Here is a 57,671-nt window from a genome sequence, read left to right as displayed (position 1 = left end):
AGTTAGATCACCAAATAGGGCTGATATGCTTAAATAACCAAACCTTTATGCTGATGAAAATGCTTGAAGATGATAATTTATCAATTTAATGGGTCGCTTTTTAGTACAATTTAAAGTAATAATATATTCCATAATCATCAGCGTAACTATGACAAGCCTGGGGGCGAGATGGCTTTAACAAGATTGCACGCATTCAAACAGCAAATTGCACCTTTTTTACCAGAGTCTGCATTAATAGAAGATTACTCGCGCCGTTATGCGTATGGAACAGATGCAAGCTTTTATCGATTAATTCCTGAGTTAATTGTATTAGTTAGCAATCAAAATCAAGCACGACAAGTGATCATTGCTGCAAACGAGCAACAAATACCTATCACATTTCGAGCTGCAGGGACGAGTTTATCTGGGCAAGCAATTACAGATTCGGTATTGGTTTTATTGTGCGATAGTTGGAGCAAGTTTGAGATTATTGATGATGCCGATGCAATACGCTTACAACCGGCGATCATCGGCGCTAGAGTGAATCAAGTATTAGCCCCGTTTGGTAAAAAAATTGGCCCTGATCCCGCTTCAATTAATAGTTGCAAAATAGCGGGGATGGCGGCAAATAATTCATCGGGTATGTGTTGTGGGGTGGCGCAAAACAGCTACCATACAGTAAAAGATATGACCCTAATTTTTGCCGATGGCACTGTGCTTAATACGGCTGATAACCAAAGCTGTAACGCCTTTTTGCAAAGCCATAGTAGCTGGGTTGATGAGCTAATGAACCTTGTTGATAGCGTAAAGCAGAACCCAGATTTGAGTGAACGCATCGCCCATAAATATCGTTTAAAAAATACCACAGGTTATGGCTTAAATGCGTTACTGGATTTTTCTGATCCAATCGAAATCATTAAACATTTAATTATTGGCTCTGAGGGTACGTTAGCTTTTATCGCAGATATTACCTACCACACAGTGGTCGAGCATAAGTATAAACACACAGGTTTTTTTATCTTTGACGATATCAGTAAGGTTTGTGAGCTGGTACAAAGACTGAGTGAACTTGATGTTGCTGCGGTTGAGCTACTTGATAAACGTGCCCTGATGTCGGTGTCTGAACATGCCATAATGCCAAAAGAAGTGACCAACTATCCAGAGCAATCAGCGGCACTTTTAATTGAGTTAAGAGCTGAAAATGCAGAGGCTCTTGATGCACTTACTAAGATCACCGAGCAACTTCTTGCTCAGTTTAAGCAAAGCCAGCTGGCAGCGATTGAGTTTTCTGCTGACAGTGCTCGTAATGCAGCACTTTGGAATATCCGCAAAGGAACGTTTCCTGCGGTTGGCGCGGTGCGTGAAACTGGCACTACAGTGATTATTGAAGATGTCGCCTTTGCTCTTGATAAATTAGCTGAGGGCGTAAATGCGCTGCATCAATTATTTATTAAATATGGCTATGACGAAGCCATTATTTTTGGTCATGCACTGGCCGGAAACCTGCATTTTGTATTTACTCAAGCCTTCGACACACACGAGCAAGTAAGCCGTTACGAGCAATTTATGGCTGATGTGGCGAACTTAGTGGCAGTTGAACTAAAAGGGTCATTAAAAGCAGAGCATGGCACAGGTCGTAACATGGCTCCGTTTGTTGCCACCGAATGGGGAGATGATGGCTTCTCGGTGATGGTTGCGCTTAAAGCATTATTCGATAAGCAGAATATTCTCAACCCTGGGGTTATTATTAATCACGACAAAAATGCTCACACTCAGCATTTAAAAGTCATGCCAAAAAGTGATGATATTATTGACACCTGTATTGAGTGTGGCTTTTGCGAAGTGGTTTGCCCATCAAAAGGGCTTACCTTAACACCTAGGCAGCGTATTACTTTATGGCGGCACCGCACCGAATTACACAATCAATTGCTAACAACCGATGATTTAGCGAGTAAGCAGAAGTTAAATCAAAAGCTCAGTGTTATCGAGGCCGACTTTAAATACCTTGGTATTGATTCGTGCGCAGCAACCGGTCTTTGCGGACTTAAATGCCCAGTGGGGATAAACACGGGCGAATTTATAAAATCACTCAGAGCAGAGAAAGCCTCATCAAACAAGGTAGCGCGGTCATTATCACGCTTTGCCAGCAAGCATTTTGCGGTTGTCGCCTCTGGTGCTCGGTTTGGCTTATCCGTCATGCAGGTGCTAGAAAAAGCAATTGGCAGCAGTAACTTAAGAAACCTGAGTAAACCTGCTAATAAGTTGCTTGGTACACCGCTATATTATTCGGCATGGCCAAGGGCCGAGCAGCCAATTAATAGAAAACGTCAACAACCCCAACAAGCGAAAAAGTTAGTTTATATGCCAAGCTGCGCAAGCCGGGTTTTTGCGGCCGATAAACTTGCCGATGATAAGCGTCCACTGCTTGATGTAATCTTTTCATTAGCTGCAAAAGCAGGCTATGAAGTGGTGATACCTAAACAAGCTGATTCACTATGCTGCGGTATGCCATTTGCTAGTAAAGGTTTTAATCAAGAGTCTAAAAATAAAAGTGAGCAATTACTTACTAAGCTCGAGGCGCTTTCAAATAATGGCCTGTATCCAATCGTTTTTGATGCCAGCCCCTGTGCGCTCACCACCCTTAATGCTGCGCAAAATACTGCACTCAAAATTTACGAAAGTGCCGACTTTGCAGCTCAGTACTTACTGCCTAATTTGCAAGTAACGCCTGTGAATGAGCCTGTGATGCTCCATGTTACCTGTAGCTCAAAGCGATTAGGTAAAGAGCAAAGCCTAGTATCACTTGCCAAGGCATGTAGTAATGAGGTAATTATTCCAGCCGATATTGAGTGTTGTGGTTTTGCTGGTGATAAGGGTTTTAACTTGCCAGAACTCAATAGCAACGCGCTAAAAACCCTTAAACAACAAGTGCCAAAAAATTGTAGTCGCGGCGTATCTAATAGCCGTAGCTGCGAAATTGGTTTAACTGAGCACAGTGGCATTAGTTATCAGTCAATTTTGTATCTACTCGATAAGCAAAGCCATGCAATACCACAGGCATAATTGCTGAACAGATGAGCCAGTTGCTGACTGGCTCATCTGTTCAAAGACTAAACCTTCCAAAAAATGCCTTTGCGGTAGCAGCTGAACATCACAATATAAGACACTGCTAAAAACAGCAGCGAAAATATAAAAGATGCCAAATAATCATCACTGATCGCTAATTGTATAAGACCATAAACATTGCCTTTTAAACTGCTATCGCCGAGCGGGATCATAATTAATAGCCGTGCAAACACGCCTGCAAACATAAAAAATAATATCGCATTAGCACCAAAAACAATAAATGGAGCACTCCAGCTGCGCAGCTTATAAATATCTAAAATAGTACTGCATAAAGCATAAAAAATCGCAGCAAGCCCTGAGCTGAGTAACACATAGCTAGGAGTCCATAATGCTTTATTGATAGGCGTTATTGGCGAAATAGCATAGCCGGCAATAACGCTTAATATGCCTGCTAAGATTAGTGTACGTGCTTGCTTTTTAAGGTCGAGTTGTTTGGTTAAGTAAACTGCAGTCAAAATGCCGCTGAGCGCACTCGCAATCGCAGGAAGAGTTGAGAACAGCCCTTCAGGATCAAATGGCAGTGGCTTAGCATTGGCATAATACAGGTGATGACTACCAAGTACGGTGTTGTCTATGAAAGCACTTAAGTTATTGCCATGTAACCATAAGCCACTCACTACCTCGCCGTTTGGCAAGGTATACGGGATATAAAGCATGGCGGCGCCATAAAATAATAAAAGAGCGATGCAAGTAATGGCTATTTTTTTCGGCGATAAATAGAGGTAACAACACAGGGCTGCTAAATACACCAAACCGATGCGTTGTAGCACACCCAACACGCGCAGTTGCAATAATTTGTCATCAACCCAGCTAAAAGAAGGGTCTTGAAAATTGTAATAAAACAAGGCTAAAAACCAACCCAGCACAATAAGTTTAATGGTGCGAATAACACCTGCTTTTAATATTTGTTGATCACTTACCCCTTTACCACGCAGGTTATTTACAGATAGCGTAATAGACATGCCGACAATAAAAATAAAAAAGGGAAAAATTAAATCGGTAGGTGTCCAGCCATGCCAGTCTGCATGTTTCAACGGCCAATACATAGCGCTCCAGCTGCCCGGGTTGTTCACTAAGATCATGGCAGTAATAGTCAAGCCCCGCATTACATCTAACGCCATAAGTCGATGTGAAGGGAGTTTATTGATGATTTCAGCACAGTGTTGACGCATAGGAAAACTTTATTGTTATTTTGTTTTTATAGTGTAATAAATTATTACATCAAAGCAAGCTGCTTTTGAACAATATAAATCGCATGTATTAGCCATTCTTTTAACTGTCTTAAGTTTATAGTTTATTAAATTCAACATGTTAAATAACGAAGGTTGCTGGTAAGAGGCTTTGATGCCGTTCATGTTTAACGAGTGCTTGGTAGCTGAAGTTATTAAACAAAGTTACTTTAATTAGAGTAATTGCACTCATTTATTTGCGCTAAATCAAATTATGACAAAAGTTTTATAGAGGTACACAAAACATCTTGCTAGTATAAAGGTATTAGATGTACCCGATATGGACTTTGGGCCCCATATGTGAGAAGTATCGTGCTTAAGAGTCTAAGTAAAGGTTTAAACCTACGTCGCTTAATTTTATTGTTAGCGTTTTCTGCAACGCTTATTACCTTTCTAAATAGTTATTACTCGAGCTACCAAGTTCAAAAGCAACAACTAATAGATAAAACCCTTAATAATCATAAGGCCTATGCCGCTAAGTTGGTGTCGGCGACCGATAACTTTTTACTGGCTGCTCAGCAACAACTTGCTTATGTCGGTAAAATTCTTGAGGATGATTTTAATAATCAAGGGTTAATTAATTCTGAGGTAGACAGGTTAAGACTACAAACCAATAGTTTTAATTCGACAATTATTGTTAATGCACAAGGCGATATTCTAGGTGTTTCGCCCAAGTCACTGAAACTACAAAACCGAAAAGTAGATAGTTTTGGTACTAAGGCAGCTTTGTCGTATCGGATTCCAATGATCAGTGAGCCGTATATTTCGATGGCAGGTAATTTACTGATCTTTATTTCGCAGCCATTATTTGACAAAAATAGCAATTTTATTGGTTATGTTGGCGGCACCCTTTACTTGAAGCGGACCAGTATTTTAAATGAATTGCTGCAAGTTCATTACTATCAAGACGGTTCCTATCTGTATGTGGTTGATGAAAATCATCGCTTACTTTATCACCCTGATAAAAGCCGAATTGGTGAGCAAGTATATGATAACCAAGTAATTGATGAGGTATTAAAAGGTAACTCAGGCACACAGATTGTTACCAACAGCAAAGGCGTTGGAATGCTTGCCGGTTACGCGCCAATGACAGTTGCCTCTTGGGGGGTAGTCACTCAGCGCCCGCTTGAAAACACCCTTGCACCGCTTGATGACTTAATGTGGCAAGTGTTTGTAAAGACAGCCCCAATTGGTTTACTTACATTTGTGTTTATTTGGGTATTAGCACGTTTAATTTCACAGCCATTAAGGCAATTAGCTGAGACTGCAAATACCTTAGATCGCCCTTCAACGTCACTAGAGTTGACACAAATCCGCTCATGGTATTTTGAAAGTAATGAGTTAAGAAAAGCCATGTTAAAAGGAGTGGGGCTACTACAAAGTAAAATAGGTTTATTGCGCCAAGAAGCGCAAACAGACCCATTAACTAACCTGCACAATCGCCGTAGCCTTGATATACAAATTAATCATTTTATAGCTCAGCGTTGTCCTTTTGCTGTGTTGGCTATCGATATCGACCATTTTAAACGAGTGAACGATGAGTTTGGTCATGACATTGGTGATGTGGTACTACAGTCGTTAGCTAAAATTTTGTTAGATGTCACTCGTGATAGTGATGTGGTTGCCCGTACAGGCGGTGAAGAGTTCATTGTGATCATGCCAAGAGTCGAAGCAAAACGAGCGTATCAACTCGCTGAACGTTTGCGTATGCGGGTGTCCGAAAGCTACATTGACCCTGTTGGCTGCATTAATGTATCGATTGGTATTTCAGGCTGGCCAATCGAGCAATTAAACATTGATGAAGTATTTAAACTTGCCGACCAAGCTTTATACCAGGCTAAAAAGACGGGTCGCAACCGATCAGTTGTAGATGCATTATATAGCCAAAATATTACTCCTGTTTCTGAGTCTTTAATCTTGGAATAAGTTATTTAATGTGCAATAGTGAGTGGTATTAAGTTATTTACGAGAAATTAAAATGGCATTCACTATGTTGGCACGTTTAACTATCCCCTCTTCTTTGCTAAGTATAGCGCTTATTAGCACAAGCACTGCTTATGCAAACCCAAGCGATGATAAGCGAAGTGAATTTGTGGATGTAGGTGCTTTACTTCCTAATGCCGTGTTAGATATTCGTTATTTTGGTCATCATAACTTTGTAGGCAAACCTGTTGATGGCTACAACGCGCCTAAATGCTTATTGCATAATAGCGCTGCTGCCGCTCTTAAAAATGTGCAAACAGCAGCTCAAACACAAGGCCTTAATTTAAAAATCTTTGATTGTTACCGCCCACAGCGCGCCGTTGACCACTTTGTGCGTTGGGTTAACGATTTAGAGGATACAGGTACTAAAGCTGAGTTTTATCCAAACTTAGGCAAAGACAAGCTGCTTGGTGATTACATCGCAGCTAAATCGGGCCATAGTCGTGGTTCAACGATTGATTTAACGTTAGTCGATACAAAAGGCAAAGAGCTTGATATGGGCTCACCGTTTGATATGTTCGATACCCTTTCTAATACCGACGATCCGCGTATTAATGCAGAGCAAAAAGCAAATAGGTATAAACTAAAAACCCTTATGACAGATGCCGGGTTCGCCCCATATTCAATGGAGTGGTGGCACTTCACTTATCAACCTCAAGCATACCCAGCCACCTATTTTGACTTTGTGGTGGAGTAGTAAGTTAGCGAGTTACGAGGGGAAAGAGTAAAGTTAGCGAGTTTCGAGGTAGCAGCGATTTTACATCGCGTCCTAGAGCCTAGGGCCTAGAACCTAGCGCATGATGGCGCGGGATAAACCCGCTGCTACAAGTAGGCGTGAAACTTGTTTCGCGCGTCTGACGGCTGATAGCAGAAGGCTGAGAGCTCCTGTCCTACATCACTTCTTTAATCGGTGAATAATCAATTTTAATTTCAACAACATCTACGTTGGCATTTTGTTTAAAAGCGTTTTGTACTTTTAATAAATCAGTGTTTTTATCTGCAATGTATCGATAATTTTTGTTGGTCATTTTTTTCAGTGTGTATTGGCTGCTAAGCTCTATTGGTAAACTGTTTTCTTTTAGAGTTAAATAAATTGCCCCAGTAGCGATGCCGCGCTCTTGCATTGCATGATTAAAGACTTCTGTGCCTTTGACTAAATTAGGCGCATCAAAGGTAATTTTTTCGCCATTATTACTAAAAGCGTTAGTAGATTTTTGTTTGTTGATTTCGACTGCTTTTTTAACATCTTTAACTAAAACTTGTTCTTTTTGTGAACTGGTCGTTGGCTGTTGTGCTGTATTTTGCTCGCTTATTTCATTTTTTTGACAGCCTGATACTAGTACTAATGCTAGTGTAAGTGCTTGTATCTTAATTGTTTGATTCATTATGTTCCTGCTTGTTTGTTACTTTTTTTTACAATTAATTCTGTTTTTTAATTGCCATATTGGGTACATTGGCCTCGGTTATGATTGTTAACCGAAAATAAAAATATAACAATAGGGAACGTAAGGAATGTCTCAATTTAAAGTAACAGCTGTTGCTACCATGGTAACGGCTATCCTGGCATCATCTCAATTACAGGCAAGTGAACAAACTCGCTTCTATAATGCCTCAAGTGTTAGCTCGCAAGTACAATTTAATCCTCAAGTATCTCAGCAACGTGCATTAGCTGAGCGTCGCACAGTATCGGGTCATAAATCTATTTTCGATGCGCAATTAGGTAAAGCCACGTTCCTATGGAATGCAGTAGGTCAAGCTAAGCCAGATATGGCTATGGTGCTTCCTGAGCAACGCAATGCCTATGCCGCAGATTTTTATTTAAATGCCTTAACTGGCGTTAGCACAGCTAAAAAAGGTGTATCAAGCGCTGTATTAACAGATTTATCTGAACAAAAGCTTGGTTCAATCACTGCTAAATACAAGCAAAAAGTACATGACATTGAAGTATTCAACCGTGAATACAACCTGATCATGGACAAAGAGTACAACCTAGTTGCAGGTTCTGGTTACTTCGCTAATACAAGCTCAAACGCAACACAATCATTTGCACCTTTAGCTGACTTTGTAGGCGCTGAGCAAAGTATCAAGCGTGCTATTAAAGAGCTTGCAGATATCAATGTATCGCTAACTAAGTCAACTGAGCAAGGCGACTATGTTAAATACAATGTGTCTAACCAAAATGGTGACAAAGTTGTATTAGGTCAGCCACGTGCTAAGAAAGTATTCTTCGAAGTAGCGGGTGAGTTGCAATCTGCATACTATGTTGAAGTAGAAGTAGCTGACAAAAATAGCCTAGAAAGCGATTACTTCAGTTATGTTATTGGCGCGCAAAACAACAAAGTTTACTTCAAGAAAGACTTAAAAGCTCACGCGGCAGATTTTAACTACCGTGTTTGGGCTGATGAAGATGGTTACCCGTGGGAAGGTCCACACGGTGACGTAATCCCAGCTGATGGCCCTGATCAAGTTGATGAAACAGAAATCCTTGATGCACCACTTGTAAGCTTATCTTATTACAAAAAATTAAGCACGATGGATCCGTGGCTTGCTGATGATGCTACAACAACATCAGGTAACAACGTATTTGCTTATGCTGATGTTATCGCACCTCAAGGTTACACAGAAGGTGACTTCACTGCAGAAACAACATCAGATTACACATTCGATTACCCTTACCGAGTTGATCAAGTAGCAAACAGCTACGACAACCGTAAAGCGGCGATCGTTAACTTGTTCTACATGAACAACTTCTTACACGATTTTTTCTATGATCATGGTTTTGACGAAACATCAAATGTTGCGCAAGTATCTAACTACGGTCGTGGTGGTGTTGAAGGCGATCCAATCGAAGCGCAAGCACAAGATAATAGCGGTTTAAACAACGCGAACATGTCTACGCCTGCTGACGGTGCAAGCCCACGCATGCAAATGTATCTATACAACTCAAAAGACGCAAAAGTAGGCGTTGACTACGGTGTGGTTGTAACATCTGATGCAACGATTGGTCTTCTAGAATCTTCTAAAGTATCTGGCTTTGGTCAAATGCAATTTGCTGATATCGCAGGGGAAGTTGTTCGTCTAGTTGACGGTAATAACGTAGATTCTGGTAGCGTAAACGATGGTTGTGAACCTGCAACAAATGCAGCAGAACTCGCTGGCAAAATTGCGCTTGTAGATCGTGGTTCTTGTAACTTCACAGCAAAAGTACTACACGCACAAGAAGCCGGTGCAATTGGTGCAATCGTTGTAAACAACAACCCAGATACGGATGAGCCAGCGCCAATGGGCGGTGAAGACGATGCAGTTATCATTCCTAACATGGGTCTGAACTATGCTGACGGTCATGCGCTTTACGATGGTATCGCTGCAGGCGAAACTGTCACTGTTAACATGTTCAATAAAGCAACGTTAAAAGACGGTACTTTAGATAACGGTATTATTGCTCACGAATGGGGTCACTATATCAGTAACCGCTTAGTGGGTAACTCATCAGGCCTTATCAACTTCCAGGGCCGCGCGATGGGTGAAGGTTGGGGTGATTTCCACTCTCTAATGTTCATTGCTAAAGCAGGTGACATTAACATCCCTGGTAACGACAAGTTCCAAAAAGCATACGGTAGCGGTACTTTCGTAGAAGACTTCTACTACGGTATTCGTCGTGTTCCATATTCTACCAATATGGAAGTAAACCCATTGTCTTTCCGTCACATTACTGAAAATGCTGGTGATGATGTAGGTATTTCACCAACAAGTGTTGCTTCACCACACGCAGCAGGTGAAATTTGGGCAACTATGCTTTGGGAAAGCTATGTAGCGCTTATCAACGAGCACGGCTTTGAAGATGCTCAAAACCGTATGGCTAACTACTTAGTTGCTGGTTACAAGCTGACTCCTGTTGCACCGTTATACACAGAAGCACGTGATGCTATCTTAGCTGCAGCGTATGCTGTAGACCCAGAAGATTACAAACTAATCTTAGGTGCATTTGCTAAGCGTGGTATGGGCTTAGGAGCTAAAGCACCAGAGCGTTTCAGTGAAGATTTAACAGGTGTTGTTGAATCAGACAAAATGAAACTTGCTAGCTTCACATTTAAAGATGTGGCAATGAATGCAAACTACAACGGTGCTGAGTTAGGTTATTGTTCAAACGATAACGTGCTAGATAAAGGTGAAACAGGTACATTAACTGTTAGCATCATGAACACAGGTAGTGAAGTACTGACTGGCACACAAGCTCAGTTAACGGTTGTAAGTGGCCACGATGTAACTTTCGAAAATGATGGTTTAATCACATTCGACGATACAAACCCATATGCTTCACAAACAAGCGCGCCGATTACTTTCACGTTAAATGATGCTGACACTGCGGATACACTTAAAATCGAAGTGTCATTCCCTGAGCTTTCTGCTGATGACGAAATTGTTGAAGCAGCAAGCGATACAGTATCTTACCTTGTGAATATGGACTTTGAAGATAAAGCACCAGTTAGCTCACAAACGGCAGACGATATGGAAGTAGCAGGTGCATCATTACGTGATTGGAAAGAAAACGTAATGACAGGTGATGACTTAGCTGTTGGCACGCAAAGCATGGCAACCGGCGGTAATGTTAACTTCTTCAACAGCTTTGGCTTCGGTCTTGGCGAGCAAACAATGTACCTAAACAACAATGACTTCCAGTCTGATGTTGCGGTTGAATCAAGAGAGTTTGATATCGGTTTTGCTGGTGACTTTGAAGTTTCATTCTGGCACTTCTACCTAATCGAAAACGAATGGGATGGTGGTGTTGTAGAAATCAGCGTAAACGGCGGTAACTGGGTAGATGTTACTGAGATGGGCGGTACTTTTGATGTAGGTTACGATGGCCCACTAATCGAAAACGACGCGCAAGCACTACAAGATCGCGATACCTTCACAGGTAACAATGTTGATGGTAACGGTGTTTATGGTAACTACGAAACAATTCGTTTCGGTACTGAACTAAACGGTAACCGTGCAAAATTACGTTTCCGTATGTCATCAGACAGCGCAGTACGTGAGTTCGGCTGGTGGATTGATAACGTTACGGTAAGCAACGTGACTTCACCAATCTTCTCAAACGTGATTGCTGGTGATGCATTAGCATGTGATAACGCATTACCATTACTTTCTGTATCGGGTGATGAGTCAGTTTCTGAGTCTGCTTCAGGCACATTAACTGCAACAGCTACAGACCGTAATGATGACGCACTAAGCTACACGTGGACGCAACTCAGCGGTACAACTGCAACATTAACTGGTGCTGATACAGCTACTTTAGGCTTCACGCCAGGCGCTATCTCAAGCGATGACGAGTTGGTATTTGAAGTAACAGTTAATGATGGTACAGACTCTGTATCAGAGCAATTCACTGTTGCTGTAACTAACGAAGCTGAGCCAGTAGAAGAGAAGAAAGTGACTAAATCTAGCAATGGTAGCTTTGGTTTCTTAACACTACTACTTGCACCATTAGCGCTTATCGGCCGTCGCCGTAAACGTAAATAATAACGTTAAATAGTGATAACAAAGCCCTTACAGCATGCTGTAAGGGCTTTTTTGTTTTTAAGTTAGCGAGTTTCGAAATGTGAGGTAGCAGCGATTTTACATCGCGTCCTAGAGCCTAGTACCTAGCACCTCATGACGCGGGATAAACCCGCTGCTACAAGTAGGCGTGAAACTTGTTTCGCGCGTCTGACCGCTGATAGCTGAAGGCTGACCGCTCCTTTTGCTATCGTTGCGGGGTTATCAATACTCGATAACCCCACATTTCTGACTTACAGCTTAGAGCTTAAAGCTCAAGGTAAGCTATTGAACCGTTGCTTTTAGGCCGCGGCGTTTTAATAACGCTGAAGTGTCCGGCTCTTGACCACGGAACGCTTTGAACGATTCCATCAGGTCACGGGAGTTACCGACTTCTAAAATTTCTTTACGGTATTTTTCACCCATTTCGCGAGTTAAACCACCTTGTTCTTGAACATAAGCAAAGGCGTCTGCCGCTAAGATTTCACTCCACATGTAAGCGTAGTAACCCGCTGAGTAACCGCCGCCCATTGAGTGCGAGAAGAAGGCTGACTTATAACGTGGTGGTACAAATGGTACATCAACACCATGTTTAGCAAGCGCTTGTTGCTCAAACTTTTCAATGTCTTGTAATGGAGCATCAGCAGAAAGTGAATGCCATTCCATATCAAGTAGTGCAGCTGCAACGTACTCTAGGGTATCAAAACCTTGGTTAAAGCTACGCGATTGAATTACTTTTTTCAGTAGCTCATCAGGAATTGGCTCGCCGGTTTTATGGTGTTTTGCATAGTTAGCGATAACTTCAGGGTACATTGCCCAATCTTCTTCAAATGTTGATGGGAACTCAACGAAGTCGCGTGATACTGAGGTGCCAGATAGAGTAGGGTACTTCACGTTTGAGAACATGCCGTGTAAGCCATGACCTAGCTCGTGGAAAATCGTTGTTGCTTCATCATAGCTGATAAGCGTAGGTTCGCCATTCGCGCCTTTTTGAATGTTCATAACGTTTACAACAACAGGCTTTTGTTCTTTAAGGCCAGATTGTTTAACGAATGAGCTCATCCATGCACCGCCACGCTTGCCTTCACGAGCGAAGTAGTCAGCAAAGAAAATGGCTAAGCTCTTACCATTTTCATCAAATAACTCATAGGCTTTTACATCTGGGTGATATACCGGAATATCGTTACGTGGTTTAAAGGTGATGCCGTATAAACGGTTCATGGTGAAGAATACGCCGTCTTCTAGAACGCGGTTGAACTCGAAGTATTCTTTCACTGCATTTTCGTCAAGGTTGTATTTATCTTTACGAACTTGCTCTGCGTAGAATAACCAATCCCATGGCTGTAATTTGAATTGCTCGCCTGATTCATCAATCTTAGCTTGAATTGCAGCGGCCTCAGCGTTTACGTTTTGCATTAATGCAGGGATCATGCTCGCAAACATATCAAATACAGCTTGTGGTTTTTTCGCCATTTGTGACTCTAAACCAAAATCAGCCCAGCTGTCGTAACCTAATAGCTTCGCTTTTTGAGCACGTAACTGAGCAAGCTGTGCCACGATCTCACGGTTACTATTTTCGCCCGATAATGCGCGCTCAGCCGATGCACGCCATACTTTTTCACGTAAATCACGGTTTTTCAGTGTTGCCAAAATTGGCTGACGCGTGGTGTTTGTGATTTTAATTAGGTATTGACCTGGGTGGCCTGCTTCTGCTGCGGCATTGGCGAGTTGTTCAATTTGACCTGCTGGTAAGCCTTCAAGCTCTGCTTTGTCATCCACTAAAACAACATTTGTTTTAGTCAGTGCTAATAAGTTTTGTGAGAACTGAGTTGTTAAGCTTGAGTGCTTCGTATTGATATCACGAATTTGTTGTTTTTGCTCTGCACTTAATTTTGCACCTGCACGCACAAAACGTTTGTAGTAAACGTCTAATAAACGTTTTTCTTCAGCAGTTAAGGCAAGGTTGTCAGCTTCGCTGTGAATAGCGGCTACTTTTTCAAAGAGTGCTTTATTTAAGAAAATATTGTCGCTATGAGCAGCTAGTTTTGGCGCTAATTCTTTTTGTAATTCACGACGAGCCGGGTTTGAGTCAGTACCTGCTAGGTTATAAAAAATACTGCGTGTGCGAGTCAGTAGCTCACCACTTTTCTCAAGAGCAACAATGGTGTTAGCGAAATCAGGCTTTGCTGGGTTATTGATGATAGCTTGTACTTCAGCCATTTGCTCAGCCATACCTTTATTAAAAGCAGGCATAAAGTGCTCATCTTTAATCGCACTGAAATCAGGCGTTTCGTATTGTAATACGCTTTTTACAAACAGTGGGTTAGCTTGCTCTGCGGCAGCAGCTGGTGCTGATTGTTCTGATTTAGGCGTTGATGTTGTCGTTTGTGGTTCTGAACAGGCTGTGAGTAACAGCGCTGAACTGATCGCGGTTGCGATTAGGTGTTTCATAGTATTTCTCTTGTCATTTTTAAAATTAAATTGTGTCGATATACCCTTGCACATACGCTTTATAAGCTCTTGATTTGAAAAGCGGTTAAAACGAATTACAAAAATGCACTCATATGGGGTAGGTATCAGCATGTGATCAATGAGCCCAGCATACTGTGTCTTATTACAATTGACCTCATACGTTGCGATAAGGTGATTATTGGCTGCGATAAGCTGTTAAAATTCTCTAAGATCGGAAAGCGGCTTATTACTTAGCAGCTTAAATAGCCCGATAAAATGATCTTTTTGACTCATAACAGTTACCAAATAAAAACTTTATGGTATGTTATATTGTAACATATAAATCTGCAATCAATCTTGCCATGGAGTGCATTTTTTTACGATAAGTTGCAAATGTTGCTGAATAAGCAAGGAGCAGTATGGCTATCATAATCAAACATGCGAGCGTAGTTAATGAAGGACAGCGGAAAACAAACGATATAAAAATAGTCGATAAACGAATTGTTCTAATCGATTCTGATATCACTGCAAAGGCCAATGATCAGGTGATTGATGCAAGCGGCCTGTTGCTATTACCTGGCATGATTGACGATCAAGTTCACTTCAGAGAGCCAGGCCTGACGCATAAAGGCACTATTGCCAGAGAGTCCGCCGCCGCAGTTGCGGGTGGCATTACAAGTTTTATGGAATTGCCCAATGTTTCACCGTCGACCACCACGGCAAAAGCTCTTGCAGATAAATACGCGATAGCAGCTCAGACTAGCGCTGCGAATTATGCGTTTTACTTTGGTGCAACCCCTGACAATCTTGAAGAAATTAAAGCCCTTGATACAAAAAAAGTTTGCGGCGTGAAAGTATTTATGGGGGCATCAACAGGCGATTTACTCGTTGAGCATCCGCATGCACTAGAAGCCATTTTTCGTGAAAGCCCAGTACTTATTGCAACCCATTGCGAGCAAGGCGAGGTTATTCAGCAAAATCAGCGCCGATTAGCAAAACGTTTTGGCGAACTACGTATCGAACATCATCCATTAATTCGTGATGAGTTAGCCTGTTATGCATCATCATCGTATGCGGTATCACTGGCAAAACGTTATGGTTCACAGCTACATGTTTTACACTTAACAACGGCAAAAGAGCTCGAACTATTTAGTAATGCCTCGATAGAGCAAAAGCACATAACCGCAGAAGCATGCGTGCATCATTTATGGTTTAACCAAGACGATTACGCACACTATGGCAATCAAATTAAATGTAATCCCGCCATAAAATCAGAGCAAGACCGCATAGCGCTGCTCGCAGCAGTGCGTGATGGTCGCATTGATATTATTGCCACCGACCATGCACCTCATACTTGGCAAGAAAAACAGCAACAATACAACGCTGCACCAGCAGGGCTTCCGCTCGTCGAGCATGCCTTATTAATGTTACTTGAACAGGTAAAACGCGGTACATTGAGCCTTGAGCAAATCGTTGAAAAAACAGCGCATAACGTGGCAAAGCGATTTGCTATTGAAGGCCGTGGCTTTATACGAGAGGGTTATTTTGCTGATTTAGTACTGGTTGACCCAAATGCAGAAAAGCACGTTGAGCACACAAACACTCATTACTTATGCCAATGGACGCCATTCAATGGCACTACTTTTTCAAACCGAATTACACATACCTTTGTAAATGGGGAGTGTGTCTTTGATGGGCAGTACGTATACCCGCACAAACAGGCTGCTATGGCCTTAACATTTAATCGTTAAAAGAAGTTGATATGCAATTACCCGATATTACCTCGCACTCTAATGTAGATTTTCAGTCGCCTTTAAAATGGGTCGGTATGGAAAAAATAGCATTGCCTTTGAAGCTTGCACAAACTCATGTTGATGTGCACCTTAATGCCAAAGCCGATGTGTTCGTTAGCCTTGATAGCGATGCTAAAGGCATTCATATGTCGCGTCTTTATTTACTACTTAATCAGCTATTGGCTAAACAAAGCTTAACGACTCAGCGTGTTAACGAGTTTATGGAGGCCGTTTTAGCATCACAAAAAGGCTTAAGTAAAGGCGCAAAACTGGTGCTGCATTTTGATTTACCCGAGCTAAAACCAGCATTACTTAGCGACAACGCTGGTTATAATGCTTACCCTGTTATTTTAACGATTACTAAGCAGCAATCGCTGATTATTAACTTAAAAGTAGATATTACCTACAGCAGCACTTGCCCGTGCTCAGCGGCATTGTCGAGGCAGCTTTTGAGCGAGGCGGTTGATAAACAATTTAACGATGCAGCGATTGATAAAGCATCATTCCTTAACTGGCTTGCAAGTGAACAGGGCTCAATTGCAACCCCTCATAGCCAGCGCTCTTATGCGTATGTCGATGTCACTTTTAGTAGTGAAAAGCTACCTGATATTGGCGGCTTTATCACAGTATGTGAGCAAGCTATAGGCACCCCAGTACAAACCGCCGTGAAGCGTGAAGATGAACAAGCATTTGCTGCTCTTAACGCAAAAAATTTACTGTTTTGCGAAGATGCAGCAAGGCGATTAAAGCAGTGCTTCGAAACAATGGATGTAATTACTGATTATCAGTTTAAAGTTGAGCATCAAGAAAGCTTACATGGCCATAATGCAGTGGTTCATGAGTCTAAATATTAGGCTCATGAAACCTGAGTGGTTTACAAATTTTGACATTAGCGGTCGCAAATTATTGCTATTCACTAGCACCATGATAATTATATGAGCGCTAAAAATGATAAACATAACAAAAAGGATGACTATGCGTTTTAAATTTATTGCTGCTGCAGTAGGTCTTGCTGTAGCAAATGTTGCTGTTGCCGACGAAGGCATGTGGCAACCTCACCAGCTACCGGAACTTGAATCTATATTAAAAGCGAAAGGTTTGAGCATTGATGTACAATCAATTTCAAAACTGACTGAGTTTCCGATGAACGCGGTAATTAGCCTTGGTGGCTGTACAGCTTCGTTTGTTTCTCCAAAAGGTTTAGTGGTAACTAATCATCACTGTGCTTATGGTTCGATTCAATATAACTCAACTACCGACAATAATATTTTAGAAAATGGCTTTTTAGCTAAGTCAACAGGTGAAGAAGTACCTGCTGCGCCGGGGTCTCGTGTTTATGTGACAGAACAAGTAACCGAAGTCACTGATAAAGTTAACCAAGGTACTGACCAGCTAACAGGTAAAGCACGTTTTGATGCTATTGAAGCAAATGAAAAAGCACTTGTTAGTGAATGTGAGCAAGATCCAAGCTATCGCTGTAATGTGTACACTTTCCATGGTGGTCTTGAGTATTACCTCATCAAATCACTAGAAATTAAAGATGTACGTTTAGCCTATGCGCCCGCTATGGGTGTGGGTAAATACGGCGGTGATATCGATAACTGGATGTGGCCGCGCCATACGGGTGATTTCTCGTTCTATCGCGCGTATGTTGGCAAAGATGGCAAGCCTGCTGAATATTCGGAAGACAACGTGCCGTACCAAAGTGATGCGTTTTTAAAAGTAAGTGCTAAAGGCGTACAAGAAGGCGATTTTGTGATGGTTACCGGTTATCCGGGTAGCACAAACCGTTACCGTATATCGCCTGAAGTTGACTACGTGTTTAATACAGCCTACCCATTAGCGCGTAAATATAATTCTAAATATGTTTCGTTAATTGAAGAAAATGCCCCAGAGGGTTCAGAGGCACGTATCGCTTACGAAAGCACGATTGCGGGTTACAACAATTACATTAAAAACTATGGCTCAATGATTGAGAGCTTTAACAAAGGTTCAATGTATAGCCGTAAGCAACAATTCGAAAAAGATCTCACAGCGTGGATCAATCAAGATAGTAAGCGCAAAGCTAAATACGGACATGTACTTGCTGATTTATCAGCGCTAGTTGCACAGTCGCAAAAGCATAACCAGCGCGACCGTATGTTAGGTTACGTACACCGCTCACAAATGATTTCAACTGCTCGACGTTTATATCGTTTAGCGTACGAAAAACAAAAGCCAGATGCTGAGCGCGAAAGCGGTTATCAAGAGCGTGATATGCCACGTATCGAGTCACGTTTAAAAAGCATGAGCCGTCGTTATGATGAAGCTGTTGATAAAGCAATATTGCTGTACTTTATTGAGCAGTATGCGGCATTACCAAAGGACCAACGTGTTGCAGAAGTTGATAAAGCGCTTGGTTTAACAAACGGTTTTGACAAGCAAAAACAACAAGCTTTACTTGATGAAATGTATGCTAAATCTGTTCTTGCTGATGAGAGTAAACGCTTATGGATGGCAGGCCTTGACCTTGCACAGTTAAAACAAAGTAGCGATCCTTTCATTCAGTACGCTCAGGCTATTTTTACTGCCACTAAAGATATAGAAGATGCGAAAAAAGAGCTGGCCGGTAAACAGCAAGCCGCTCGCCCTGCATTAATGGAAGCAATTATCGCTTATAACAAGGCACTTAATAAACCTGTTTATGCTGATGCGAACAGCACCCTACGTGTAACTTACGGCACGGTAGGCGGCTATTCACCGCAAGATGGCTTAGTGGCAACCCCCTTTACAACTTTAGAGGGACTGCTTGCTAAAAACACCGGTGTTGAACCATTCAACTCACCAGAAAAGCAAAATGAGTTAATTAAGCAAAAGCTTTATGGTGATTACACCGGCGGTATGAATACTGTTCCGGTTAACTTTTTATCAAATGTAGATACCACAGGTGGTAACTCAGGCTCACCAACGTTAAACGGTAATGCTGAACTGGTTGGTTTATTATTTGATGGTGTTTACGAAAGCATTATTGGTGATTGGGATTACGATGAAAACTTAAATCGCTCAATTCACGTTGATTCACGATACATGTTATGGGTGATGGATAAAGTTGATAATGCGCAAAATCTACTGAAAGAGATGACTATCGTTAAGTAATCTAAGTTTAACGTTAATTTAAGCATTAAAATGCCAGTCTAACAGACTGGCATTTTTGTTTTTAATAAAAATAAAATCATTAAATTTCATTAGTTTGAAAAATATTTATAAAAATTAATTTTTCTTAAGTTTTATTTAAGTTTCGCTCGATAAATTTTACACATAACCTAAGTGGAGCGAACAATTATGCTTTCAGTTCAACAATTACAACAAACTCAAGTTCAAGAGCCAGCCTTTGTTTGCACTCGTGAAGGAGGTCAATTCCGTGACCGCCTTGAGAGCAATATCAAGCAAGGCTTTGCTGCTGCGTATGACGCGAAAATTTCGCAATTCATGCCGCTACTTTGCGAGCTTAATGTTGATGATGAAGTATGTACTTTAGGTCTTCGCTCTGCATCACAGCCTTTGTTTATTGAACAATACCTCCCTGCGTCTATTGAGCACTTTGTCAGTGCCAAGCGTGAGCACATTTTTGAGCTAGGTAATTTATGCTCAACGCATCGAAAAGCCACCTTGGCACATTTTGTTTTAATGAACGAAGCACTTTATCAGGCAGGAGCAAAATATTTAGTGTTTTGCGCAACCCGTAAAGTGAGAGCGTTATTAAAAATGCTTGGTGTGAATTGCAAAGAAATCGGTGTTGCCAATGCACAAGCACTTCAAGATCCAGCCAGCTGGGGTAGCTATTACGACAATCAACCAACCATTTGTGTGGTTGACCTAAACGAAGCACATCAACGTGTATTAAACACCCCAGTTTTATTCAATATCAAACAGCAGTGTTTGCAGTCATCACTTGAGCTTGCTGTATTTTTGGAGGCGTTATGAGCTGGTTAACACAATTACCGCATAAGGATAGCGACACATTGATGGTTTGCCATCAAAGTGATGGTGTACGCTCACTAACTAAACAAGAGTTTACTGAGCAAGTAACTCGTTTACTGCCAACCTTAGCTGAATTTGATGCCCAAGGCATCGCTTATCAATTAGATAACACGCCAGCATGGTGTGTATTGGAAGCCGCGATTAGCGATCTTAAAAGAGTCGCGATTCCGCTACCAACGTTTTTTACTGCTCAGCAAATTGCATTTGGTTTGCAAAACAGTGGGGCAGGGCTATTTGTATGTGACCGCGCATACGAAGGTGAGCATGCTAAGTTAGTGGCGTTAGTTGACGTGTGTAAGCATTACCCTTTATATGTTTATCAACTGAGTAATACACAGCCTGTGCCTTATTTTGCTAACACGCAAAAGATTACCTTTACATCGGGCTCAACGGGTACACCAAAAGGCGTGTGTTTATCTCTTGAAAGTCAAATGCAGGTAGCTACATCACTCTATCAAAGCATTGGTTTAGAAAAACCAAACCATTTGTGTTTATTGCCGTTACCGGTTTTGCTTGAGAACTTAGCAGGTGTTTATGCGCCGCTATTAGCAGGTGGTACGGTTAATTTGGTCCCTTTAGCTGAACTTGGTTTTTCTGGTGCGCAGTTACTTGAACCTCACAAATTGATTGCTGCAATTGAACGTACTGAGCCAAATACTCTTATTTTAGTGCCAGAACTTCTTACCTGTTTGGTGGCTTTTGCAAAGCAAGGCTGGCAAGCGCCTAAAAGCTTAAAGTTTATTGCTGTAGGTGGCGCGGTTGTAAGCCAGCAGCTTATTAAGCAAGCCCGTGAATGTGGCTTACCTGTGTATCAAGGTTATGGTTTGTCTGAGTCTTCATCGGTGGTGAGTTTAAACACTAGTAATGATGATGACATCGAAACTGCAGGCCGAGTACTTAAACATATTCAATATAAAATTGAAAATGGCCAGCTTTATATCAAAGGTTCATTGTTTTTAGGTTATTTAGGTCAAGCCGCACAAAATAGCGAAGATTGGTACGCCACTGGAGACTTAGTTACTGAGCAAGAAGGCCGCTTGGTTATCCAAGGCCGCTTGAAAAATCAGCTGATCACGAGCTTTGGTCGCAATATCAGTGCAGAGTGGCCGGAGTCATTATTGCTCAGTCACAGTCAGGTACAGCAAGCTGTCGTTATTGGCGAAGGCCAAGCGTTTTTAGCTGCGCTTATCTTTGCAAACCAAGCGATGAGTGACAATGAGCTTGCAGCACACATTGCTAAACAAAACGCGCAGTTACCCGAATACGCACAGATAAAAAAATGGCATCGTCTGGCAGAGCCAATGAGCCACACCCAAGGTTTATTAACTAGCAATAATCGCCCAAAACGCGATGTTATTAACCAATTTTTTGCTAGAGAAATTTCAGCATTTTACAAAGAGGCGACGAGCATGAGTCAATTTTTCAATACATTACAAGCCGAAACACAAAATGAGCGTGACTATCTTTTAGCTGCGCCGATTATTGGCCGAGTTTTTAAAGGTGAAGTAAGCCTTAGTGAATATGCATCGTTTTTAACTCAAGCATATCACCATGTTAAGCACACAGTGCCACTACTAATGGCTGTGGGTGCAAAGCTTACCGATAAACAAGAGTGGCTGCGTGAAGCTGTTGCAGAATACATTGAAGAAGAGTTAGGCCATCAAGAATGGGTATTAAATGATATTGCTGCATGCGGTTTTGATAAAGAGTTGGTACGTAATTCTCGTCCACAGTTTTCGACCGAATTAATGGTGTCGTATGCCTATGATGCAATTAATCGCGGTAATCCTTTAGCTTTCTTTGGTATGGTTCATGTGCTTGAAGGTACTTCTATTGCATTAGCAGATAATGCTGCAGGACAAATCCGTGAGGTTGTTGGGCTACCTAAAAAGGCTTTTTCATACCTTACTTCGCACGGTGCACTTGATATTGAACACGTTAAGTTCTTCGAATCACTAATGAATAAAATAGACAACGAGGACGACCAACAAGCCATTATTCACGCCGCTAAATGTTTTTACAAACTATACGGCAATATTTTTCGTGACCTCGACTCAGAACCTTTCTTTACAGAGGCGGACATGGAGCAAAGCGCATGAGTAGCCCAGTTTGTGTGCTAACCGGCGCAACTGGGGGCATTGGCCGTGCTATTGCTCTTAGCCTTGTCAAAGAAGGGTGGCGTTTATTGCTGGTAGGCAGAAATGTTAAGCAACTTGCTGCACTTAAGTTGGAGTGTGGTAATGACGCAGAGTATTTTCAGGCTGATCTAAGTAACAGTGAATCCCGTGATGATCTTGCCAAGTTTGCTCAGCAAATTGGTGGTGCAACATTACTTATCAATAATGCAGGCGTCAATGTGATGCAGGGCTTTAGTGAAATCAGTGAGCAGCAAATAGATCACCTGTTAAATATCAACCTGCATGTGCCAATTAAATTATGCCAGCTATTTTTACCACAAATTACACGCAACAAAGGCACGATTGTGAATATAGGTTCATCGTTTGGTAGCATCGGATATCCATATCAAACCTTGTACTGCGCCAGCAAGTTTGGACTTAGAGGTATGACAGAAGCCCTTGCCAGAGAGCTCAGCCACAGCGATGTGAAAATATTGTATTTAGCACCTCGCGCGACTGATACCGCGATCAATTCGCCACAAGTGCGCGCGATGAACAAAGAGCTTGGTAACACGATGGATCCGCCTGAAAAAGTGGCAGATGCATTAATAGATTTAATTAAATCAAAAAAACGTCGCCGTTTTATCGGCTTCCCTGAAACATTATTTGCCCGTATTAACGGCGCATTTCCATCACTAGTTGATAACGCAATAGCAAAACAACTTCCTAAAATTAAAAGTTTTTTTGCGAACTAAATTGATTAAGGTGAATGATTATGACTAAACTAAATTTTAAAGCCCTAATGATGTTAGGTGTTATCATGGCCGCGCCTGCAAAAGCCGACTTTAATAGTGATTTAAGTTCGGTGCAAAAAAAGTGGGCAGTGGTTAATTACGAATTAGTTGATGATGCGCAATTAGATGCCTTTGAAAAACTAGCCAACGAAACGGCTGAATTTACAAAAGCGAATGACCAGCAGGCTGCAAGTCATATTTGGTACGGTATTGTGCTATCGAGTTATGCGGGAGCGAAAGGGGGCTTAGGTGCTCTTGGTCTTGCAAAAGATGCTAAAGCGCAATTTGAAAAAGCGCTAAGCTTAGATCCAAAAGCGCTCGACGGTTCAGCATACACCAGCCTTGCTACCTTGTACGGTAAAGTGCCGGGTTGGCCAATTGGTTTTGGTGATGATGATGAAGCGAAAAAGCTGTTTCAGCAAGCGCTTGAGCTAAATCCTCGTGGTATCGATAGTAACTATTTATATGCTTCATTCCTATATGACGAGCGTAAGTATAAATCAGCTAAAGAATTTTTATTGGTTGCTCAGCAAGCGCCAGCGCGCCCTGATAGACCAAAAGCAGATCTTTACCGCCAACAAGAAATTACTAAACTATTGGCTAAGGTAGAGAAAAAATAAAGAGATAAACTATGCATTTATTGCTCGTTGAAGACGACCATTTAGTGGCTGAAGGCCTGTGTCGCTCTTTGCGTCAACAAGGATATAGTGTTGAACATAGTTCGACCGTTAAGTCAGCGATGCAATGGCTGGACAACGATGAAATTGAGCTGGTAGTCCTTGATTTAGGGCTACCTGACGGTGATGGCATCGACATTTTAAAGCATATAAAAAAACATCGTAAAAACATTCCTGTGGTGATTTTAACTGCTAGGGGTAGTATCGACGATAAAGTTATGGGTTTAGATTTAGGGGCTGATGATTATCTTGCAAAACCGTTTGATCCCGCTGAATTATTTGCACGTCTTCGGGTTGCAAGCAGGCGCCTGACACAAGCACAAACCAGCACCTTAAAAGTCGGTGATGTTGAAATGGATACCGCGGCTTTTACCGTGAGTTATCAAGGAGAGCCCGTTAATCTTCCGCGTAAAGAGTTCATGCTCCTTAAAGCTTTGTTAGAAAATCAGGGCCGCGTGCAATCAAAACAGCAGCTAGAAAGTAAACTCTATGAGTGGGGCGAAGAGGTGGGATCAAATACCATCGAAGTGCATATTCATCACTTACGTAAAAAATTTCCGAAAGAGTTCATAAAAACCTTACGCGGCATTGGTTATGTGGTAGGTAAACGCTAGTGTCAATTCGTAAGCGACTCACCTTACTTATCTTGTCTATGGTGATCTTAACCTGCTTTTTGGCTTTTACTAAAGGTTATCGAGAAAGTATGAATCAGGCTGAAGCACTGCTTGATAATGAGCTGATAACGCTTGCGCATGTGTTGATTGAACAGCCGTTAAATAAAGAAACTCCTGCCTATACGAGTAATTTACCGCAGTTATTATTTCAGGTTTGGGTGGATGACAGTTTGGTCTCAAGCTCAAAGTCATTACAAAATAACCCAATCAATCAAAGTCACTGGCAAACCGGGTTTAGTGTTGAGAATTTGGCAGGGCAACGAGTCAAAGTATACCGTTTAAGCGAAGGAGATAAGCGGGTGCTTATTGCTGAGCCATTGAGTAAACGTGTGGCACTAACAGAAACAGTGATTTTATCGGCTATGACGCCATTGTTATGGAGCGTACCAATCTTAGCACTGCTTATTAGTGTTTTTGTAAAACAAGGGCTTGCGCCACTCACTCGGTTATCTAATCAACTTAAACATAGACAAGCAAATGACTTTACTGCGATCCCTTGGCAGACCCCAGAACAAGAAATTAAACCCGTAATCAGCCGCTTAAATGATCTATTTAAGCGTGTTGAAAGTGCCTATTTACGAGAACGATTTTTTGCCTCAGATGCGGCCCATGAGCTGCGCACACCGCTTAGTAGCTTAAAAATAAATGTACATAATTTACTTGCCCAAGGTGTCGATAGTGTAGAACTTGATGCGATGGAAAAAGGGGTTGATAAACTGAGTAATATCGTTGAGCAGATGTTGATTTTAGGGCGAACATACCCAGAGCAGTGGCAGGCACAATTTAGCCCTGTATCGGTATTAGAGGTTAGCCAGCAAGTTGTAGCACAACTTTATGACCGTATCGATGAAAAAGAGCATACAATTAGCATAGATGGTGATGATTTTATTATTGCTGGTGATGAATTCACTTTGATCACTTTATTTGGCAATTTACTGAGTAACGCCATAAAATATACACCAGCTGTGGGAGAAATTTGTATTACTCTTAAAGCTGAAGGTAATCGTTTTATCTGGCAAATTGATGACTCCGGTCCAGGTATTGATGAAGCTCAAAAGCAGCGCATATTTAACCGTTTTTACCGCGTGGGTGGCGATAAACATCCATCCGGTGAGCAAGGAGCCGGGCTTGGTATGGCTATTGTTGAACACATAGTATCGATTTATAACGCTGATATTGCGCTTGCAGATAGTCACCTAGGTGGCTTGCGCGTAAGCGTCTCTTTTATGCAAGGAGAGATTAGTGAATAAATGGATTTTGGCATTCTCTATGCTGCTACTATGTATGTCGTCTTGGCTTGCTTATGCCAAAGAGTACAAACTGATCTTAAGAGATCATCTATTTTACCCCGCTGAAATTAAAGTACCTGCCAATAAAAAGCTGCGACTTTTAATCGAAAATCAAGATGACACTCCTGAAGAGTTCGATAGCTTTGACTTAAACCGCGAAAAAGTGCTCTACCCAGGCCGAACCAGTGTGATTTATATCGGCCCATTAAGCCCTGGGCGTTATGATTTTTTTGGTGAATTTTCGCCTAACACTGCTCGAGGGACTGTTGTGGCTACGGAGGTGGATGATGCTGATAACTAGTCTGCTGATGAGTATAAATCAGCTTCTGCCTGTGGTTATTTTAGCTGTGCTTTTGGGTTTGATTGTGCCTTTAAATCAGCGTCAGCTATGTATTTATGCCGTTATTGGTATTGTGATGAGCTTAGTGTTTGTACAAGGCGCTGCATGGGGGAGCCAGTTATTTGATCATAGAGGCTTAGAGTTCATGCAAATGTTGCTGTGTATTGTGATTTTTGCAGCTGCATTAATTAGTTGTCAGCAACGAAGTCAGGCCGCAGCTGTCGCATTGGTTGCTACCATGACGTTGTATTTAAGTCACTACATGATTTATTTAGTCAGTTTCTGGCACAGCAAAGATACTGCTGAGCCACTGATACTTGGTACCTTATTAGGGGTTGGTATTTGTATTAGCTTTGGTGTGTTACTGTTCTTTTTACTTGAAAGTGTTGTTAAACGCGCAGGCGTGCAGCCTTTAGTTGTGTTGCTTGCCTTAAATGCAACAGCAAAGTTATTGATACTTCTTGATTTAGCAAGTCAGGTTGACTTACTCGATGTGACTTCAAATTATTTAGATTGGCGTGGGTTTCTAGTTGAAAACTCAGAACTAGGGCGGGTATTAAAAGCCTTATTGGGTTACGAAGCCACACCAAGTAAAACAGCGCTTTGGGTGTATGTAGTTGCAGCGTTGGTATTTATCGCCTTAGCGCGTGTTTTAAAAATTAAAAAGACAGAGGAGCCAGTATGCGGTTCTTAATGATTAGCTTAAGCTGTTTGCTGTTAGCAACTATTAGTCAAGTCGCACATGCTGATGGCATGGTGGTCGATAAAGTATATCACCCTTATGTGATGCCTTTTGAGCGCGAAGTAGAGTGGCGTTTAGTGTCGAGACAAACTGATAGCGGCAATGTGTTAGCGCAGCGCGCAGGTTTTGGTGGGGCAATTAATGATACCATGAGTCTTGAAGGTTATTTGGTTGGCGAACGAGACGATAACGGCGATTTTGGGTTATCTTCATACGAGGTCGAGTTACGTTGGCAGCTTGTTGAACAGGGACGATTATGGGCTGACTGGGGGGCACTATTTGAGCTTGAAAAACAACATACAGTGGATGCTTACGAAGCAACGACTGGCTTTTTATGGGAAAAAGAGTTTGGCCGTACAAGCCTGACTATGAATGCATTTTTAGTGTATGAATGGGGCGCAGATATCGAGAATGAGTGGGAAAGCGAGTTTCGTTTGCAGTATCGTTATCGCTATCGATCAGCGTTTCAACCATCAATAGAAATTTACGCTGGTGAGGATTTTGTTGGGGTTGGTCCCGGCTTTATTGGTTTACATAGGTTTAGTCCAAAACGTCAGTTAAAATGGGAAGCTGGTTTTATCAGCGAACTGAGTCAATCCGGTAAAGATCATAGCTTTCGCTTAGCATTGGAATTTGAGTTTTAATGACGATAGTGTTTGACTTATCTTAGTAACTCTATATAGTGGGCACCAGCTAGAAAGAAAGCGTGTAATTAATAAATCTTTATTTCGTTGTTGTATAAGTAATACTTGTAGTACCGTCCTGAAGTTTTTAAGTACCATCTCATTTTTTGCTACACCCGCCCATTAGGGCATTTTTAATTTTTTATATCAGGAATAATACTATGTCTAACATCGTATCAGGTACAGTTAAGTGGTTTAACGAATCTAAAGGTTTTGGTTTCATCGAGCAAGAAAATGGCCCAGACGTGTTCGCACACTTCAGCGCTATTAAAAGCGACGGTTTCAAAACTTTAGCTGAAGGCCAACGTGTAGAGTTCACTCTTTCACAAGGTCAAAAAGGCCCACAAGCGGATAACATCACTCCGTTATAATTTTTACTTTTAGTAAAAATTAAGAAGAAGCAAGCTACGGCTTGCTTTTTTTGTGCTTAAAAATTGACTGAGCTAATGAAAATTTCTATATTTAATGCAGCTATTTAATTAGGGTGTATTAATTATCTTAAAATTATTGTTGTTAGCATGCCTAAGTTTTGCACCCGTAGTAATGGCAAAGGATAGTGTCACCATCTACACCGAGCAATTCCCGCCATATAATTTTTCAAACAAAGGGCACCTAGAAGGCATTAATCTTAAATTTGTCAAAGCAATGTGTGTTGATGCAGACATTGAATGTCACTTCGAGCTTTTACCTTGGTCTAGGGCATATCACTTTGCACAGAAAAAACCACAATCAGGCCTAGTCTCTACGGCACGAGTTCCTGATCGAGAAGAGTTATTCAAGTGGGTTGGTCCACTGGCTTCATCACGTAACTTTTTTTATCGCTTACAATCAAATGATCGCATTAATCCTATCGACTTATCTCAAGTAAAAGATCATAGTTTATGTGTTGTCAGAGACAGCATTTACGAAAAATTCGTAGAAAGCATTGGCTATGAAGGTGATAAAAACCTTCTAAAAGTGAGTCACTATTACGAATGTATTAACCTATTTTTTAAAAATAAGATTGAGCTGATCATAGGCTCAGAGCTATCGTTCAAATATCAATTAATGCAGTATGGTCACCAAGGCAGAGAAGTGGTTAAGTTAGTTGAATTGCCTCTGAATGGCGCCGTGGGTAACTTTCTAGCGCTAAATAAAGCATTACCTGATGAGTTAGTTGCTCGATTTCAAGCAAGTTATAACAAGCTGAGTAAACAAGGATTATTAGAGACTTATATTGAGCAATATAAGGCGAATTAAGGTTGCTGTAGTAACATCACGGTATTGTATTTTGGCGTCACCATCACTTCATTAAATGCTTTTTTTAACGCATCCACATAGCGTTTTTCGGTATTAATATTTGCCGCGAGGTAGCCTTTCATGGTTAAAAAGTCGATACCATGCGTAAAGCTAAAGCGGCGCTCATCTAATGCCAGCTGCTCAGCCATAGCTGCAATATAATTTTTATCATCGATAATTAAATCAACCTTGCCCGACATTAACAGTTGATATGATTTATTGATATCCGAAGTATAGACTACAGTGTAACCACGGTCTGTTAGGCGCTGTGCCGCTAAATCATTACGTTGTACGGCTATTTTGTAATCTTTTGCTTGCTCGTTTGAGGTGATGTTTATATCTGTGCGAGAGCTTAATTTAACAAAGCCCATTTGATAGGTAGCCACTTCACCAATCCAATGAAAGTGTTTTTCGCGCTCAGGGGTCTTCGCCATACTATAAATAAAGATATTAGGTCTCTTAAGTGCCATATTGTAGGCACGGGCCCAAGGATAAAGCTCTATATTTGGGTTTATGTTTGCTTTGGCAAAAATAGCTTTAACTAATTCGGTGCTTTCACCGGAAACTTGGTTATTGATTAAAGTTTGGTTTGGTGGCGACAGCTCAGTCACAACGGTCAGGGTCGGTTCGCAAAGTGCTGGCCAACTAAAGAAAAGGATTAGTATATAAACTCGTAAAAATTTCATTTATGTACTTAAATAGACTTAGTAATTAAATCTTAGCACATAAAACGATAAAAGGGCCTTGCGGCCCTTGGTGAAGTATCGTTCAAGTCAGATAGACCTTTAACCCCTTAAAGTCCTATCCTATTGTTTTGCAACTACGGCTCATCTCATTAAGTTTCTAAGCTAGCGAGAGGAAAAAACCTGCAATTGCTGCACTCATGAGGTTAGCCATAGATCCTGCTAACACTGCTCTGAGCCCTAAGCGTGCGATATCCTTTCGCCGACTAGGCGCCATACCGCCTAATCCACCTAGTAAAATTGCTATCGATGATAAGTTAGCAAACCCACATAACGCGAATGTGACAATCGCTTGTGTGTGCGCACTTAACGTATCGCGATAATTAATAAAGTCGAGGTAAGCAACAAATTCGTTTACTACAACCTTCTGACCTATAAAACTGCCTGCGATTACTGCTTCGTTCCAAGGTACACCTAATAACCATGCAACTGGCGCGAATACGTAACCTAAAATTTCTTGTAGCGTTAATGTTGGATGATCAAACCAACCACCAATACCGCCTAATAACCCATTTAGAAGTGCAATAAGTGCTACGAAAGCAAGTAACATAGCACCTACATTCAGTGCTAGATGCATACCGTTTGCGGCACCTGATGCAGCAGCATCAATTACGTTAACCGGTTTTTCTTCTTGTACGTCTAAATCAGCTAAATCTTCTTTTGGTGTTTCGGTCTCTGGCACAATCATTTTTGCCATTAAGAAACCACCTGGTGCCGCCATAAAGCTGGCTGCGATTAAGTATTTAAGCTCTACACCAATTGTTACGTAACCCGCCATAACAGAACCTGCTACGGTAGCAAGGCCACCTACCATTACCGCAAACAGCTCTGACTTAGTCATGCTGGCAATAAATGGCTTAACAATCAATGGTGCTTCTGTTTGGCCAACGAAAATATTGGCGGTTGCAGAAAGCGATTCAGGGCGAGAGGTTTTCAATAGCTTTTGTAAGCCACCACCGAGAATCTTGATTATCCAATCCATTACCCCGATGTGATACAACACAGCAACTAATGCTGAGAAGAACACGATAACGGGCAATACTTGTATCGCAAAAATAAACCCTAAAGTATCTTGCGATGCCAGTGAGCCAAATAAGAAGCTTATACCGTCATTGGCATATCCAATAACCGATGAAACTCCTCGTGACATACTTGCTAGTACGTTTTTGCCCACTTCGAAGAACAAGACAAAGCCACCAATTAACACTTGTAGTAAAAAGGCGATGCCTACTGTTCTTAAATTAATCGCTTTACGGTTAGTTGAAGCCGCAAAAGCAATGCCTAGTAGCACAACAATGCCTACTAAGCTCATAAATGTTGTCATACTGACTATTTCCCGTTGTTATTGTTGCAGTAAATATTTTATTTTACTTTTAATTATATCAATGGCAACGCGATTCATACCGCCGCGAGTGACTACGAGATCAGCTTTGTGTTTTGATGGCTCAATAAACTGATAAAACATAGGTCGCACTGTCGCTTGATATTGATCAACAACGGACTGTAATGTTCTGCCACGCTGCTCCATATCTCGTTGCATACGGCGCATAAGGCAGATATCTAACGGTGTATCAATAAACACCTTAATATCAAATTCTTTTCGAAGTGCCGGATCACTCAGTAGCAAAATACCTTCAACGATAAGTACTTTTGCAGATGCAACTCGGCGCGTTTCATCGCTACGGGTATGCATTGCATAGTCATAAGTTGGTACGTCTACCGATTTTCCAGCGCGCAATTGAAGTAAGTGCTCATGCAAAAGCTCATGCTCGAAAGCATCAGGATGGTCGTAATTGGTTTGCGTTCGATGGTCAAACGGCAAATGCGACTGGTCTTTGTAATAAGCATCTTCTTCGATCACTGCGATCGCGCCCGGTTCAAGCTCATTGACTAATTCGTTATAAATTGTCTTGCTAAAAAGAGACTTGCCCGACGCAGATGCGCCAGCAATAGCTATAATTGTTCGTGTCACTAAAGTTCTCGCCCACACAGAAGGAAACATTGTTAGGTAGATCACAATAGCAAAAAAGACACGATTAATCTCTTTTGCTTCGCTTAGGGATGCAAATTTATAATGTTTCTGTTTTATGAAACAGGACTTATGTCCTGTACCAAAAATTCGAAGAGCATATAAAGTATTCACATATTGATAACGAGGTACCCATGGCAAGAGCACTCATCTTAATGGCAGATAGCCTAGGAATAGGCGCAGCACCTGACGCAGAGAAGTTTGGTGATGTAGGCGCAAATACTTTTGCTCATTTACTTAAAGCCTATGCAGAAGAAACTGGTGAGCATTTATCGCTACCCAATCTTACCCGTCTAGGTTTAGCTGATGCATGCGAAGCCGCAGGTAAAGAACCTTGTTTAGTAAGTGACCGACAAGCACCTACTGGCGCGTGGGGTTACGCTAAAGAGTTATCAAGTGGTAAAGACACACCTTCTGGACATTGGGAAATGGCCGGTGTACCTGTGTTGTTTGATTGGGGTTATTTTCCAAATACACAGCCGTGTTTTCCACAAGAATTTGTTGATGAGCTTATTGCTCGCGCAGGTATTCCTGGCATCTTAGGTAACTGCTATGCCTCAGGAACGACCATTTTAGAACAACTAGGTGAAGAGCACATGCAAACTGGCATGCCAATTTGCTACACCTCAGTTGATAGCGTGTTTCAAATAGCCGCGCACGAAGAATCATTTGGACTGGAGAAACTTTATCAGGTTTGCGAAATCGCACGGGCGCTGCTTGATGAAATGAACATAGGAAGAGTGATTGCGCGGCCATTTTTGGGTTCGAGCAGCGATGATTTTGCCCGTACAGGTAATCGTCGTGACTACTCGGTGCTTCCACCGTCGCCAACTTTGCTAGATAAATTATCGCAAGACGGTGGTGAAGTGATCAGTATCGGTAAAATTTCTGATATTTATGCGCACCAAGGCATCACCCAAAAACACAAAGCGCCAGGGCTGATGAACTTACTTGAGAAAACCTCAGAAGTTATCGCAAGTGCACCTGATCATAGTTTGATTTTTACAAATTTAGTTGATTTTGATGAAAAGTACGGTCATCGCCGTAATGCAGTTGGCTACGCTAAAGCATTAAAAGAGTTTGATGATTATCTGCCGACCATTTTAAATCAGCTAAATAGCGATGATGTGTTAATCATTACCGCCGATCACGGATGTGATCCAACAGCAGCAGGCACTGACCATACACGTGAATACGTGCCAGTACTTGCCTACCAACCGGGAATGACAAACACCCCGCTTGGAGAACGAGCTAGTTTTGCAGACATAGGTCAAACCCTTGCCCAGTGGTTTAATCTTCCTGCACTTGAATACGGTGATAGCTTTAACGACAAGCTATTAGCGAACAAAAAAGGAAACCAATAATGAGTACTCCTCATATCAGCGCCGATGTAGGCGAATTTGCAGAAACGGTATTAATGCCGGGTGATCCGCTTCGCGCTCAATACATTGCTGAAAACTTTTTAGATGACGCAAAACAAGTAACAGGCGTTCGTAATATGTATGGTTTTACCGGTACCTACAAAGGTAAACCAGTAAGTATTATGGGCTCTGGGATGGGTATTCCATCAATGTCAATTTATGCCCGTGAATTGATCGTTAGTTACGGCGTTAAAAATCTAATTCGTATTGGTACCTGTGGTGGTATTGGTAGCGATATCAAAATCCGTGACGTTATCTTTGCACAAGGTGCAAGTACTGATTCAAACGTAAACCGTGCGCGCGTTCGTGGTTACGACTTTGCCGCAATTGCTGATTTTGGTTTATTACTAAATGGTGTAAACGCAGCAAAAGAATTAGGTATTGAAGCGAAGGTAGGTAATGTATTTACAACAGATACATTCTATCAAGCAGATAACACTTTTTATCAAGAATTAGACAAGCTAGGCGTACTTGCTGTAGATATGGAAACAGCTGGCATGTACGGCGTAGCCGCTGAATACGGCGCAAAAGCGATGGCACTATTTACTGTAAGTGACCACGTAATCACTGGTGAAGCAACACCAAGTGAAGAGCGTCAAAGCACTTTTAACGAAATGGTTAAAATTGCTTTAGAATCAATTTAAATAAGTTCCTTGGTAACGTATTCACTGAAATTTGGAAACACGCCCAAAGTGAAGTGAGACTAACCTCAAAGCCGCATTTATGCGGCTTTTTTTATAGCTGCCTGTTTACCTCGCGTAAAATCCTGCTCGCAACTTGCAACCGCCCCTTAAAACTTGAAAATTCAACTAATTGTTGCCACTTTTAATAGAGGAACAACAATTGAGGATGTGTATGTCTAATTGGGTTGAAGCTAAGGTTAAAGACGTTAAATGGTGGACTGAGTCATTATTTAGCTTAATCGTTAATGCCGATGTTGAGCCATTTACGGCAGGGCAGTTTACTAAGTTAGCTATGCAAGTGGGTGATAAACGTGTTGCACGCGCATATTCTTATGTGAATGCGCCTAATAATCCCGATCTTGAGTTTTATCTTATTAACGTCAAAGACGGCCAACTTTCTCAGCAGCTAGCACAATTAAAACCAGGTGACTCAGTTACAATTGAACGCCGCGCCACAGGTTTTTTTACCCTCGATGAAGTACCTGGCAGCGAACAACTTTATATGCTGAGTACTGGTACAGCGCTTGGACCTTTTATTTCAATATTAGAACAGGGTGAAGTGTGGCAAAAATTTGAGCATGTTCACCTAGTGCATGGTGTTCGTTTTAACGAGGACTTAAGCTATCAAGAGCGTATTAAAGCGCTTCAGCAACAGTACCCGAACCTTTACTATTCACCCGTAGTCAGCCGAGAGTCAGCCGAAGTAGGTTTTAATGGCCGGATCACAGATGTAATTAAAGACCATCGTTTGTTTGATGTAATAGGGCATCCTACTGTACCTGATACCGCACAGTTTATGATTTGCGGTAATCCAAAAATGGTAAAAGACACCACAGCTATTTTATTAGAGCTGGGTTTTAGCCGCAACAGACGCCGCGAACCTGGGCAGATAACAGTAGAGCAATATTGGTAAAAAACTATGCCAAGCAGTCATAATTTGCTACCTTAGCGCCTCAATCAGGCATGATGCATTTAGGAAAACTATGAAACCGTTATTTTTTGCAATCAGTTTATTATTCTCTTGGCAGTCAATTGCAAGTGACGAAACAGTAGAGCAAGTCCAACCTCAAACTAGCAATGAACAAAAAGCCGAAAAGAAGGACGTACCTAGCTTAGAGTTTATTGAAGAAAAGCCTGCAACAGAACAAAAATCAGCGCCTGAAACTGAAACAGCGAAAGCAACAGCCGAAAAAACTCAAAGCAGCGATGAGCAAAAAGCCACTGCAGAAGCTTTAAAAGCGGTTGCAGAAGTTGATGACAGCAAAGTGCTAGGCACACAAACTCCCGCACCTGCAGAGCAACCAAAAACAGTTGCTGAAAAACAGCAAGCAGTTGCAGAAGCTGAAAAAGCCGTTAACCAAGCTAAAGAAGCCCTTACAGCTAAGCAGCAAGAAAAAGCGCGTCAGTCACGTGAATCGATGGCGGTGATTGAACAGCTGATTGCGGCTTATAATGCACGAAACATTGATGCATTCATTAAGATGTATGACGAAAACGTAGAGTTTTATACATTCCCGAATGAGTTAATGTTTAAAGGTAAAGAAAAGCTTATTGCTCGATATGGCATCATGTTTAAAAAGCTAAAGTGCATTAAGTCATCACCAATTAAACGCATTGTGCTTGGCAACATCGTGATTGATCATGAACTCTCTGAAACATGTTCACAAGACCCCAAAGTCGTCGACAAGCGTTCTGAGTTTGTCACCAGCTACAAAATAGAGAACGGCAAAATAACCAAAGTGTTATTCTTCCGTTAGAAAAAGAGCAGCCCAGCTGCTCTTTTTTTATGGGTGAAAGTTAGTTGAATTCAAGTTACAAGGGGAAAGGCGAAAGTTACGAGGTACTAGGTAGCAGCGATTTTACATCGCGTCCCAGCGCCTAGGAAGAACCTAGAACCTAAACCCTAAACCCTAGCGCCTATGACGCGGGATAAACCCGCTGCTACATGGGTTTCGGCTAAGCCATTTCGTTTAACAACGAATTAAAGCTGTCGTTGTCGTGCAGGCTGGCAAAAGCGCTTTCGTGTAATAGCTCGTTACGAAGGTTTGGAGAATACTCAAGTGCCATGCGAATGTCTGCCATTGCATCAGCATGTTTATGCAGTAATGCATACGCACAAGCACGTTGCCAGTAGGCATAGCCGTAGTCACTATCAATTTCTAGCGCTTGATTACAAAGTTCAATGGCTTCACCTGTTTCGTTAATTTCTAATAGCGCATCCGCTTTATAGGCAATTGCTTCAACGTCTTCAGGTTTACGCTTTAATATTTCGTCAAAAATCTCGATCTTATTCGCAACATCGCTTTCTAAGTTGGCACGCATCCATAAAGAATGAACTTCGTTAGTGATCGAGATCTTTTGTTGGTTTAATAAGATCTCTTCAGATCGCTCACGTAACTTTTCTTCAAGTACTTTCAAGCGATCTTCGTATTCTTGTGTAATCGCACTAACACGTGTGTTTACAATGTCTTCTACTTTGTTTTTTACGTCACGGAGGGAATTCCAACCAACCAACACCAAAATTGAAGCTGTAATAGTAATAATGAAAAACACATTATTAATGGTGTCTGTTGTATAAGTAATCGCACGATCTGCGGTATCAAGTTGTGTATGAGCCACTTGCTTAGTTACGTCTTCGCGTAATTTTTGCTGGTCTTGGCGCACTGCTTTTAATTCATCAAGAATATAACGCTCTAACAATGGCTTATACATTGGTTCTTGAAGCTTATCGAGAGCTTGTTGCTGCTCAACATCGGTTAACGCAGGGCGGTTTTCAGGTTCATTTTGAGCAACTGCAAAAGTGCTAAAGCTCATTAAAAATGTGATTAAAATTAAGGTATAACGCATGAGATATTAATTTTTGATGATTTCTAAGGTAACTGTAACATGCGTTAGCACTGTGGACTAGGCAAAAAAAAACCAGCTCGGGGGAGAGCTGGCCAAACTGCTTAAACAACATAAAGTCGTAAAGGGTATTAACAGGAGTTGGGTACAATATACTCTTATTTATCTGAACAACTACTTAATACTAAATGAGTTTTTAAAAACTTATATTCATTCTGTCAGATTTATAATGTTCGTCTAGACTTAAAGTGTCGTAAAACTAAAAGGTGAGAGTATGCGCCAACAACTAGTCCAACTGCTGTATGGAGTATCAATTTCTTCCGATCTTGACAGTGGCAATGTTGAATTAGCTGAACGCTTAATTCTGAATGCGGTACTAGATGGCCTTGAAATTGGCAGAGCAGGGATATGGTTGTTAAATGCCGAAAATACCGCGATTGAGTGCCGATTACTACTTGATAGAGAAAACGGCAAAGAAATTCAAATGTTAGTATTGCCTCGTGATGCATATCCAGCTTATTTCAAAGCACTCGATACCCAGCGTACTATCACCGCAGAGGATGCTCATACTGACCCTGCCACCTTTGAGTTTAGTGAAAGCTACTTAAAACCACTTAATATTGGCGCTATGTTAGATGCACCAATTCGCTATAAAGGTAAAATGATCGGGATATTTTGCTGTGAGCATATAGGTGGACCAAGGCAATGGACAGAAGATGAATGCTCCTTTATTGGTGCATTAGCTGACTTATATGGCAGAGCACTCTCAGCACAAGAGAATGAACGCATGAATGCTGAGCTTGAACGTGCTAATCTGCATTTAGAGCAACGTGTTGCAGAGCGTACTCGTACCCTTGAAAAAACCTTATCTGAGCTTACTGCAATGCAAGAAAAACTAATTGAAGCCGAAAAAATGGCGTCACTTGGTAATCTCGTGGCGGGCATTGCTCATGAGGTAAATACGCCTATTGGCATCGCTGTAACAGCAAATAGCTCGGCTAAGGATAAGCTAAATAGCCTTAATCAACTTATAGAGGCAAATACGCTAACAAAAGTGGCCTTACTTGAGGGTATGAATCATTTAAACGAGTGCATCAAAATTTCCTTTGCGAATCTTGAGCGAGCTGCAAAGCTCATTAGTGATTTTAAGCAAACGGCGGTTGATCAATCATCACTCAATTTACTCGAAACGAATATTAAAGACTATTTTGAAAACATTTTACACAGTCTAATGCCACTAACCCGCAGTAATAATGTTGAAGTGAACATTGACTGCGTTGATGATTTTTCGCTCATTACCGTTCCGGGAGCCCTTAGCCAAATATTCTTAAATCTTGTGAATAACAGCTGTGTTCATGGGTTTATAGGGCGTGAGCAAAATCGAATCGATATTACTGTAGGCATTGATGATGACACCCACAGCTACACAGTCACCTACAAAGACAATGGTCATGGCATGAGTGAAGATGTAATGCATAAAGTGTTCGAACCATTTTTTACTACTAAACGTGGTAGTGGCGGTAGTGGTTTGGGTATGTCGATAGTTTATAACCTTGCAACCCAAGCACTGCAAGGTGAGGTGAGCATTGATAGCATGCCAGATCATGGTGTTACGCTAACCTTTAAATTGCCGCAAAAACTCGCATAACTAATTAATATTTATACAAATTGAAGGCTAAATAATCTGGTGACTGGGTAATAAAATTAAAAATTAATCAGTTTGCTTAGCAAGACAAGAAATATCAGTGCATTTGTTGTCTTTACAAAATTGCTTAATACGCTTTTTAGAATATAAATAATTAATGCTGAAAGGCGTAATTAATAGTGCTATCCAAAACAATGCAGAGCTTCTGAAAATTAGCCCCACAAGCGACGCCACCACAAATCCCGATAACATCAAAATAGGTAAATGGGCGATAAAAAAGTTAATACTTAGCTGTCTAGCAACTTCAGGATTAATTGTTTTCATAAGGGCTACTCGCTGTAAAAAATACCCTTATAAAATGGACGCTTTGATAAAATGAATCAAATCAAATTTTCCTATCGGTGCAATCGATTTAAAACCATCTTTTGCATCTAGCTTTATTTAAATACAACTCCTATAGTTTCAAACAACAGGAACTTATTCGCTATTAGTTATTCATAACTAGTAGAAAATCTCTCTTTATGACGAAAGAGATAAAAGTAATTTCTAGCGTTTCGTCATATTTTAGCTTTTTAGGAGCACGCAATGAGTAATGGAAAAACGGGCGGGTGCCCGGTAATGCATGGTAGTAATACTGTCACAGCTCAATCGAACACTGACTGGTGGCCAAACGCACTTAATTTCGACATTCTTCATCAACACGACAGCAAAACGAACCCTTACGGCAAAGACTTTAATTACGCAGAAGCATTCAAATCACTAGACCTTGAAGCCGTTAAAACCGATTTAAAAAGTCTGATGACCGAAAGCCAAGAATGGTGGCCAGCCGATTGGGGTCATTACGGTGGTTTGATGATCCGAATGGCGTGGCACTCAGCAGGTTCATATCGTTTAGAAGATGGCCGTGGTGGCGGTGGTACAGGTAACCAACGGTTTGCACCGTTAAACTCATGGCCAGACAATGCTAACCTAGATAAAGCTCGACGATTACTTTGGCCAATTAAAAAGAAATACGGTAACAAACTTTCTTGGGCCGACTTAATTATTTTAGCTGGTAATATGGCTTACGAATCAATGGGTTTAAAAACCTTCGGTTTTGCAGGTGGCCGCGAAGATATTTGGCACCCAGAAAAAGATGTTTATTGGGGCGCTGAAAAAGAGTGGTTAGCACCAAGTGATGGGCGTTATTCAAATGTAGCCAAGCCAGATACCATGGAAAATCCATTGGCAGCGGTACAAATGGGCTTAATTTATGTTAATCCAGAAGGGGTGAATGGTAACCCAGACCCGCTTAAAACTGCTGAGCAAGTTCGCGAAACATTTGCCCGCATGGCAATGGATGACGAAGAAACAGCTGCGCTGACAGTTGGCGGTCACACTGTGGGTAAAACCCATGGTAATGGTAGCGAAGAAAACGTTGGTCCAGAACCAGAAGCGGCCGATGTGTTTGAGCAGGGTTTAGGTTGGAACAACCATAATTCACGTGGTATTGGTCGCGACACCATGACCTCAGGTATTGAAGGTGCGTGGACAACTCACCCAACAAAATGGGATAACGGTTATTGCTACTTGCTGCTTAACTACGACTGGGAGCTTAAGAAAAGCCCTGCGGGTGCGTGGCAGTGGGAGCCAATTGACATTAAAGAAGAAGACAAACCAGTTGATGTTGAAGATCCATCAATTCGTCTAAATCCTATTATGACCGATGCCGATATGGCAATGAAGATGGACCCAACTTATCGTAAGATCATTGAGCGTTTTAACGATGATTTTGAATACTTTAGTGATGTGTTTGCACGTGCTTGGTTTAAACTAACGCACCGTGACTTAGGTCCAAAATCACGTTATTTAGGTGCTGATGTACCAAGCGAAGATCTGATCTGGCAAGATCCGATCCCAGCGGTAGATTACACCTTATCAGACAGCGAAATTAGTGAACTTAAAACTAAGCTACTTAACTGTGGTGTAAGCCAAGCAGAATTAATTGCAACAGCATGGGATAGCGCCCGTACTTATCGTGGCTCAGACCATCGCGGTGGTGCAAACGGTGCACGTATTCGCCTCGCGCCGCAAAAAGATTGGCAGGGCAATGAACCAAAGCGTTTAGCTAAAGTATTAAGCGCACTTGAGTCAGTACAAGCGGGTTTAAGTAAACCAGTAAGCCTAGCTGATTTAATTGTACTTGGTGGGTCAGCGGCGGTTGAACAAGCCGCAAAAGCGGCGGGCGTTAACGTCACCGTGCCATTTTCGCCGGGTCGTGGTGATGCCACAGACGAAATGACAGATGCTGACTCGTTCGACGTACTTGAGCCAATTCATGATGGTTTCCGTAATTGGCTCAAAGAAGAGTACACGGTATCAGCAGAGGAGCTAATGTTAGAGCGTTCGCAATTAATGGGCTTAACAGCACCAGAAATGACCGCTCTTGTCGGTGGCATGCGTGTTCTAGGTACTAATCATAATGGTACTTTACACGGTGTATTTACAGATAACGTAGGCACATTAAGTACCGACTTTTTCGTGAACCTAACCGACATGGCTTATACTTGGAAGCCAATAGCGAAAGGTTATTATGACATCATTGAGCGCAGTACAGGTGTAACTAAGTGGACAGCAACGCGCGTTGATTTAGTATTTGGATCAAACTCAATCCTTCGCTCATATGCAGAGTTTTATGCACAAGACGATAACAACGAACGTTTTGTAAAAGACTTTGTCGACGCATGGGTGAAAGTAATGAACGCCGACCGCTTCGATATCTAATTTAAAATTCCGTTAAGTACAAAGGCCACACAGCTGAACTGTGTGGCCTTTTTTATTTAAAGAAGTTAGCGAGTTACAAGGGGAAAGGGGAAAGTTACGAGGGGAAAGAGTAAAGTTACGAGGGGAAAGAGTAAAGTTACGAAATGCGAGATGCGAGGGGAAAGTTGCGAGATGTAGGAGGCGTTTTAACGCCGAACAAGTAGCAGCGATTTTACATCGCGTCCTAGCGCCTAGAACCTAAAGCCTAGCGCCAAGGACGCGGGATAAACCCGCTGCTACATGTAGGCGTGAAACTTGTTTCGCGCGTCTGACCGCTGAAGGCTGATAGCTGAAAGCGCTTTTACTTCTCAATACCTAACCAATAACTGTTTTGGTATATGTTTTCTTCAACTTCTTTATCGCTGTAGTTATAGATACGTTGCCAAAACAGGCGGTCGAAAATGAATTTATCTGCATCTTTATGAATAATTTTAAAATTAATTAAAGAAGCATATAAATTTTCATCATCGCCTAACACATCATCCTTACAGCTAGAGTAATCAACTGCACTTGGGCACTGAGACATCATTGCAAAACTAATACTGTTATCAGCTTCAAATTGCCAATAGGTATTTGGCGTAAAGTTAGCTCTGTTTTCAAGGCCATATTGATCAGTATAATAAAAGCTGCCTTTACCATCATCATTTATAAACCAGTATGTTTTCAGGTTACCGCTGGTGTAGCCTTGACGTAAGTAGCTAAATAGGTGCTTATAGTCATCAAGAGTGATGGTTGAATCATCAATCACTTCCATGAATTCATACCCTAAGCGAGCCTGACGCTCTTCTTTATTTCGCTCGCGCACCATGAGTGTTTTACCATCAGGCAGAGTGAAAAATTGTAAGCTGGTATCTAGGCCATTGCCGGTTACCTTAACGGTTTCGCCATTATTGTCTAAGTTGTAATGCCACTTGAACGAGTCAGTACTTCTTGGCGTATTGAATGTTACCGTTGCAGTGTTGGCTGCTGTGATGGTGAAAAATGTTGGTAAATAACGAATCGTTAATCCTTCGCCTGTATCTGAATTTTTATTATTTAAGCGACCAGTATACGTTTTACCCACTTTAAGATCAGGAACCGCAATAGATGTCAGTTTTTGTAATGCAACAACCGATGTTTGCACCTTCATAGCTTCAGTTAGCTCTTCTGACTCAACAATATTCGCAGCGTCAGCTTCATCATGATAGCTAAGAACATGTTGTAGTTTTAGCACCGCAAAATCATCGAACTGCGCAACCACTTCGGCATTAACGAGGTTAAGGTCAAACTCTACATTCACCTCGTAGCCTTCTTTATTTAGCTGATTTGCATAGGTGTTCGTAAGAAATTTGTCGCCATTAATCGTTAACGTTTTACCTTGTAAGGTCGCCGAAAACTCTGCATAAGGGAATGATGTGGTACTGCCTGAAGCCGTCGGAATATAGCTTGCTATCGATACTTCAAAATAGCTCTCTTCACCTTCGGTATTTAAATGATTCACCGTGTGAAAAGTAGTGTGATCCATATCAGCATAATACGCAGAGCTAAGCTCTGTATTTGATTTATAAAGGGTAACTACTTCGCCTTTATCGGTTGAAACATTAAAAAGCTCAACACGAATAGCATCATCGCGCTTAGCCAACACTTCCATTTCAAGAAGAGCTTGTTGATTACACTCATGCAAGCAATCAATCGCTTGGGTATTTAATGCAATCACATCAGGATTCGACCAATCAAAACGGCTTAACTCACCATTTTGAGCAATCACCCCGGCATCTTCAGTAGCAAATGCCAGCTTTACGCTACCATCGCTTGATTGCCAGTTACCCATTACTTCGCTATTGCTAAGCTCAATCGGTTGCCATGCTGCACGGTTTTCGGCAACATTAACGGTTAGGGTATATTGGTTACTTGCTTTACCATCAGAGACTTCCACAGTAAAAGCATGGTTAGCTACTTCGAATAGGCTTGGCTGTGCACTAAAAGTTACTTGATTACTGCTGGTGGTTACATTTAGCCACTCTGGCTTATCAATAATCGTTGTAGTAACACTGTCGTTTTGCTCATCTTTTAAATCAACAACTAAATTAGCTGATTCAAGTGCTTTAGTAGAGAGAGTGAGCGAGCCAGAAAGCGTCGGTGCAGTATTTTGCTCTACTTTTACATCAGGCGTTTTATCTGTTGATGAACCGCCACCACAGGCTGTTAGAGCCAGAGTCAGTGCCGATACGCTGAGGAGCTTTTTCATTTAGGTCCCTTAAATTTATTGTTCTATTGAAGTCAAAGAAATTTAAGTTACCTAAAATGGGTAATTCAGTAAAGTGAATATGTAACTGAACGTAAACAAAAAAGGTGAGCTAACTTGCTCACCTTTTCGAAGAAGGGGTTATTGCGCTTGTTGCGCAACATGGTCCATATATTCGTCAAACGTGCCCTGAAAATCGATAAGTTGTTGGTCTTTAATATCGATGATACGAGTCGCTAATGATGAAACAAACTCACGGTCGTGGCTTACAAAAATCAGTGTGCCTTGGTAATCTTTTAATGCGTTATTGAGTGCTTCAATGGCTTCCATATCCATGTGGTTGGTTGGCTCGTCCATAATTAGCACATTGATGTCTTGCATCATTAACTTACCAAACAATAGACGGTTCTTTTCACCACCCGAGCAGTTACGCGCTTTTTTGTTAGCGTCATCTGCGGTAAATAGTAAACGGCCTAACATAGCGCGTACCATTAAATCGTTGTGCTTAGCTGTGCGCCACTGCGACATCCAATCGAATAGGGTTAAGTCGTTATCAAAGTCTTTGCTGCTGTCTTGCGGACAATAACCAATGCTGGCATTTTCAGACCACTTAACTATGCCTTCGTTGCTTTGTAATTCATTCACTAGGCAACGAAGTAGGGTGGTTTTACCAACACCGTTTTCACCAATAACCGCAAGCTTAGCGCCAGCTTCAAGTAATAACTCACCACCACTGAACAGGGTTTCACCATCAAAGCCATGACCTAATTTAGTTAGCTCTAAAGCTTGGCGATACATCTTTTTGCCTTCATCAAAACGTAGTGATGGACTAATACGACTTGATGCTTTTACTTCATCAAGTTTAATTTTATCCATGCGCTTAGCACGAGAGCTAGCTAGTTTTGCTTTTGATGCATTAGCACCAAAGCGGTTTACGAACTCTTGTAGTTCGTCTATTTCAGCGCTCTTCTTTGCGTTTTCAGCAAGCAGTTGTTCACGCTGCAAGCTTGAAGCTTCGATCCACTTTTCGTAGTTACCAGGGTAAATTCTAAGCTCACCGTAGTCGATATCGGCCATGTGAGTACATACCGAGTTTAAGAAGTGACGGTCGTGCGAGATGATAATCATCGTACACTTACGCTGGTTAAGCTCGTTAGCTAGCCAAGTAATGGTATGAATGTCGAGGTTATTGGTTGGTTCATCAAGTAGCAAAATATCAGGGTTTGCAAACAGTGCCTGTGCTAATAACACACGTAGTTTCCAACCCGGCGCAACGTTTGCCATTAAACCATAATGAAACTCTTGTTCTATGCCCGCTTGGAGCAAAATTTCTTCTGCACGGCTTTCTGCTGTGTAGCCATCCATTTCAGCAAAAATGCTTTCAAGCTCAGCTACTTTCATACCGTCTTCTTCACTCATTTCTGGTAGTGAATAGATACGGTCGCGTTCTTGTTTAACTTTCCAAAGTTCTGCGTCACCCATGATCACTGCATCAACCACTGTGTATTGCTCAAACGCAAACTGGTCTTGACTTAGCGTACCTAGCTTTAAACCCGGAGCAATTGACACATTGCCAGAGGTTGGAACAAGCGCACCGCTTAAAATTTTCATAAAGGTTGATTTGCCGCAGCCATTTGCGCCAATTAAACCGTAGCGATTACCGTTACCAAACTTAGCTGAAATGTTCTCAAAAAGGGGCTCTGCACCAAATTGCATGGTGATATTTGCGGTTGAAATCAACGAATTGTTCCTAGAAAAATACTGACAGGGTTATGGGCGCAGCAACTGCGAAAATAAACAAGCAATAGGGTAAATAATAGGCCGCGGATTATACAGATCAGCCCCAAAGAACGCTATTAAAAAGAAGAAAGTTTCAAGGGGAAAGAGTAAAGTTACGACAATTAAGCCCTTAGGACTGGCTTTAGCCGGGAAGTGTCTTAAGTTACGAGGGGAAAGAGTAAAGGGGAAAGTTGCTAGATAAGAGATGCGAGGTAGTAGCGATTTCACATCGCGTCCCAGCGCCTAGAACCTAGCGTCCAAAACCTAGCACCTATGTTTCATTCGTAGGCGTGAAACTTGTTTCGCGCGTCTAAGAGCTGAAGGCTTAAAGCTCTTATTTATTTTTGGTTCGGCACTGAAGTACCTCCTACAAGACCTCCTACAAATGAAACAAATATGAAAAAAAACCTGAAAATATATAAATATAGTTAATACTTTAGGGAAATCGGGCGATAATACTAAGTAATATGACAGTAGAGGTGGATTCAATGTCTGCAGGTATTTCTTTCAATAACTTGAGCATTACAAAAAAAATACACGCCATAACATGCATTGCTATAACGGCATTCGTGATCATAGTAGTAACTAATTTTATAGCGATGAATGACAACAAAATCTCGCTCGACGAGCTAGAGAAATCGTCATATCAGGTAGTTAAACTTACATCAGCAAACGTTGCGCTACTTGAAAAACTAGATGAGTTATACACTCAAGCGGTCACGTTTGGTGAATCAGACTTAGTTGATAGTGCTGCGCAAACGTATAAAACGATTAATGAAAATCTACAAAATATCATCAGCATTAACGACAGCTATGTGCATGCCGATACCAAAAAACAATTAGAGCTTTACGCACAAACCTCGTCGAGCATTGCAACCTCAATGATCGATGGTACTGCCGATTTCAGTAAAATTCAGCAGCAAGCACAGCAAAAAACACAGCAATATGAGGCTGTACTAGCAGGCTTTAAACAAGCACAAACTCGCGCAGATGATCGTTTTTTTGAACTGGTTCAAGCAACTAAAGCTCGTTCAGATAACGCACTTAATTTAATGCTTGTAGTGTCTGTTGTATCGCTGATCTTACTAATTGTTACCTCTATTTGGATTGCTCGTGGAATTGGCTCATCAGCAAGTGCTGCAGCAAATAACTTACGTCTATTAGCAGATGGTAAAGGGTCGTTAAGCACGCAACTTGAAGTACATGCAAAAGATGAGATTGGTCAGGTATCGATTAACTTCAACGCGTTTATTCAACTGTTAAAAGCTGCGGTACTTGAAGTAATAGCTGTTTGTGAACCATTAATGGAGAACTCAACGCGACTAGTGCAAGGTATGGAGCGAGCTGAACGCGCGACAACTAAACAAACATCAGATGCTGATATTGTTAAGCAGTCGATGGAAGAAATGCGTCAAAGTGTTGCTGATATCTCTCATTCGGCGGCAAACGCATCACAAGCTGCGCAAACAGCCGAGCGAGAGGTTGAGCAGAGTAAAACGCAAATACAGCGCTCTGTAACCGAATCTCGCACATTGAGTGAAGAAATAAATCAAGCTTCATCAACGATTAATCAACTAGCTAATGACACCAAAAATGTGACGCAAATCTTAAATGTGATCACCTCAATTGCCGAACAAACTAATTTACTAGCGCTAAACGCGGCTATTGAAGCCGCGCGTGCAGGTGAACAAGGACGGGGCTTTGCGGTTGTTGCAGATGAAGTGCGTGAACTGGCTTCTAGAACATCGCATTCAACAAACGAGATCAGAGAGCTACTTTCTACCTTAACAACTGCGGCAAGTGATGCTGTAAATGCGATGAATTCAGCACGAGACATGGCTACAAATAATGCAGAGGCTGCTGAAAGTACTGGGCAGTCTATTGATAAGATCTCTGAACAGATCTTAGAAATTAACGGTATGAACTCACAAATTGCAGCAGCAACTGAAGAGCAAACATCGGTTGCGAGCATGGTAGTCGAAAATGTGTCGAACATGCATATGTCATTTGAAGAAACGATGGACTCATTGTCGGCGGTGCGTGATGTCGCGAAGAACCTTCATTACTTATCTGATTCATTACTCGACGCCACTGCAAAATTTAAAGTCGAGTAATTTAAGCGAATAAAAAACCAGGCAATGCCTGGTTTTTTATTATCAGGAGTTGGTACTTAAAAAGTACCAACCACTTTTACTTTGTCTGTGACTTTTGCAGCATCAATATAACCAATGGCGTCACTGTTGGTAGCAACAAAGTCAATAACAGCTTGATCGTTGCCAAGTTTTTCAGGTGGAGTGCCTTTGCCTGTAAATACCAGTTTTGACCAATAAGCGTTTAGCTGGCTGCTCGACTTGCCAACCACCTTATCGTTAAACTCATCGCTTACGCTGTTGCCGTCTTGGTTTACCGGGTTTACTTTCGTGCCATCATCAAACGATTTTGCTTTACCGAGGTAAATCTTTTTGATTGTACCTTCATCAATAGCATTGCCATTTGCAGGGTTCACAATTACAGCAACGTCAGCAAAAGCTGCGTGCGAACATAAGGTGACCGCTGTAGCGATTAATAATTTTTTCATCATGAACTCCAATTAAAAAACTAAATCAACAGCAACAGCAACAACGTCGGTTTCTGTATCTGAAATGTCATCTTTAAAGCGACTGAAATCCACTTTTAAAGCGGCTGATGGGTGGAAGTCATAACGAGTACCAATGGTATACACATTGCTTTTCGCTTTTACGCCCTCAAGAACCTGATTAATACCGGCATTTAAAGCAGGTACTGTAGGTAGTGCGTTATAGCGGTTGCTATCGTGTTTGTCGTCGTTATTTTCGTAAGTTAAGTGCACAATCCACTCATCCATACGGTAACCAACAGATGTATAGTATTGAGTTTGTTTAGCAAGAGCGCTGTTTTCTACTTCAAACTCAGTGTATTCAGCGTCAAACAAAATGTTGTTGTAATCAATCGAAAAGCCCACTGCGAAGAAAGAGCCATCATCTTCGTCTACAGCAATATCATCTGCTTGATCAACAAAACCTGCGGCTCTCAGTGTTTGCTCTAGGCCATTAAGCGCAATACCCGCGTCAGTGTCGTTTTCAATGGCAATGCTTGTATCTGCTACAAAATATGCAGCACGGGCGCTGAACCAGTCATAGCTCATCGTCCAGTTAATACCTGCAATATCGTTAAGTTCTGTATCGCCATTAACAGATACCACTGCAATATTGCCATCGAAGCTACCGTAGATAACTTGGACTGTTGAGTCCCAATCGCCTAATTGCGTATTGTGTAAAAGGCTAATACCTTCATACGTTGAAAATGGTAAGTTATAAACAGACTGTGGCGGACGAACCCAACGGTAAGTGTAACCAACATCTAAAAAGTCTGAATAGCGATAAAAAGGAACGCGTAATTTACCCGCACTGACTTGTAGCTCATCAGTAAACTCATAGGTTAAATAAGCCCATTCAAACTCAGCATCAAAATCATCACTGCCACGAGCCACAATTTGTGCTGTAGCGCTTAGCTTTTCTTGTAAGTCAGCGGAGAGCTGTAATGCGAACATACTTTCGTTTTTAAACGAAATATCATCATCGTAACCATAGAGGGTTGCGTTGTCGTCAAGGGCTTTACCGCCGACAATTGAAGCGAAGCCGTTTATGCGAACTTCTGCCATTGTGTTTGCAGACACAAAAGCAGCACATAGAGCCAATGCAATAGGAAGTTTTTTCATTGTGTATCCCTAGTATTTAGTATGGAAATGTTGATTTCACTTAATATTATAGTCGTGCGTAGCGAAATGGGCGACACAAGTTACAGATAATTTGTAACTACATCAACGAATAAGTTGCTATTTTCACTAAAAAAGGGACTAAAAGTGGATAAAGTTGCGAGTTTCAAGTTACAAGGGGAAAGAGTAAAGTTACGAGATTCGAGGTAGCAGCGATTTTACATCGCGTCCTAGAGCCTAGCACCTAGCGCCTAATGACGCGGGATAAACCCGCTGCTACATGTAGGCGTGAAACTTGTTTCACGCGTCTGAAAGCTCTTGCTTTGTCGCAACTCGATTCTCGTTGTGCTTACTTACTCAAACTTACTAAAATCAACTTCTGGCAAGCTCTCAAACCCCGGGCGGGCGAAGAAATACCCTTGCATTAAACTTACGCCGGCTTGGCGCAACCATTGATATTCTTCAACTGTTTCAATCCCCTCGGCAAGGGCGGTTATGTTGAGTTCTTCAAACATAGCAATACAATGATTAACAATAACTTGGCGCGCTTTATTAAGGTGAATATCACGAATTAATTCCATATCCAGTTTAATAATATTGCTCTGAAAATCAGCCAATAAGTTTAAACCCGAATACCCAGAACCAAAGTCGTCGGTTGCGGTAATAAATCCCAGAGATTGATAATATTCGATCACGCGTTTGATGTGTGAACTGTCTTCAACTTGCTCAACCTCGGTAAACTCAAACATAATTTGTTCTACCGGAAAGCCATATTGTTTAGCAGCTTCAAGGGTTGTTCTAATACAGCGCTCAGGCTTGTAAATCGCGTTAGGTAAAAAGTTAATACTCAAAATCGAATCAAGCTTCAGCTTAGCTGCAAGCGAAATCGCTTTAATGCGACAAAGCTGGTCGAAGGTATAGCGGTTCTCATCGTTAACTTGTGAGATAACAGAATAAGCCGACTCATTATTAGGCCCTCTAACCAAAGCCTCATAGCCAAAAATGTGTTTATCGGTGCAATCAATAATTGGCTGAAAAGCCATTGTAAAATCAAAGCCAAGTTCTAAATTGTCTTTACAGTTATTGCAACCAGTAGGCTGGCAATGAGTTTGCTTGTCGTGCATGCTTACCTCAGACTAAAGTCTTCTTAATACATAATAGTGCTAGTAAATTGCCAATTGTGCAATGTTGTTGAGTTAAAAGTATAAAACTATAGGGAAAATGCGTAACTGAAGTTTTTCTCTGTGTAGCGCAGTGCCCCTCGGTGCTTCTGTGGTTCAAATATTTTTCGCACAAAGAGGAGTGAATGAGAAGACAGTGAGGATTTATCGTATTTACTGTCCGTATGTTTTCATAGACCTACTAGACCTTTTTCTAACCACAGAGGACACAGAGAGCACAGAGGAAGATAAGAAGATATTAAAGTGTACTTTCTCTAAAGCGAAGCGTCTCATAATCTCTTTGTGAGAGTGGTTCTTCTCTGTGCAGCGCGAAGCGCCTCTGTGTCCTCTGTGGTTCAAATATTTTTTGCACAATGAGAAGTGAATGAGAAAACAATGAGGTATAAAAACTTACTTCTCTAAAGCGCAGCGTCTCTTATCCTCTTTGTGAGTATTATTTCTTCTATACAGCGCTTCGTTACTTACGCTTGAATATATAAAAATTTCCCGTTAAAAATACTTAAAATCAATTTGATATCTTTTTAGTACTTAGCTTTAATGATATTTTAGCGCCAAGCAATCTTGCCAATATAAAGGAAGTAAAATGGCATCCAAAACCGTCGAATACTACAACCAAAATGCACAAGCATTTGTAGATGCCACACTCGATGTAGACCTCAATGAACTTTACGACGAATTCTTACCGCTGATCCCAAAAAAAGGCGCTTTACTTGATGCCGGTTGTGGCTCTGGCCGCGATGCTTTCATCTTTAAAGAGCGTGGTTATAGCGTAGATGCATTCGATATCAGCCCAGCTATGGCAAAGCTGGCGTCAGAATACTTAAACCAAGACGTTGCAGTAAGCAGTTTTCAAGAGCTAAACGACGTTGCCAAATACGACGGCATTTGGTGCTGCGCAAGCCTTATTCACGTAGCAAAAAACGACTTAACCGACGCATTCAACAACCTTGCACGTGCATTAAAGCCACAAGGCATCGTGTATGTATCGTTTAAATACGGCGACGGCGAGCGCGAACACAACGGCCGTGAATTTACCGACCTAAACGAACAAGCCCTTGAGAGCATTATTAAAAACACCGACCTGTTTATTCTCAAGTCATGGCAAAGCGCCGATCAACGCCCAGAGCGCGCCACAGAAACATGGCTAAACGCCATTCTGCATAGAAGAACGATATAGTAGTTTAATGCGGTATAGCAGGTTATACCGCAATTCTCCCAATATTGTATGGGTTTTAAAGAGTGACTCTACCTAAAATCCTATATTTGCAATAGCTTTTCATGCTAGATTGTTCCTAAACTAAATAGCCAATATTCAAGCCACAACAATGCGTTATGAGCATAAATGGCAAATAAATCGGCGTAAACAGGGAACAGTTCATGAACTTTAATGCACTATTCAAAAGTACATACAAGGCTTGATTGATGATGGCCATGCAGCAGCAACTCGATTTTATTGCATACATTCAGCGCATGCTGATGGAAGGCGACTTTAGTGCTACCTATAAGTTTGCACTATTGCATGCGTTAGCTGATGTTTGTGTTGAGCAGCCAATGATGTATGAAGCTAGCGAGTTAAACATTGATCTTGCTAAGCTTGCTGAAAAGTTAATAGAGCTTTATTGGCACCATGCAGTGCCATTTTCTTCTGCTCACAGTGGTGAAAGTGCTTTACTAAAACAAAATTCGGGGGCGCAATCAAAAGTAATTGCGGTGCTATATGAGTGCCAGCAAAACAATATTCGTAGCTTGCGCCAGCTTAAATTAAGCCCTTACTGGCACACTACTTACAAAGCAGCTTTAGACACTTTAAAAACAGGCCCGTTGTGGCGCTTACAAATTCTCGCCAAACAAGAAGAATGCTTTTTATATCCGCACACAAAAGGAAAAAGCTATATCACTCTAAACGCAGGCATAGCCGCTTGTTTTAGACGCTTTTACGATTTAGTTGTCTATTTAGCTAAAAATGCATGGCTACAAAAGATTCAAAGCATTAAGCACAATCAAGCACTTATTGGCCCGCAAAGCCAACTGCATGACTTTTTATTTGGTTTCGACCGCGCAGCACTTAACAAAGCAAAACCAGTTTTAGTCGAAATACAAAAAGGCCAGTGCTTTTATTGTCAAAAGCCACTCACTAGCGCGATAGAAGTTGATCACTTTATTCCATTTGCCCGCTACGCTAACGATTTAGGTCATAATTTTGTTGCTGCCCATAGAAGTTGTAATAACAGCAAAAGCGACTTTTTAGCAGCCCAGCTGCACCGTGAACGTTGGCAAGATCAAAACCTAGATCGTCACAGCCAGCTACTCACTGATGAACTAACTCGCTATTTTCATTGTGATGTAGACAAATCCCTCGCTGTAAGCAACTGGGCATACCAAGTTGCTAGCAGCAATGGCGCCAAACTCTGGCTTGCAAAAGATAGGTTTGAGTTGGCGGGGAGTAAAAATGTCCACGCGTTAGATTTAGTCGCGCAGACAAAGTACAAATATGATTCTTAATGAGCTTAGATTTAAGTTCCATATACCTTTTTTAAATGAAATCAAGCAATAACTCATTGTTCAGTTGCAGGCCAGTGCTGAGGTTTTCCCCGTGTTCACACCCGAAATTTAATTAATTCAAGCTGAGGGAACAGTGAGAACCTCGGGGCGCCGAGAGATTCAAAAGAGAAGTCGGCGTTTACTTCTCTTTGGTTGCCGTCGCCAACGCGACATTATTATCAAATTTTATTAGAGCTTTATTACCACAACCATTACAAATCAATGAGTAAGTATCTTTACGCTTACTAACTTTCGTATTTTGAACCGTACATTTTATACATGGTGCTTTCATCGGAGTATTTGTATTACAGTTTGAGCAATTGACATAGTACCCATATCGTCCTGAACGGGCTTCAAGAGTGTGTTTATTACTACAATTTTTACACTTTAAGTGTATGACTTTAGGTTCCTCAGCACTTAATAAAACCTCTTCTTTAACTTCACTTTTGTAAATTGATTCGGGTTCATTAAGGGTTACTGGTGACTCGTCGTTTACTGGTTGCTCGGTTGATTTAATATTTTGAGCTAAAAGAAACTGACAAATCTTAGATAGGCTTTCCTCATTAAACCATGGGCGCACGTTAGTTGAAAAAAAGTGTAGTGTGTTAGGGGGTGATGCTGGCAACTTCATTATTTCTAAAAGCTTATCAGCTATAAACTCTGACTTAACTAATCTATCTTCAAGCGATTTAGGCATGCAATCTCGATTGATTATGGCATTACTCGATATTGCACAGAGACTATGCCATTCACGACCACCAAAATTTTGCTGTATTTTGCCAAACATTTTGGGAAGTAACTGCTCTGCGTTACTCGTCACTAAACTCTTTAATAAGGCTTGTTGGAGTTCAACTTGCTTTATTGGTGATGGCATACCTTGCCATTTTCCTCGATAACTACGGCTCCATTCTTGATGCTCATTTATGGCAACTTCGCCCGTTATGCTTTTTGATTCGATTAAAATAAACCCATATGTATAAACAATTAAGTGGTCAATCTGAGCTGATTCGTTATTGTGCTTAAATTTAACATCATTGAATACGAATACTTGTGGATGATCTTTAAATGCTCGGCGCAAATAAAATGCTACATCTAGCTCTTGCTTGTCCCCGGCTTTAATCTTGAGTGATTGTGAAGTTGAAGGTGCTTTATCTTTTAAAATCATGAGAAGTCCGTTCTGTCATGTATTCGTATAGGGTACCACCGAAATGCAAAATTTAAATATTAAACTTAATGATGGATTTTAGGTAATGAAATTAAATGCATTTCATAGCTTTGTGTTTATTTCTCTTTGATTACCGCAACAACGCGACATAACTAAATAAATAGTTAATAGGCCACTTTTTCCACACCCTAAATTTGGTACAATATGGCCTACCAAATTACACAGATGTAATGTTATGAATAAATGGATTTTATTACTCGCTACTTTGATTGCGAGTTTCAACACAGTTGCTGATGAGCAATATTCAAAAAGTCGCTGCGATAGTATTGAGGCTGAGCGCGAGGGTATTCGTAAAAGAATGAATCGTAGCTACACGGCAAGGCAAGGTGAACGTTGGAATCAGCGTTTAGATGAGCTTTTTACGCTGCTTGCGAGACACTGCAAACACCCAAAAAGAAGCTCTGGTAATGGCGGTAATTATACGTATCGCTCAAACCCTACCTCACTTTTAAACACCAAAGTACATAACTCTACGGTGTATTCAAATTCATATAATGACGATAAAAAACGCCATGCTTGGGGGCAATTTTATCAATTACCTGATCGCTGTAGAGCGAAGGATATTCAGCAGGCTGATTTTGTATGGTGTAGCGAAAATAAAGCTGAGCAAAAGGCGCTATTTGAATCGGCTTGGAGCGGTAAAGCAAAAGCAGACAATAAAGATGTTGTTATTACAGTAAAGCCGACGATTACAGAAATAAATACAAATAAAGCCACAAACCAAGACGTGATAAAAAGCCCGATAATCGAAGCACCCGTTAAACACGTTACGGCACCTTTAAATGAGAGTGTTAGTCAGCAATCTAATAAGTTGAGTGACCTTAAAATTTGGCAATTAGCCTTGGTAGGCTTAGCGGCTATGTTGTTTGTGTTTGGTCTTTATGGTTGGTTTAAAGATTGAGTTGTTATACAGGCTAAAGCCCGACCTACAATGCCTCGCAACGCGCAACTACAGTTTCAACACCTCTCCTTGCAAGCTTGGGGAGTCTGCAATACTGGTTTGGAGTTGTTCAATCAACAACTGGGCATTCGCTGATGGCGTGCGTGAATGTGGCCAGAGGGCGTAAATTGGCCTTGCGGGAATATTATGGGGGGAGTCGATATAACTAAAGTTGCTGGTGTCGTCTATACAGCAAATTTCACTCATGGGTAGCAAGCCAATGCCATAGCCTGCTTCAACCATTTTTCTGGCGATTGTAATATCAAAACAAAAGCTTATGTGTTCATACTCGGTTTTTAATTTGTTAAGTAAACCGCTGGGTAGTTGTGACTCTGAATAGGGCAGTATCAACCTTGATGTTGGGGCATCTTTCTTTGTAATTAGCTTTATTGCGATCATGCCTAGGCGCTTTTGAAAATAGCTTGAGTCTTGTTGTTCGCCAATGCGAATGGCTAAGTCAAAACGTTTTTGGCTTAGTTGGCTGTTGGCATTACTTGGGTAAATGTGGAGATTTAACGCAGGGTTTGCCATTGCAAACTGATTAACTGCACCCATCAGTGGGCCTGCAATGATGTTTTGTGGGCACAACAGGTAAAACTCTTTTGCGGCGGGCGAGTCATTTAATTGCTCAAGCTGGCTGTTAAGAGCAAGCACTTGCTCGCCTAACTCGTTATACAGTGATTCGCCTTTGGCGGTTAACACAATGCCTCGAGCTGTGCGTTGCAGTAATGGTTCGGCGAGCTTTTCTTCTAACGCCTGAATGCGCCTTGATAGGGTTGATAGATTCAGTCCTAGATCTTTTGCTGTTTGGCTCATGCTTTTACGGCGCGCTATTTCAATAAATAAATGCAGATCATCCAGCATACGACTCCCTCAATCTTAGTTTGCATTTTCGTGACTGTTGCCACTTGCGTTGTATAAATATAGTAACGCCAAGGAGGACATATGAAAATTCATTTTACTTTTACTGCGGCATTTTCGTTTTTAATGTCGTTTTTACTTTCGGCATGGGTCACTTATGTCAACTTAGGGCTGAGCGATACATTTTTTCTAAGTTGGATGAAGGCGTTTGTCAATGCGTGGCCTGCTGCATTTGTGGTGGCTTTTACGGTTGCCCCGCCAATTCGGGCATTGGTTTTAAAGTTATATAGTAAGGAGTCAGTATGATTAATATCGTGGCAAAAATTATCCCAAAGGCGGCATTATTTGACGACTGTAAAGGGCGTTTACAGGGCATTTTAGCAGCCACTCGTTCAGAGCCAGGTTGTAATCGTTTTGAGCTGTATGCGAGCAAAGAGCAGCGTTGTTTGTTTTTAGTTGAGCAGTTTGAATCGCAAGCCGCTCTTGATGAGCATTATGCTAAGCCCTATACCCAAGCAGTGTTCGCGTTTTATGAAAATGCGTTGGCGGAGCCGGTTGAGGTAGAGGTGGTGGAGGAGTTTTAGATTTAATATTCACAAAGAGGATAAGAGGCGCTGCGCTTTAGAGGTAATTAACTAATTGGCTTAATTTAGTATCTCATTGTCTTCTCATTCACTTCTCTTTGTGAATAAAGGTATTTGAACCACAGAGGGCACCGAGGCGCTGCGCGCTACACAGAGAAACTTAATGCACAAAGAGATTATGAGGCGCTGCGCTTTAGGGGGAATTAACTAATTGGCTTAATTAGTATCTCATTGTCTTCTCATTCACTTCTCTTTGTGAATAAAGATATTTGAACCACAGAGGGCACCGAGGCGCTTCGCGCTACACAGAGAAACTTAATGCACAAAGAGATTATGAGGCGCTACGCTTTAGAGCAGTATACTTTAATATCTTCTTATCTTCCTCTGTGCTCTCTGTGTCCTCTGTGGTTAGAAAAAGATCTAGTAAGTCTATGAAAACATAAGGACAGTAAACACGAAAAATCCTCATTGTCTTCTCATTCACTTCTCTTTGTGAATAAAAGTATTGGAACCACGGAGGGCACCGAGGCGCTTCGCGCTGTGCAGAGAAACTTAATGCACAAAGAGGTTATGAGGCGCTGCGCTATAGATAACTTCTTGTCTTCCTCTATGCTCTCTATGTCCTCTGTGGTTCGAAAAAAGATCTAGCAAACCGCTCGTTTCTTCATTTAAACGCACGAAACACGTTTCATACATACAGAAAAAACTAGGCTACTGGGGAAGTACTGCATTCGTAGCCTAGTTTAACAAGGTTGAAAGGGTTACAGCATATAGAGAATTTGCTTGGCTTTTTTTCGGGTTAAACAAGCGGCCATTGGGCGTTTTGCAAACAGCTTGGCTGAGACAGTATGCTCTTTGCCCATGTATTGGTTGTGCAGAGTTTGCACATTGACTTTGCAGGTCACCGAATTTGTGTTTTCTACATAACGAATTTCTACTCGTTCTACTTTTTGAATTAAGTTTTTATAAGGGTAGCCTTCATCGGTATCAAGCTGCGTTATTACCGGTTGATTGGCATAACTAAAGCTTGAGGCACACAAAAGTAATAAAATAATTAAGTATTTCATGGTGGTTGTCCTTGTCTTGTTGCGGTTGGCTGTATGAGTATTACTTGTGTTACGACTACTGACAAACGATTAAAAATTACCTATGCTTAAGTTTTTATTAATCATGAATGCGTATGCAGTTACCTCCATTAAAAAGCCTTTGGTACTTTAAGCACGCGGCAGAGTTAGGTAGTTTTAAGCTCGCGGCAGAGCAATTATTTGTTAGCCAAGCTGCGGTTAGTCAACAAATTCGCCTGTTAGAACAACAGCTTGATTGCAGTTTATTTACTCGTCATACCCGCTATGTAGAACTAACTCGCCAAGGCGAACAACTTTTACCCCATGTACTTAAAGGCTTTAGTCATTTGCAGGCTGGTGTACAGGCTGTTAGTCAAGATAGCCACCCAAATACGTTAAACTTAACTGTGTTACCTTCTTTCGCCAGTGGCTGGTTACTTGGTCGTATTAGCGATTTTCAAAACAAATACCCCAATATCAAAGTGCGTATAGAGCCTAGTGACCAACTTGCTGACTTTTCATCTGGACAGGTCGATTTAGGTATTCGATTTGGGCAAGGTAGTTACCCGGGTTTGCATAGTGAGCTTATCAGTGACGACAGCCTATTTTTGGCTTATAAACCTGGTGCCATTGATGTTCATAAGCCCCTAAAACCACAG

Annotated in this window: 47 protein-coding genes and 1 pseudogene (1 of these 48 only partly in view); 32 read left to right on the top strand and 16 right to left on the bottom strand. The window is 41.4% G+C overall.

The window, feature by feature from the left end:
- Positions 1 to 168: 168 nt before the first annotated feature.
- Positions 169 to 3,042 carry an FAD-binding and (Fe-S)-binding domain-containing protein gene (locus tag EVU92_RS20505; RefSeq protein WP_130052995.1) on the top strand — a complete coding sequence of 958 codons (2,874 nt, stop codon included), beginning with the start codon at positions 169 to 171 and terminating at the stop codon, positions 3,040 to 3,042.
- Positions 3,043 to 3,089: 47 nt separating this feature from the next.
- On the opposite strand, the gene EVU92_RS20500 is transcribed toward EVU92_RS20505, so the two are convergent.
- Positions 3,090 to 4,277, bottom strand: a complete 1,188-nt coding sequence (locus EVU92_RS20500; protein ID WP_130052994.1) for a heparan-alpha-glucosaminide N-acetyltransferase domain-containing protein — start codon at positions 4,275 to 4,277, stop codon at positions 3,090 to 3,092.
- A 369-nt stretch (positions 4,278 to 4,646) separates the two neighbouring features.
- Between EVU92_RS20500 and EVU92_RS20495 the strand changes: the two genes are divergently transcribed.
- Entirely contained in the window at positions 4,647 to 6,260 is a 1,614-nt protein-coding gene (locus EVU92_RS20495; RefSeq protein ID WP_205987953.1) for a sensor domain-containing diguanylate cyclase, read from the top strand.
- Positions 6,261 to 6,312: 52 nt separating this feature from the next.
- Entirely contained in the window at positions 6,313 to 7,014 is a 702-nt protein-coding gene (locus EVU92_RS20490) for a M15 family metallopeptidase (protein WP_130052992.1), read from the top strand.
- Between the two features lie 193 nt (positions 7,015 to 7,207).
- Here the strand turns inward: EVU92_RS20490 and EVU92_RS20485 are convergent, their stop codons facing one another.
- A complete protein-coding gene (locus EVU92_RS20485; protein WP_130052991.1) occupies positions 7,208 to 7,702 on the bottom strand; it encodes a hypothetical protein in 495 nt (164 codons plus the stop codon).
- A gap of 127 nt (positions 7,703 to 7,829) precedes the next feature.
- On the opposite strand from EVU92_RS20485, the gene EVU92_RS20480 reads away from it, so the two are divergent.
- Entirely contained in the window at positions 7,830 to 11,840 is a 4,011-nt protein-coding gene (locus EVU92_RS20480) for a rhombosortase-dependent M36 family metallopeptidase (RefSeq protein WP_130052990.1), read from the top strand.
- Positions 11,841 to 12,140: 300 nt separating this feature from the next.
- On the opposite strand, the gene EVU92_RS20475 is transcribed toward EVU92_RS20480, so the two are convergent.
- Complete coding sequence (locus EVU92_RS20475; protein ID WP_130052989.1) at positions 12,141 to 14,306, bottom strand: M3 family metallopeptidase; 2,166 nt, start codon at positions 14,304 to 14,306, stop codon at positions 12,141 to 12,143.
- 419 nt (positions 14,307 to 14,725) lie between these two features.
- On the opposite strand from EVU92_RS20475, the gene EVU92_RS20470 reads away from it, so the two are divergent.
- The 15 genes and pseudogenes from EVU92_RS20470 to EVU92_RS20405 all read left to right on the top strand — a co-directional run bounded on the left by EVU92_RS20470 (position 14,726) and on the right by EVU92_RS20405 (position 28,674).
- Positions 14,726 to 16,057, top strand: a complete 1,332-nt coding sequence (locus EVU92_RS20470; RefSeq protein ID WP_130052988.1) for a dihydroorotase — start codon at positions 14,726 to 14,728, stop codon at positions 16,055 to 16,057.
- A gap of 11 nt (positions 16,058 to 16,068) precedes the next feature.
- The gene (gene folE2, locus EVU92_RS20465; RefSeq protein WP_130052987.1) at positions 16,069 to 16,953 is read left to right on the top strand and encodes a GTP cyclohydrolase FolE2; all 885 of its coding nucleotides are present in this window, start codon (positions 16,069 to 16,071) and stop codon (positions 16,951 to 16,953) included.
- Between the two features lie 121 nt (positions 16,954 to 17,074).
- Positions 17,075 to 19,234, top strand: coding sequence for a S46 family peptidase (locus EVU92_RS20460; RefSeq protein ID WP_130052986.1), 2,160 nt, complete (start codon positions 17,075 to 17,077; stop codon positions 19,232 to 19,234).
- 186 nt (positions 19,235 to 19,420) lie between these two features.
- Entirely contained in the window at positions 19,421 to 20,062 is a 642-nt protein-coding gene (locus tag EVU92_RS20455) for a thermostable hemolysin (RefSeq protein ID WP_130052985.1), read from the top strand.
- Positions 20,059 to 21,054: pseudogene (locus tag EVU92_RS20450) on the top strand (AMP-binding protein); the annotation flags it as partial. The gene EVU92_RS20455 and the pseudogene EVU92_RS20450, both read left to right, overlap by 4 nt.
- Positions 21,055 to 21,528: 474 nt before the next feature.
- Positions 21,529 to 22,218, top strand: coding sequence for an iron-containing redox enzyme family protein (locus EVU92_RS21730; protein ID WP_205987957.1), 690 nt, complete (start codon positions 21,529 to 21,531; stop codon positions 22,216 to 22,218).
- Complete coding sequence (locus tag EVU92_RS20445; protein ID WP_130052983.1) at positions 22,215 to 22,991, top strand: SDR family oxidoreductase; 777 nt, start codon at positions 22,215 to 22,217, stop codon at positions 22,989 to 22,991. Before EVU92_RS21730 ends, EVU92_RS20445 begins: the two co-directional genes overlap by 4 nt.
- A 47-nt stretch (positions 22,992 to 23,038) precedes the next feature.
- The gene (locus EVU92_RS20440) at positions 23,039 to 23,650 is read left to right on the top strand and encodes a hypothetical protein (RefSeq protein WP_240701341.1); all 612 of its coding nucleotides are present in this window, start codon (positions 23,039 to 23,041) and stop codon (positions 23,648 to 23,650) included.
- 11 nt (positions 23,651 to 23,661) lie between these two features.
- A complete protein-coding gene (locus EVU92_RS20435; RefSeq protein ID WP_130052981.1) occupies positions 23,662 to 24,321 on the top strand; it encodes a response regulator transcription factor in 660 nt (219 codons plus the stop codon).
- Complete coding sequence (locus tag EVU92_RS20430; protein WP_130052980.1) at positions 24,321 to 25,631, top strand: ATP-binding protein; 1,311 nt, start codon at positions 24,321 to 24,323, stop codon at positions 25,629 to 25,631. Before EVU92_RS20435 ends, EVU92_RS20430 begins: the two co-directional genes overlap by 1 nt.
- Positions 25,624 to 25,971 (top strand): cupredoxin domain-containing protein, encoded by a 348-nt coding sequence (locus EVU92_RS20425; RefSeq protein ID WP_256854101.1) that lies wholly within the window; start codon positions 25,624 to 25,626, stop codon positions 25,969 to 25,971. The genes EVU92_RS20430 and EVU92_RS20425 overlap by 8 nt, the downstream gene beginning before the upstream one ends.
- Positions 25,955 to 26,704 (top strand): iron transporter, encoded by a 750-nt coding sequence (locus EVU92_RS20420; RefSeq protein WP_239978017.1) that lies wholly within the window; start codon positions 25,955 to 25,957, stop codon positions 26,702 to 26,704. Before EVU92_RS20425 ends, EVU92_RS20420 begins: the two co-directional genes overlap by 17 nt.
- Positions 26,704 to 27,396, top strand: a complete 693-nt coding sequence (locus tag EVU92_RS20415) for a hypothetical protein (protein ID WP_239978019.1) — start codon at positions 26,704 to 26,706, stop codon at positions 27,394 to 27,396. The genes EVU92_RS20420 and EVU92_RS20415 overlap by 1 nt, the downstream gene beginning before the upstream one ends.
- A 200-nt stretch (positions 27,397 to 27,596) precedes the next feature.
- Entirely contained in the window at positions 27,597 to 27,806 is a 210-nt protein-coding gene (locus EVU92_RS20410; protein WP_036972536.1) for a cold-shock protein, read from the top strand.
- A gap of 172 nt (positions 27,807 to 27,978) precedes the next feature.
- Positions 27,979 to 28,674 (top strand): transporter substrate-binding domain-containing protein, encoded by a 696-nt coding sequence (locus tag EVU92_RS20405; RefSeq protein WP_130052978.1) that lies wholly within the window; start codon positions 27,979 to 27,981, stop codon positions 28,672 to 28,674.
- On the opposite strand, the gene EVU92_RS20400 is transcribed toward EVU92_RS20405, so the two are convergent.
- The 3 genes from EVU92_RS20400 to udk all read right to left on the bottom strand — a co-directional run bounded on the left by EVU92_RS20400 (position 28,671) and on the right by udk (position 31,428).
- Complete coding sequence (locus EVU92_RS20400; RefSeq protein ID WP_130052977.1) at positions 28,671 to 29,399, bottom strand: transporter substrate-binding domain-containing protein; 729 nt, start codon at positions 29,397 to 29,399, stop codon at positions 28,671 to 28,673. The two genes, EVU92_RS20405 and EVU92_RS20400, sit on opposite strands and share 4 nt — an antisense overlap.
- 157 nt (positions 29,400 to 29,556) lie before the next feature.
- On the bottom strand, positions 29,557 to 30,780 hold the full coding sequence (locus EVU92_RS20395) for a NupC/NupG family nucleoside CNT transporter (RefSeq protein WP_130052976.1): 1,224 nt from the start codon (positions 30,778 to 30,780) through the stop codon (positions 29,557 to 29,559).
- An 18-nt stretch (positions 30,781 to 30,798) separates the two neighbouring features.
- Positions 30,799 to 31,428 carry a uridine kinase gene (udk, locus tag EVU92_RS20390; RefSeq protein WP_130052975.1) on the bottom strand — a complete coding sequence of 210 codons (630 nt, stop codon included), beginning with the start codon at positions 31,426 to 31,428 and terminating at the stop codon, positions 30,799 to 30,801.
- A 191-nt stretch (positions 31,429 to 31,619) separates the two neighbouring features.
- On the opposite strand from udk, the gene EVU92_RS20385 reads away from it, so the two are divergent.
- The 4 genes from EVU92_RS20385 (at position 31,620) to EVU92_RS20370 (ending at position 35,346) form a co-directional block, all read left to right on the top strand.
- Complete coding sequence (locus tag EVU92_RS20385) at positions 31,620 to 32,849, top strand: phosphopentomutase (protein ID WP_130052974.1); 1,230 nt, start codon at positions 31,620 to 31,622, stop codon at positions 32,847 to 32,849.
- Positions 32,849 to 33,550 (top strand): purine-nucleoside phosphorylase, encoded by a 702-nt coding sequence (gene deoD, locus EVU92_RS20380; protein WP_130052973.1) that lies wholly within the window; start codon positions 32,849 to 32,851, stop codon positions 33,548 to 33,550. The genes EVU92_RS20385 and deoD overlap by 1 nt, the downstream gene beginning before the upstream one ends.
- A gap of 211 nt (positions 33,551 to 33,761) precedes the next feature.
- The gene (locus EVU92_RS20375) at positions 33,762 to 34,502 is read left to right on the top strand and encodes a ferredoxin--NADP reductase (protein ID WP_130052972.1); all 741 of its coding nucleotides are present in this window, start codon (positions 33,762 to 33,764) and stop codon (positions 34,500 to 34,502) included.
- 70 nt (positions 34,503 to 34,572) lie between these two features.
- Positions 34,573 to 35,346, top strand: a complete 774-nt coding sequence (locus tag EVU92_RS20370; protein WP_130052971.1) for a nuclear transport factor 2 family protein — start codon at positions 34,573 to 34,575, stop codon at positions 35,344 to 35,346.
- Positions 35,347 to 35,545: 199 nt separating this feature from the next.
- On the opposite strand, the gene EVU92_RS20365 is transcribed toward EVU92_RS20370, so the two are convergent.
- Positions 35,546 to 36,436, bottom strand: a complete 891-nt coding sequence (locus tag EVU92_RS20365) for a tetratricopeptide repeat protein (RefSeq protein ID WP_130052970.1) — start codon at positions 36,434 to 36,436, stop codon at positions 35,546 to 35,548.
- 271 nt (positions 36,437 to 36,707) lie between these two features.
- Between EVU92_RS20365 and EVU92_RS20360 the strand changes: the two genes are divergently transcribed.
- Positions 36,708 to 38,081 carry an ATP-binding protein gene (locus EVU92_RS20360; protein WP_130052969.1) on the top strand — a complete coding sequence of 458 codons (1,374 nt, stop codon included), beginning with the start codon at positions 36,708 to 36,710 and terminating at the stop codon, positions 38,079 to 38,081.
- A gap of 63 nt (positions 38,082 to 38,144) precedes the next feature.
- Here EVU92_RS20360 and EVU92_RS20355 read toward each other — a convergent pair whose 3' ends face one another.
- The gene (locus EVU92_RS20355) at positions 38,145 to 38,402 is read right to left on the bottom strand and encodes a hypothetical protein (RefSeq protein WP_130052968.1); all 258 of its coding nucleotides are present in this window, start codon (positions 38,400 to 38,402) and stop codon (positions 38,145 to 38,147) included.
- Positions 38,403 to 38,663: 261 nt separating this feature from the next.
- On the opposite strand from EVU92_RS20355, the gene katG reads away from it, so the two are divergent.
- Entirely contained in the window at positions 38,664 to 40,841 is a 2,178-nt protein-coding gene (gene katG / locus EVU92_RS20350; protein WP_130052967.1) for a catalase/peroxidase HPI, read from the top strand.
- Positions 40,842 to 41,181: 340 nt separating this feature from the next.
- On the opposite strand, the gene EVU92_RS20345 is transcribed toward katG, so the two are convergent.
- Positions 41,182 to 43,107, bottom strand: coding sequence for a hypothetical protein (locus EVU92_RS20345; RefSeq protein ID WP_130052966.1), 1,926 nt, complete (start codon positions 43,105 to 43,107; stop codon positions 41,182 to 41,184).
- Between the two features lie 138 nt (positions 43,108 to 43,245).
- A complete protein-coding gene (locus tag EVU92_RS20340) occupies positions 43,246 to 44,844 on the bottom strand; it encodes an ABC-F family ATPase (RefSeq protein WP_130052965.1) in 1,599 nt (532 codons plus the stop codon).
- Between the two features lie 527 nt (positions 44,845 to 45,371).
- On the opposite strand from EVU92_RS20340, the gene EVU92_RS20335 reads away from it, so the two are divergent.
- Positions 45,372 to 46,997 (top strand): methyl-accepting chemotaxis protein, encoded by a 1,626-nt coding sequence (locus EVU92_RS20335; RefSeq protein ID WP_130052964.1) that lies wholly within the window; start codon positions 45,372 to 45,374, stop codon positions 46,995 to 46,997.
- A 56-nt stretch (positions 46,998 to 47,053) separates the two neighbouring features.
- Here the strand turns inward: EVU92_RS20335 and EVU92_RS20330 are convergent, their stop codons facing one another.
- The 3 genes from EVU92_RS20330 to EVU92_RS20320 all read right to left on the bottom strand — a co-directional run bounded on the left by EVU92_RS20330 (position 47,054) and on the right by EVU92_RS20320 (position 49,740).
- Positions 47,054 to 47,461: a phosphate ABC transporter substrate-binding protein gene (locus EVU92_RS20330; protein ID WP_130053041.1), complete on the bottom strand. Its 408-nt coding sequence runs from the start codon at positions 47,459 to 47,461 to the stop codon at positions 47,054 to 47,056.
- 12 nt (positions 47,462 to 47,473) lie between these two features.
- The gene (locus EVU92_RS20325; RefSeq protein WP_130052963.1) at positions 47,474 to 48,619 is read right to left on the bottom strand and encodes a porin; all 1,146 of its coding nucleotides are present in this window, start codon (positions 48,617 to 48,619) and stop codon (positions 47,474 to 47,476) included.
- 350 nt (positions 48,620 to 48,969) lie between these two features.
- Positions 48,970 to 49,740: an EAL domain-containing protein gene (locus EVU92_RS20320; RefSeq protein WP_130052962.1), complete on the bottom strand. Its 771-nt coding sequence runs from the start codon at positions 49,738 to 49,740 to the stop codon at positions 48,970 to 48,972.
- A gap of 640 nt (positions 49,741 to 50,380) precedes the next feature.
- Here EVU92_RS20320 and EVU92_RS20315 point away from each other — a divergent pair.
- Together EVU92_RS20315 and EVU92_RS20310 are read left to right on the top strand one after the other, a co-directional pair.
- Positions 50,381 to 50,974 carry a class I SAM-dependent methyltransferase gene (locus EVU92_RS20315; protein WP_130052961.1) on the top strand — a complete coding sequence of 198 codons (594 nt, stop codon included), beginning with the start codon at positions 50,381 to 50,383 and terminating at the stop codon, positions 50,972 to 50,974.
- 242 nt (positions 50,975 to 51,216) lie between these two features.
- On the top strand, positions 51,217 to 52,299 hold the full coding sequence (locus tag EVU92_RS20310) for an HNH endonuclease (protein WP_130052960.1): 1,083 nt from the start codon (positions 51,217 to 51,219) through the stop codon (positions 52,297 to 52,299).
- 178 nt (positions 52,300 to 52,477) lie between these two features.
- Here the strand turns inward: EVU92_RS20310 and EVU92_RS20305 are convergent, their stop codons facing one another.
- Positions 52,478 to 53,503, bottom strand: coding sequence for a nuclease-related domain-containing protein (locus tag EVU92_RS20305; protein WP_130052959.1), 1,026 nt, complete (start codon positions 53,501 to 53,503; stop codon positions 52,478 to 52,480).
- A gap of 235 nt (positions 53,504 to 53,738) precedes the next feature.
- On the opposite strand from EVU92_RS20305, the gene EVU92_RS20300 reads away from it, so the two are divergent.
- Positions 53,739 to 54,464, top strand: coding sequence for a hypothetical protein (locus EVU92_RS20300; RefSeq protein ID WP_130052958.1), 726 nt, complete (start codon positions 53,739 to 53,741; stop codon positions 54,462 to 54,464).
- 48 nt (positions 54,465 to 54,512) lie between these two features.
- Here the strand turns inward: EVU92_RS20300 and EVU92_RS20295 are convergent, their stop codons facing one another.
- Positions 54,513 to 55,367 carry a LysR family transcriptional regulator gene (locus EVU92_RS20295; RefSeq protein WP_130052957.1) on the bottom strand — a complete coding sequence of 285 codons (855 nt, stop codon included), beginning with the start codon at positions 55,365 to 55,367 and terminating at the stop codon, positions 54,513 to 54,515.
- An 81-nt stretch (positions 55,368 to 55,448) separates the two neighbouring features.
- Between EVU92_RS20295 and EVU92_RS20290 the strand changes: the two genes are divergently transcribed.
- Together EVU92_RS20290 and EVU92_RS20285 are read left to right on the top strand one after the other, a co-directional pair.
- A complete protein-coding gene (locus EVU92_RS20290; RefSeq protein ID WP_130052956.1) occupies positions 55,449 to 55,670 on the top strand; it encodes a DUF2798 domain-containing protein in 222 nt (73 codons plus the stop codon).
- A complete protein-coding gene (locus tag EVU92_RS20285; protein ID WP_130052955.1) occupies positions 55,667 to 55,948 on the top strand; it encodes an antibiotic biosynthesis monooxygenase in 282 nt (93 codons plus the stop codon). The genes EVU92_RS20290 and EVU92_RS20285 overlap by 4 nt, the downstream gene beginning before the upstream one ends.
- Positions 55,949 to 56,709: 761 nt before the next feature.
- On the opposite strand, the gene EVU92_RS20280 is transcribed toward EVU92_RS20285, so the two are convergent.
- Positions 56,710 to 57,015 (bottom strand): hypothetical protein, encoded by a 306-nt coding sequence (locus tag EVU92_RS20280; RefSeq protein WP_130052954.1) that lies wholly within the window; start codon positions 57,013 to 57,015, stop codon positions 56,710 to 56,712.
- 113 nt (positions 57,016 to 57,128) lie between these two features.
- Between EVU92_RS20280 and EVU92_RS20275 the strand changes: the two genes are divergently transcribed.
- Positions 57,129 to 57,671, top strand: partial view of a LysR substrate-binding domain-containing protein gene (locus tag EVU92_RS20275; protein ID WP_130052953.1) — the 5' portion only. 381 nt of this gene lie beyond the right edge of the window; only the first 543 of its 924 coding nucleotides appear in the window; it begins with the start codon at positions 57,129 to 57,131; the stop codon falls past the right edge of the window.

This window comes from Pseudoalteromonas sp. MEBiC 03485 (genome assembly GCF_004195145.1).
Taxonomy (GTDB): domain Bacteria; phylum Pseudomonadota; class Gammaproteobacteria; order Enterobacterales; family Alteromonadaceae; genus Pseudoalteromonas; species Pseudoalteromonas apostichopi.
Note: the sequence above shows the minus strand (reverse complement) of the source record. Positions and strands in the feature narration are given on the sequence as shown.

Coding starts and splice junctions, on each gene's coding strand:
- EVU92_RS20375 (WP_130052972.1), top strand. CDS start 33,762: ATGTCTAATTGGGTTGAAGCTAAGGTTAAAGACGTTAAATGGTGGACT.
- EVU92_RS20435 (WP_130052981.1), top strand. CDS start 23,662: ATGCATTTATTGCTCGTTGAAGACGACCATTTAGTGGCTGAAGGCCTG.
- EVU92_RS20295 (WP_130052957.1), bottom strand. CDS start 55,367: ATGCTGGATGATCTGCATTTATTTATTGAAATAGCGCGCCGTAAAAGC.
- EVU92_RS20370 (WP_130052971.1), top strand. CDS start 34,573: ATGAAACCGTTATTTTTTGCAATCAGTTTATTATTCTCTTGGCAGTCA.
- EVU92_RS20285 (WP_130052955.1), top strand. CDS start 55,667: ATGATTAATATCGTGGCAAAAATTATCCCAAAGGCGGCATTATTTGAC.
- EVU92_RS20420 (WP_239978017.1), top strand. CDS start 25,955: ATGATGCTGATAACTAGTCTGCTGATGAGTATAAATCAGCTTCTGCCT.
- EVU92_RS20280 (WP_130052954.1), bottom strand. CDS start 57,015: ATGAAATACTTAATTATTTTATTACTTTTGTGTGCCTCAAGCTTTAGT.
- EVU92_RS20400 (WP_130052977.1), bottom strand. CDS start 29,399: ATGAAATTTTTACGAGTTTATATACTAATCCTTTTCTTTAGTTGGCCA.
- EVU92_RS20300 (WP_130052958.1), top strand. CDS start 53,739: ATGAATAAATGGATTTTATTACTCGCTACTTTGATTGCGAGTTTCAAC.
- EVU92_RS20345 (WP_130052966.1), bottom strand. CDS start 43,107: ATGAAAAAGCTCCTCAGCGTATCGGCACTGACTCTGGCTCTAACAGCC.
- EVU92_RS20355 (WP_130052968.1), bottom strand. CDS start 38,402: ATGAAAACAATTAATCCTGAAGTTGCTAGACAGCTAAGTATTAACTTT.
- EVU92_RS20410 (WP_036972536.1), top strand. CDS start 27,597: ATGTCTAACATCGTATCAGGTACAGTTAAGTGGTTTAACGAATCTAAA.
- deoD (WP_130052973.1), top strand. CDS start 32,849: ATGAGTACTCCTCATATCAGCGCCGATGTAGGCGAATTTGCAGAAACG.
- EVU92_RS21730 (WP_205987957.1), top strand. CDS start 21,529: ATGAGTCAATTTTTCAATACATTACAAGCCGAAACACAAAATGAGCGT.
- EVU92_RS20395 (WP_130052976.1), bottom strand. CDS start 30,780: ATGACAACATTTATGAGCTTAGTAGGCATTGTTGTGCTACTAGGCATT.
- EVU92_RS20385 (WP_130052974.1), top strand. CDS start 31,620: ATGGCAAGAGCACTCATCTTAATGGCAGATAGCCTAGGAATAGGCGCA.
- EVU92_RS20405 (WP_130052978.1), top strand. CDS start 27,979: ATGGCAAAGGATAGTGTCACCATCTACACCGAGCAATTCCCGCCATAT.
- EVU92_RS20325 (WP_130052963.1), bottom strand. CDS start 48,619: ATGAAAAAACTTCCTATTGCATTGGCTCTATGTGCTGCTTTTGTGTCT.
- EVU92_RS20475 (WP_130052989.1), bottom strand. CDS start 14,306: ATGAAACACCTAATCGCAACCGCGATCAGTTCAGCGCTGTTACTCACA.
- EVU92_RS20455 (WP_130052985.1), top strand. CDS start 19,421: ATGCTTTCAGTTCAACAATTACAACAAACTCAAGTTCAAGAGCCAGCC.
- EVU92_RS20445 (WP_130052983.1), top strand. CDS start 22,215: ATGAGTAGCCCAGTTTGTGTGCTAACCGGCGCAACTGGGGGCATTGGC.
- EVU92_RS20360 (WP_130052969.1), top strand. CDS start 36,708: ATGCGCCAACAACTAGTCCAACTGCTGTATGGAGTATCAATTTCTTCC.
- EVU92_RS20460 (WP_130052986.1), top strand. CDS start 17,075: ATGCGTTTTAAATTTATTGCTGCTGCAGTAGGTCTTGCTGTAGCAAAT.
- EVU92_RS20365 (WP_130052970.1), bottom strand. CDS start 36,436: ATGCGTTATACCTTAATTTTAATCACATTTTTAATGAGCTTTAGCACT.
- EVU92_RS20490 (WP_130052992.1), top strand. CDS start 6,313: ATGGCATTCACTATGTTGGCACGTTTAACTATCCCCTCTTCTTTGCTA.
- EVU92_RS20505 (WP_130052995.1), top strand. CDS start 169: ATGGCTTTAACAAGATTGCACGCATTCAAACAGCAAATTGCACCTTTT.
- EVU92_RS20305 (WP_130052959.1), bottom strand. CDS start 53,503: ATGATTTTAAAAGATAAAGCACCTTCAACTTCACAATCACTCAAGATT.
- EVU92_RS20320 (WP_130052962.1), bottom strand. CDS start 49,740: ATGCACGACAAGCAAACTCATTGCCAGCCTACTGGTTGCAATAACTGT.
- katG (WP_130052967.1), top strand. CDS start 38,664: ATGAGTAATGGAAAAACGGGCGGGTGCCCGGTAATGCATGGTAGTAAT.
- EVU92_RS20480 (WP_130052990.1), top strand. CDS start 7,830: ATGTCTCAATTTAAAGTAACAGCTGTTGCTACCATGGTAACGGCTATC.
- EVU92_RS20290 (WP_130052956.1), top strand. CDS start 55,449: ATGAAAATTCATTTTACTTTTACTGCGGCATTTTCGTTTTTAATGTCG.
- EVU92_RS20315 (WP_130052961.1), top strand. CDS start 50,381: ATGGCATCCAAAACCGTCGAATACTACAACCAAAATGCACAAGCATTT.
- EVU92_RS20500 (WP_130052994.1), bottom strand. CDS start 4,277: ATGCGTCAACACTGTGCTGAAATCATCAATAAACTCCCTTCACATCGA.
- EVU92_RS20335 (WP_130052964.1), top strand. CDS start 45,372: ATGTCTGCAGGTATTTCTTTCAATAACTTGAGCATTACAAAAAAAATA.
- EVU92_RS20440 (WP_240701341.1), top strand. CDS start 23,039: ATGATGTTAGGTGTTATCATGGCCGCGCCTGCAAAAGCCGACTTTAAT.
- EVU92_RS20330 (WP_130053041.1), bottom strand. CDS start 47,461: ATGAAAAAATTATTAATCGCTACAGCGGTCACCTTATGTTCGCACGCA.
- EVU92_RS20415 (WP_239978019.1), top strand. CDS start 26,704: ATGATTAGCTTAAGCTGTTTGCTGTTAGCAACTATTAGTCAAGTCGCA.
- EVU92_RS20470 (WP_130052988.1), top strand. CDS start 14,726: ATGGCTATCATAATCAAACATGCGAGCGTAGTTAATGAAGGACAGCGG.
- folE2 (WP_130052987.1), top strand. CDS start 16,069: ATGCAATTACCCGATATTACCTCGCACTCTAATGTAGATTTTCAGTCG.
- EVU92_RS20485 (WP_130052991.1), bottom strand. CDS start 7,702: ATGAATCAAACAATTAAGATACAAGCACTTACACTAGCATTAGTACTA.